Genomic DNA, 57,671 nt, shown 5'->3' on the forward strand with positions numbered 1-57,671 from the left:
TGTTTCCAAGGTCAAGTTGATTTTAAAAAGATTGAAGAAGCTTCTTGGATTGGTTTCCCTAACTTCCATACTCCAAAAGTTGATTTTTCTGTGCTGCTTATGTTCTTGCCGGTTGTGCTTGTGCTTATTGCGGAAAACGTCGGCCATGTAAAGTCTGTAGCTCAAATGACTGGCCGCGACTACGATTCCAAGATTGGTACTGCGTTGTTTGCTGACGGTTTAGGAACAGCTATCGCTGGTTGCTTTGGTGGTTGCGGTACCACTACATATGGTGAAAACATTGGTGTTATGGCTGCAACAAAGGTTTATTCTACTGCTGCTTACTGGTGTGCAGCTGCGTTTGCGTTTATCTTGAGCCTTTGCCCTAAGTTCGGCGCAATTGTAAACTCTATTCCGGCTGGCGTTTTGGGCGGTGTTACCACTTTGCTTTACGGCATGATTGGCATGATTGGTGTGCGCATTTGGGTAGAAAACAAGGTGAACTTCGATAAGCCAGTGAATATTATGATTGCTGCAATTGTGATGATTATTGGTATTGCTAACTTCCAGTTTGCTATTTCTGGTATTCAATTCAACGGTATTGCTATCGGCACTGTTGTGGTGCTGGTTGTGTATCACGTTATGAAGGCTATTGGTAAGCTTACTGGCACAATTGCTAAAGATGATCCAGATGTTGCTTAGTATTTAAAAAATCTGATTTAATGTAATCTATTTAAGCGCGTTCGTATTAACTTGCGGGCGCGCTTTTTTGTAATTATTTTTGATTACACAACAAATACAACAAGTAGATTGGGAATAATTAGTATAGTATCATTAACTTTATGTTGAAAGTCATTATAGAAATAATCATTGGCATTGCATGGGTTGCTTTTGGCGCGTATATGGCTAAAAATTCTAAAAACGGTAAGACATATAAGCGTGCCGATTATACAAGCGACGGAAAGAAGAAGAGCAATCAAAATAATGATTTTGCCGGTACTTCTGCCGATACTTCTACGGATGATTCTAGCGATCAAGATGTAGTTATAGAAAGCATTGATGAAGATAATAGCAATGCAAATGTTGTTGCTAAAGATGTTGCTAAAGATACTTCTAAAGATGAGTCTAATAGTGAAAACAAAGATAAGACTTTTTCAAAGTTTGCAAAAAAAATAGGAGATTGGGCAGATAGTGACGATGATGACCTAGGTGACCTCTTTAGTGATCTATTAGAAGCTAAGAAAAAACTAGAAGACGAAGGCGATTTACGCAAAAATAGCGATACTAGCGAAGATAGCGAAAATAGCGAAGATAGCGAAAATAGCGAAAATAGCGAAAGCAATACTAGCAATATTAGCGATAATAGTAATAGCAATAAAAACGATGATAAAGTCACCAAAAATAAGGAGTATAAGCATTCTATGAGATTAGAGTTTAACGTAGGTAAATTTATTGGTGGCTCAAGAAAATGGCGCTGGGTTCTTGCTGCAATAGTAATAGCAATAGCTTTCGTAGTGGCAATAGTTTTTGGTCTTGCGAAGTTTATAACTGATTGCATGTGGTATGCGCAGCTTGGATTCGAGAGCGTAATCTGGATTCAACTAGCCGCTAAAATCGGCGTTTGGGCTTTGTACGCTCTGCTTATGGCAGCTTTTGGGTATTTATCTGCAATCATTGCTATTAAAAAGCGTCCTGGAAGCGAAGATGGCACTTACATTAAAGAAACAGGAAATATTTTAGACACCAAGAAGGGCATAAGTTCTAAGCTTGCAATGCATGTTGCTGGAGTTGTGTCTTTGATTGTAGGTGCAGTATTTGGAATGCAATTCTACAATCACTGGGTGCAAATTCTTCTTATGTTTAATTACCAGCCGTTTGGTATTAAAGATCCGCAGTTTGGATTTGATAACGGCTTCTACGTGTTTGTTTTGCCGGGATTAAGGCTTTTTATTAGGGCTTTCATTGTTCTTCTTGCGGTTTCTTTGCTATTTAGTGTTATAACAAACGTCTTGATGGGGTCTGTAAGAATTACGCTCCCAGTAAATGGCAAAGGCATTTTTAGTATAACTAAGAGTGCAAGGCGTCAAATTTCCGCATGGTTTATGCTGGTTATTATTTTTTGGTCTATTTTGCAAATATTAGATGTGTTTACAGTTGTGAACTTAGATGGTTCTAAGATTACAGGTGGATCTTACACAGATATGAACGCTGGTGTTCCTTCTAGCATTGCAATGGCTGTAATTACGTTAGTTGTCGGAACTGTTATAACAGCATGGTTGCTAAAGTCTCATGCTCTTAATGGAAACGTAAAAATTGGCACGCGTTTCGTTGTAGCTATTAAGGCTTGGAGAACACCTGCTATAGCTGTTGCGTCGCTAGTCGTGTGCGCTATGGTGTTGTCTTTTGTTTGGCCTGCTCTTTTGCAACGTTTTAAGGTTGCTCCTAACGCTCAGGAGCTGGAAGCTCCTTATATTCAGCGAAATATCGATGCTACGAAGTTTGCGTATGGTTTGAATAATGTAAAGAAAGAATCGTATAACGCAACTTCTCAAGGTAAATCTGGCGCTCTAGCAAAAGAAGCAGAATCTACAGCGCAAATTCGTTTGCTCGATCCGCAAGTCACATCTCCAACATTCCGTCAGCTTCAGCAATCAAAGCAATACTACACTTTTGCGGACACTCTTTCTGTTGACAAATACGATATTGACGGAGTGAGTCAAGATACTGTTATCGCGGCTAGAGAGCTAGATTTAGCTGGCAATGATAATCGTAACTGGGTGAACGATCACACTGTTTACACTCATGGATACGGCATGGTTGCGGCTTATGGAAATAAGGTTACTGCAGACGGTCAGCCTCAGTTTATGGAATACGGTATTCCTACTCAAGGTAAGCTTACGAAGCAGCAAAAATATGAGCCTCGTATTTACTTCTCTCCAAATGCTCCTGAGTATTCTATTGTTGGTTCTCCAAAAGGCACAACTCCTTGGGAGTTTGATTATCCAACAGGTTCTCAAGGTGCCTTAACTACTTTTAAGGGTAATGGTGGCCCGAGCGTAGGTAACTTCTTCTCTAGGTTGCTGCACGCTATTCGTTTTGAATCAGATCAGATTCTATTCTCGGATCGTGTAACTAATGATTCGCAGATTTTGTACGATCGTGATCCTAAGACTCGCGTGTCTAAAGTTGCTCCATACTTGACATTGGATGGGCGCGTGTATCCTGCAGTTGTCGACGGACGAGTTAAGTGGATTGTTGACGGCTATACTACGTCTGATGCCTACCCTTATTCGCAGATGACTGATTTCGGTAATATAACTCAAGATTCCACAACTACTACATCTCGCTCAATTAAGGGCTTGACTCATCAGCGTGCAAACTACATCCGTAATTCTGTAAAAGCTACAGTTGACGCTTACGATGGTTCTGTTGATTTGTACGTGTGGGATACAAAGGATCCTGTGATTAAGGCTTGGAAATCGATATTCCCGGGACATTATCGCGATATTTCCACGATTTCAGGCGATTTAATGAAGCATTTACGCTATCCAGAAAGCCTGTTTAAAGTTCAGCGTTATTTGCTTGCAAAGTATCATGTAGACACTGCAAGTCAATTCTTCTCAGGAGAAGACTTCTGGCAGATTCCTGTTGATCCAACAGAATCTCAAGAAGCGCAGCGTGAAGATATTTTGCAGCCTCCATACTATTTAACCTTACAAACAGGTGATGCGAAGAAGCCAGTATTTTCGCTTGTTTCAACATATATTCCAGCAGGTAAAATTACTCGCGAAATCTTAACAGGCTTCATGTCGGTTGATTCGGATGCTGGAGATACTCCAGGAAAAATTAGTCCAAATTATGGAAAAATTCGTTTGCAAGAATTGCCGAAAGTTTCTAATGTTCCAGGACCTGGTCAAGCTCAAAACAACTTCAACGCCAATGCGAACGTATCTAAAGAGTTGAATTTGCTTGAATCTGGATCTACGAAAGTTAAGCGCGGTAATTTGCTTACCTTGCCATTGGGCGGTGGTTTAGTTTATGTTGAGCCTGTGTATGTGCAATCGAGTGGTTCTACGAGCTATCCATTGCTTAAGAAAGTACTGGTAGCTTTCGGAGATCAGGTTGGTTTTGCTGACACACTAGATGAGGCGCTTGACCAAGTATTTGGTGGAAATTCCGGAGCTTCGGCAGGGGATGCATCAAATAATGCTGCTGGTAAGACCGACGAATCTCAAACAAGTGATAACAGTAAAGATGATAAGCAAAGTCCTTCTAAGCAAAATGAAACTAAAAACTCATCTGCAATGAGTCCACAATTAAAAGCTGCTCTTAAGCGCGCAGCTCAAGCATTAAAGGATTCCGATGTTGCTATGCGCGAAGGCAATTGGGAAGCGTATGGCAAAGCTCAAAAGGAGCTAAGCGATGCTATTGGCGAGGCTATGAAAGAAGAATCTGCAAAGTAGTAGAATTGCTGTTATTATGCCGTTATTATCTCAGTTTTGTAGCTGAGATAATAACGGCTATTGTTATAGATGTGTTAATAATTCAGATAATGAGCTGAGTTCTTAATGGTGGTTGGGTTGTGAGCGTTAATCTCTCAGCTCATTATCTGAGTTTTTAACGGTGTTTTGTTGAATACTGTTACTTTCTCAGTTTGCTAGCTGAGTTTTTAACGGTGATTTAAAGCTGACTATCTGGATCTTCGTCGTCGCTTACAGGACCAAGAAGCAGACGCTCACTAATATTGACTACTCCCATAAGCAATGCAGTAAACGCAATAATTACGAAAGTTGCAGAAAAAATAAGCGGAGTGCGGAAAGAATTGTATGCAGCCTGTAGCCAAATACCCAGTCCTTGACGAGCGCCAAGATATTCTGCAGTAGTAGCTGCGCCAAAAACGTAGGCTGCGCTAATGCGAATACCGCCAAAAATTTGGCGCGCTGCAACCCGCAATTTCACATGCCAAAGCGTCCAAACTCGTCCAGCTCCGCACGTGAGAGCTACATCACTGTAAAAACTTGGTACAGCATCAAGTCCTCTAATTGTTTGAACAGCAATAGGGAACATGCTAAAAATAGTTACGATAACAATTTTTCCAGACATTTCGAAACCGAACCATATAAGAAATAGCGGGGCAATCGAAATAAGTGGTAACGTTTGCGCAGCACAAAGTAGCGGAAATAGTGCTGCGTGAACCAGCTTGCATACGTGGAAAAGTACGCCCAGTAAGATGCCGCACGCAATGGCAAGACTAAAACCAATAACTGTTTCTTCAATAGTTGCAAGAGTTGCAGGCCATAATTGCGGCCATACGTCACATGTTGCTTTAGCGATATCTGTAGGAGTTGGAATAGAATTTTCTGGAATTTTATAGAACTCGCAAGAAAGCTGCCAAAAAATTAGTAACGTAATAATAGAAATTACTGTTGGCAGATAACGATGCAGTAGTGATTTCCAACGCGCGCGCGTCATGGAATATCGTTCCTTTCAATATACAAGCCGTAATGCTTGTTGTAGTTGTTTGACTGCTGCCCCAATCAAACAACGTGAATAGTAATAAGTTTTTCTTGTATGAAAATATCATACGGCTGGTATGAAATGTGTTATGTGCTATACAAACATATTTTGTTACGTAATAATACGTAATAAACTGTGTCATGATATTTCGTCAAGCATGTTGAATGTTGCGGTTGCTGATTGCTTTGCTTGTTTGTCTTTCTATAAGTGCATAATCGAGACGTTTCGTGAGTCAATGTGTGGCAAACCGAATTACGAGTTTTCGGGGGCATTGAACGGCGCGGGCTAGGACCTTGTTACCGTTTTCTGCCAAGTTCGTGTCACATTCCCAGAAAATGGTATACGCAGAAAGTTAGGGAACTCATGATATGTCAATTATGGCGTAAAACGCGAATTTTTTGTTGGCAATTTAATAAAAATATTATTCGTGTGGTAGCAGTATTAATAAGTTCATGCTGCATGATGTCTCTGTGCGCGTGCACCTCAAACAATACTCAGCAAAATAATAAGTCTGGTCTTCACAATGTGTCGTTTATGCTGTCGTGGATACCAGATACTAACCATATTGGAGTGTATGTAGCAAAACATATGGGCTGGTTTAAACAAGCTGGTTTACATGTAAATATTTTGGCTGTGTCTCAAACTGGTGCAGAACATGCTGTTGATTCAGGAGCTGCTGATTTTGCATTGAGTAACACTACTAATCTTGCAGATTTCAGCACTAAAGGTGCGAAATTAAAAGAAGTTCTGCAAGTTCAGCAAAAGCCGAGTGCAATTTGGTGTGCACTTGCTAAAAACACTGCAATTCATTCTCCTAAAGATTTCGATAACAGGACTTTCGCAACGTTTGGTTCTGCAGAAGGTGATGCAGTGATTCGACGAATGATTCAGCATGATGGTGGTAAAGGTAAGTTTGATAAAGTAACTGTTGGAACTTCTACATTCCGTACGCTTGAATCAGGTAAAGCTGATTTTGGTGGTTTTTATGGCACGTGGGAAGGGGTGCAAGCTGAAATGTTTGGCCCGAAGTTGCGTTGCTTTAAAGAAGCTGATTACGGTGTTCCAGGTCAGCAAGATACTATTGGTATTATTACTCACGCGAATACAGTTAAGCGCAATCCGAAGCTTGTTCGCGCTTTCGTGCAGGCAGTAAAACGCGGGTATGAGTATGCGTACAATCATCCAGATGAAGCAGCAAACATTTTGGTAAAAGAAGCACCAGAAGCTAATCTTGATGTAAAATTCGTAAAGCGAAGCATGAAGATGATTGTAGATGGACAATATTGGGGCAATCGTGCAGACATAAAAAGCGGCAAGTTTGTATTCGGCACGAATGATGTGAAAGGTGCTCAAGCATACTTTGATTTCCTAAGTAAGGAAGGCGCTTATACTGACGCGAAAGGTAAAGTGACGTATAAAACTCCTCAAGCTAAGGAATTAACTACTGACGAATTTTTGAAATAAGTAACATAATGACTTGAGTCTTGCTAGAATAGACTGAAGTGTGTAAGGGCGTATCGGGTAGTTGTAAATTTACGTCAACTACAATCGATGCGCCCATTTTGCTGTTTGTTACATATTTGAATGGGGAGTGGTGTGCCATGGCATCGGATTTTTGGCTTATTGCTGGTTTGGGGAATCCCGGTACGAAATATGAGGGTACTCGCCACAACATGGGCTTTATGGTTGCGGACGTTTTGGCGGAACGTTGGTCAGTATCTTTTTCAGACCACAAGGGCTTAGCAAAACTTGGCAAAGGTATGATGAATCTTGATGGTCGCATAGCTAAGTTTTTCCTTGCGAAACCGCTAACTTTTATGAATGATTCTGGTGCTGCTGTTGCTTCAATAAGCTCTTATTATCAAATTGAGCCGGAGCATATTGTGATTATTCATGACGATATGGATTTAGATTTTGGTCGTATTAAGGTAAAAGCTGGTGGTTCTGCAGGTGGTCATAATGGTATTAAATCTATTGACCGTTCACTTGGAACGCCGCAATATGCTCGTGTTCGTATGGGTGTGGGTCATGCTCAGCGTGGTGCTCATGCGCATGATAATACAGTAAATTGGGTGCTTGGTGGTTTTGCTGGATCACAAAAATCGGAACTTCCTAACTTTTTAGCTGACGGTGCTGATGCTGCAGAAAGTGTGATTTTCCGCGGACTAGCAGCAACGCAGGAGCATTTTAATGGTCGCTAATAATAAAGCAAAACAATTGTCTCAACAACATGCAGAAAGTGGTGAAATATCAGTAATAAGTTTGCAAGATATTTTACTAGATTTGTGTAGTGAAGATACAACATTTAGTGCATTATCAAAAAATAATATTGCTGCAATAAATAGCTCACAAGAGTCCATAGAAAGAGGTGAGTTTACTATTGCTGCACCTCTTGGCATACGATCGGCTCTTGCTGCTTCGCTTGCTGAGAATATGCCTGTGGTTGTTATTGTTCCTTCGAGCAGAGATGCTGCAGATTTTACTGAATCGCTTCGTGACTGGTATAAGGGGAATCCACAAGATATTGCGCAATTAGAAGCATGGGAAACATTACCTCATGAGCGACTTTCACCGCGTGCGGATACGGTTGCAAGTAGAATCGCTGTATTTCGTAGGCTTTGCCATCCTGAAGTTGGCAGCGCAATGTTTGGTCCAATTCGCGTGCTAGTGCTTCCGGTTCGTTCTCTTATTCAGCCTGTGGTTGCTGGTCTTGGTGACGTTGAGCCATTGGTATTTGAGTGTGGTAAAGAGTTGCCGCTTGAAGATGGTGTGAAACGTTTAGTTGAGAATGCTTATACGCGTGTGGATTTGGTAATGGAACGTGGTGAGTTTGCGGTTCGCGGCGGCATTATTGACGTTTTTTCACCGACTATGACACATCCTGTGCGTATTGAATTTTTTGGCGATGAAATTGACAGTATGAAACAGTTTCATGCTTCAGATCAGCGTACTTACGGGAATAATATCGAAAGCATGTGGGCAACTCCTTGTAGAGAACTTCAGCTCACAGCGCAAATTTGTGAGCGAGCGCGTTCGCTTGTTGGCACTATTCCTAATGCTGACGATATGTTGGAATCAATTGCCAACTCTATACCGGTGGAGGGTATGGAATCGTTGTTGCCTGCATTAGTGGATCATATGGAGTCAGTGCAAAGTATGCTTCCTCAGCATGCTGTTATTATGCTGTCCGACCCTGAAAAATGTCGCAGAGCTGCAGAAGATGTAACTGCTACAGCTAACGAATTTTTGGCAGCCAGCTGGCATGTGGCGGCTTCTGGTCATGGTGCTGGAGCTCCCATTACTTTCGATCAAGCAAATTTTTTAGATTTCGATGAAACTATTTCTTCACTCGAATTTTCTGATCATGATGTATGGAAATTAACGTCATTTGGTGTGGATGAGCAGCTCGCTGGAAATATTGCTTTGCCGGTTTGTGAGCCTCAAGAGTTTCGTGGCGATGAATCAAAAGTTTCTAGCGGCATTGCTTCACTTGTTGATAGTGGTTTTGCAGTAACTATTACTGCTGCAGCATCCGGTACACTTGCTCGGTTAAGACGAGCTATATATGCGACGGGTGTGCATGAATTTACTACATTGCAATCAAGTATTTCTGATGGTTTTATTGATAACGATGCTAAGATTGCTATACTTACTGAGCGTGATTTAACTGGCAAATCTTCTGCTGCAGCACAGCTAAAAACGCCAAAACGTAGACGTAAAGCAATCGACTTAATCGAATTAAAACCTGGCGATTTTGTAGTACATGAGCAGCATGGTATTGGTCGTTTTATTGGTATGAAACAGCGTAATATTGCGGTAACAGGTGGAACTGCAACTCGTGAATATTTAGTAATTGAATATGCTCCTAGTAAACGTAATGCTCCAACAGATAAATTATTTATTCCAACAGATCAACTTGATTTAGTTAGCAAATATATTGGTGCTGAAATACCAAAGCTTAATAAGCTTGGCGGCTCAGATTGGGCTCAAACTAAAGCGAAAGCTAAGAAGCATGTTCACGAAATTGCAGAAAATCTTATTAAACTTTACTCTGCACGCCAGCAGTCTCGCGGTTTTGCGTTTAGTAAAGATACTCCTTGGCAACAAGAGTTGGAGGATGCATTTCCTTATCAAGAAACTGCTGATCAGCTTACAACTATTGACGAAGTAAAAGCAGACATGGAAAAGCCAATCCCAATGGATCGTCTCATTTGTGGTGACGTTGGTTTTGGTAAAACAGAGATTGCGCTGCGTGCAGCTTTTAAAGCTGTGCAGGATTCTAAGCAGGTTGTTGTTTTAGTTCCAACAACCTTGCTTGTTCAACAACATTATGAGACTTTTACCAACCGTTTTGAAGGCTTTCCGGTAAAAGTTGCGGCAATGAGTAGATTCCAAACAGCGAAAGAAATTGAAGATACTCTAGCTGGATTACAAGACGGAAGTGTGGATGTTGTTATTGGAACCCATAAGCTTTTGAACCCGAATATTAAATTTAAAGATTTGGGATTAGTTATTATTGACGAAGAGCAGCGTTTTGGAGTTGAGCATAAGGAAACGCTCAAAGCTTTGCGCACAAACGTCGACGTGTTAAGTCTTTCGGCAACGCCAATTCCAAGAACGCTTGAAATGGCTGTAACTGGTATTCGTGAAATGTCTACTTTGGCAACACCTCCAGAGGATCGTCTCCCTGTGTTGACTTATGTTGGAGCTTATGAAGATACACAAGTTGCTGCTTGTATAAAGCGTGAGCTTCTTCGCGGTGGACAGGTATTTTATGTTCATAATCGAGTAGAAGATATTAGTTCTGTTGCCACCAAGATTCATGAGCTTGTGCCGGATGCGCGCGTTGCTATTGCGCATGGAAAAATGGGCGAAAAGCAGCTTGACGCTGTCATTCGCGATTTTTGGCATCGAGATATCGACGTTCTTGTGTGTACCACAATTATTGAAACTGGTCTTGATATTTCTAACGCGAATACACTTATTGTTGATCATGCTGATCGATTTGGTTTAAGCCAGTTGCATCAGCTTCGCGGTAGAGTTGGGCGCGGTCGAGAGCGTGCTTACGCTTATTTCTTGTATGATCCGACTAAACCAATGACTCAGCAGTCTCACGACAGGCTTGCAACTATTGCTCAACATACGGCTTTAGGTTCAGGTTTTGATGTTGCTATGAAAGATTTGGAACTGCGAGGAACTGGAAATCTTCTTGGCGATGAGCAAAGTGGACATATTGAAGGCGTCGGTTTCGATCTTTACGTGCGAATGGTTTCAGAAGCTGTTGAGCAGTATAAAGAGCCGGAGCGCGTGGAGGCTGTAGCAGTAACTATTGATTTACCTATTGAAGCTTCGCTTCCAGTTGATTATATTGCTTCGGACAAGCTTCGTTTGGAAGCGTACCGCAAGCTTGCTTCGGCGAGTAATGATAATGATTTGAAGGAACTTCACGACGAGTTGTTGGATCGTTTTGGTGAGCCGCCTGAAGCGTTTGGCGCGCTGTGTGATGTTGCTCGCTTGCGTTTTAAGGCTCGAGAGCTTGGTATTACGCAAATCAGCTCTCAAGGAAAGACTGTTCGAGTGATTGGCGTTAATCCAAAGGAATCCGTGTTAATGCGTTTAAATCGTATTTATCGTGGAATGCAATATCGCCCGCTGACGCATATGCTTATTATTCCCGCTCCTTTTGAATCTTCTCTTGGGTCTAGCGCAATGAGCGAGCATGAAATACTTTCCTGGGTGCGTCAACTTCTCGATGATATCGCTTGGTAAATTTGCTTATATTCATATTTAAATAAAGGCGACCGCTATCTTGCAGTCGCCTTTATAAATATGGTTTCATAATTACTTATTGCAATGCAGCTCTAAGTTCATCTTCTATCTCACTATGATTTACTGGACGATTTTGAGCGTCAAGATGTTCGCGATTAATATGCCATTCTTTATGAATTTCTCCATTTTTTATCATAAGAATGCGATTAGAAAGTCGTACAGCTTCCGCAATATCATGCGTAACCATAAGAGTACTCCAACCATATTGAGCTTGAAGTTTGTTCAGCAGATCTTGCATATCAAAACGCGTAAGAGCATCCAAAGCTCCGAAAGGTTCGTCCAGTAACAATAATTGAGGATTCCTCACTAATGCTCTAGCTAAAGAGACTCTTTGCTGCTGACCGCCTGAAAGTTGAGATGGCCACTTGTTATCAAAACCTTCAAGCTGTATTTGGCAAAGCGCTCGATGAGCAATATCCTCAAGCTCTTGTTTACTTCCTTCCATGCCAAAAACAACGTTTTGGCTTACGGAAAGCCAAGGTATTAATCTCGCATCCTGGAAACCAATAGCCTGACGACTGGTGGCATGAACGCTACCTTCGCTAGGAGTAAGCAATCCCGAAATTATTTTCAAAAGCGTTGTTTTTCCACAGCCAGATCTACCAATAAGCGAAACAAACTCACCTTGCTTGATACTCATCGTAACGTTTTTTAACACAAAAGTAGAATTATCTGCAGCATTGTTTCCTGCATCGTTACTTACAGTGCTATTTTTAGTGTTACGAAAAGAGATGCCAAGATGCTCTATGTTAACGCAATAAGCGTCATTTTTCGCACTAGAAGTATCCGATTCTCTAGAAGATTCTTGAGAATCTGCGGAAAGCTCTTTAGAAACTTTCGCAGTATCGTTTTCCGTAGTGTGCTTTTGAAACATGTTCTTGAAACCAGTCATATTCTTGTAGATAATTGATGCTTATTTGCTGCAATCCATTACAGAATCATCCAAATTCTTTGGAGCCTGCTTAATTAAACCGTACTTAACGTATTCTTTAGCTTGAACTTTCATCATTTCCAAGCCTTTAGCGTCGATTGGGCGAATCGTTGGATTGTCAAACTTTTCAATCTGCTTAATAATCGTGTCAGACGCGCCAAGCTGCTTATAAGCGTTGCCAATAACATTCTTTTCCTTGTGAGACTTCTTTGCTTCGCGTACAAGAGCCTTATACATTTTCTTCACAAGCTCAGGATGCTTCTTAGCGAAGCTCTTGGAAACGATGTGAATAGTAACGTTCATATTGCCATATTTCTTAGCGTTTACCAGCAACTTAGATCCAGGAGTAGTCATAGCTGCTGCAAGATTCTGATCGAACGAAGAAATTGCGTCAATCTGACCAGAAGAGAAAGCAGCCTGGAAGTTGCGAGGATTCATCTCAACTTTTTGAACTTTAGAAACATCTAAACCGCTCTTATCAAAAGCACGATGAAGCATGTAGTCACCAGTGTCACCATTGTGAATAATAGCAACTTTCTTTCCATACAAGTCTTTTAAGGTTTTTACGCCACTTTTTGCAGAGGCTACAATTCCTTGAGAATCACCATTATAGTATTCGAGAGCAAAGGCAACCCAAGGCTGTCCTTCGGCAATAAGATCAATAAAACGACCGGTTCCTGTAGTTGTTGCATCTGCGCTACCGCTCATTACTGCAGTAAGACCATCAACAGGAGTGTAAGGACCAGTGTAAGTAACTTTAGACTTTCCAAACTCTTCCTGCAAGAACTTTTCGTTCTTCAATGTCGTTAAATAGTTTGCTGTAGAAAGATAAGCAACACGCATAGTACCAGTATCTTCCTTAGCAGAAGAAGCGCTACTTGCGGATTTTTGGGCACTACCGCAGGATGCAAGCGCAACTGTTGCGCAAAGAGCACATAATGCAGCAATAGTGCGTTTGCTTATACTATTCATTTTGAAATTAACCATAATTGGCTCCTTTGTTTTTTGTGTTTTTATTATTTATTTTTTTGTTATTTGGTAATTGATCAAATCTTTATTTATAAAATTAGTGAAGTATTAGGGGAATTTTGTATGTCTTACACAAAATTCATTTAGTAGAAGGCTTATATTGCGTATATTTAGGCTTTTCTGCGTTCCGGCATAAGCAAGTATTCAAATATATTTGCCGTAATCTCAGAACCAAGACCAGCAATTGCGTACATGATTATGCAAGCCATCATCTGGTCTGGCCTAAAGAATTGTTGCGCTCTTGAAAGAATATAGCCGATTCCAATAGAAGAATTAACTGTTTCGCAAGTTACTAAAGCGACCCATGCTACGGAAATAGAAAAACGTAAGCCAGTCATAAAATTAGCAAGCGTACCGCGCATAAAAATAGTGGTAAAAACAGTCGATTTTTTAATGTGATAGGCCTTAGCTAGTTCAATAAGACGCGGATCGATATTGCGAACGCCATCGCGAATATTGACATACATAGGGCCAAAAACGCCTATTGCAATAAGCATAATTTTCATAAGCTCATCAACACCAAGAAAAATAATGAGAAGAGGAGCTAGGGCAGGGAATGGTATTGAACGTATCATGTGGCTAGGTTTGTTGATGATTGTTTCACCTATTGCGCTTCCTCCAGAAAGAATTCCGGCAGGAAGTGCAAACGCAATACCCAAAAGAAGACCTGCAACGACCCTAAAAATGCTTATTGCAAGAGACGGCCACAGTATTCCCTCATTGTGTAAATCTACGAAAGCTTTTATAACTTCGAATGGGGAAGGCAAAGCGCGGTTTTCTACAGGGCCGAGTGTAATAATAAACCAGCAAAAAACTATAACTATTGTAGAAAGCCAAGCGTTAAAAGATTTAGATAATTGGGAGGCTTTTTTCTGCATGACTTTACTGTTTGCACTGCATGCAGTTTTGTGCTTATGAAAACGAATATTCATTCGACATTCCCTTCGATAGTACTAGCTATATCAGGTTCGACGGGTATGTTCTCAGCAATATTCGCTAATTTATATGAACGAGCAGTGCACCCCGTGTCAGTTTGTTATTATGTCTTATAGGCATGGACAAACATGCAAACTCGCGACACTGTGAACGTTCACGGCATAATTGATAGTTAATATAATGTAACGTCCATAAAACGCACTAATCTTGGAAGAGTCATCACAACCCATAGGTATAAAGGAGTAGTTGTGGCAGCTATTGAAAGCGTATACGCACGCGAAATTTTGGATTCTCGTGGAAATCCTACTGTTCAGGTTTATTTGGAGACCGAAGATGGCGCTCAGGGCATTGGTTTAGTACCTTCTGGTGCTTCAACTGGTGAAGCTGAAGCTTGGGAGCGTCGCGATGGCGACAAGTCCCGTTATCAGGGCAAGGGCACGTTGGAAGCTGTTAAGGCTGTCAACGAGGTAATCGCACCTAAGGTCATCGGCATGGATGCCACTGATCAGCGCGCTCTTGACGAAACAATGATTGAGCTTGATGGCACACCAAACAAGGGCAAGCTTGGTGCTAACGCAATTCTTGGCGTTTCCCTCGCTGCTCTCTACGCTGCTGCTGAGTCTGCTCAGCTTCCTTTGTATCGCTACATTGGCGGTACTAATGGTCACATTCTTCCAGTTCCAAACATGAACATCATGAATGGTGGTGCTCACGCTGACTTTGCAACCGATATTCAGGAGTACATGATTTCTCCTTACGGTTTTGCAACTTACAGCGATGCTTTGCGCGCTGGCGTTGAGGTTTACCACACTTTGAAGAATGTTTTGAAGAAGGAAGGCTTGGCTACTGGTCTTGGTGACGAAGGTGGCTTCGCTCCAAAGATGAAGTCTAACGAGGATTCTTTGAAGTACATCATGGATGCAATCGCAGCCGCAGGTTACGAGCCAGGCAAGCAAATTGGTATTTCTCTTGACGTTGCTTCTTCCGAGTTCTACAACAAGGAAACCGGCAAGTATCGTTTCGATGGTGAAGAGCGCGAATCTGCTTACATGCTCGATTACTACGAGAAGCTCATCAACGAGTATCCAATCGTTTCCATTGAAGATCCATTCCAGGAAGAAGGCTGGGATGATTGGGCAGAAATCACCAAGCGTCTCGGTGATCGTTTGCAGTTTGTTGGCGATGATTTGCTCGTCACCAATCCAAAGCGTTTGGCTAAGGGCATTGAGCTTGGCGCAGCTAACTCCTTGCTCGTGAAGTTGAACCAGATCGGTTCCGTCACCGAAACCCTCGACGCTATTGAACTTGCAACCAAGAATGGCTTCACTTCCATGGTTTCTCACCGTTCTGGCGAAACCCCAGATACCACCATTTCTGATCTTGCTGTTGCTAAGAACACCGGCCAGATTAAGACTGGTGCTCCTGCTCGTGGTGAGCGTATTGCTAAGTACAACCGCTTGCTTGAGATTGAGGAAGAGCTTGGTTCTACCGCTCAGTATGCTGGTTACAGCGCATTCAAGGCTTGCAAGAAGTACATGAAGTAACTTTTTAGTTTTAAGTAACTTAGTGACTTCTTAAGTCTTTGAGTTTTAACGGTCAGTCGTGTTTACGGCTGGCCGTTTTCTATTAATAAATGATGAAAAATTTAAAAAATGAAAAATTTTTTTGATTTGACTTTTATTCTTATCCCAATAGTGCTAATTTTATGAAAAACTCAAAAAAAGAAGGAGATATTTCATTATGAGAAAAGTAGCAGTTATCGGTATGGGTAATGTTGGTGCAGCTGTTGCTCACCAGCTTGTTGTTGGTGGTTACGCCGACGAGTTATACCTGTATGACAAAAATGAAGCCAAGGTTAAGGCTGATGCATTGGATTTTGAAGATTCAATGGATAATGTGCCTTTTAATGTAAATATCACAGTTAATGATTACGACGCTTTAAAAGATGTTGAAGTAATCGTAAGCGCTTTGGGTAATATTAAGCTTTTAGACGTTCCAAATCCTGATCGTTTCGCAGAGCTCAATCACAATCGTGTTCAAGTTGCAGAAGTTGGTGCAAAAATTAAGGCTTCAGGTTTTCACGGTGTGCTGATTGATATTACAAACCCTTGTGATGCTATTTGCCAGCTTTACAAGGAAGCTACTGGACTTCCTTACGAAAAAATTATTGGCACTGGTACTTTACTTGATTCAGCCCGTTTGCATCGCGCTGTTGGAAAGTTCTTTGGTGTGCATCCAAAGGCAGTTAAGGGTTACAGCTTGGGTGAACATGGTGATTCACAGTTTGTGGCATGGTCCACGGTTAAGGTTCTTGAACAACCGATTATTGAGCTTGCAAAAGAAAAAAATATTGATTTGGATGCTGTTGATGAAGAAACTCGTCAAGGTGGCTTTACTGTATTCTATGGAAAGAAGTACACCAACTACGGTATTGCTGCTGCTGCAGTTCGTCTAGTTCATGCTGTTCTTTCTGATTCAAAGGAGCAGATGCCTGTTTCTAACTATCGTGAAGAATATCATTCTTATCTTTCGTACCCAGCAATTGTTGGTCGTGAAGGTATTGTAAAGCAGTGCCAACTTGATTTAACTGAGGAAGAGTTACAAAAGCTACAGCACTCTGCAGATACTATTTTAAGTAAAGCTCAAGCAAAATAGATAAATCAAAAAATAAAATAACTAAAAATAGTACTTTTGAATCTAAAATATTTTTACAGATTTTAGACAAAAGCGTATTGAAAAATGTCGTTGTAGGTTTAATTGCTCCTCAAGAGTGTTGAATTTACAGCGACATTTTTGTTATAAAAATTTTTGATATTAGCTTATTTATTATTTGAATTTATAAAGTTGGCTAGTCATAATTGTTTAGGATATATACTTTTAACTATAAATGGCATTATTTTTTGGGGGAAATATGATTTCTAGTGCATACATAAGTGTTGGAAGCAATATAGGTGATAGATTACTTAATTTGCGCCAAGCTGTTTCGCTATTGAAACAAAATTCGCATATAAGCAATATTATCGTTTCTTCAGTGTATGAAACTGAACCAGTTGGTGATGTAGTGCAAGACAGTTTTTATAACATTGCTTTACGCTTAGACACTGATTTAACAGCTTTTGAATTGCTTGATTTTATTCATGATATTGAACAGCGTCTTCACAGAAAGCGCATAGTTCGTTGGGGTCCTCGAACAATCGATTTAGATATTATTGATTTTGGTGGTCAAACTATAAAAAGTGAAAATCTTACAATTCCGCACAAAGAAAGAGATAATCGCAGATTTGTATTGGTTCCTTTGCTTGAAATAAGCGCAGACGATGCAAATTATCATGAACTTATACAAAATAAGCTTAATAAAACTAGCGACACTAATTGGATTAATATTATTGAAAGTAGCGAAGTTTTTAATTAGTTTGGAATATAAATTTAGTTTTTTTTAAATATGAGGTTTTAGAAAGAAAGAATACAAATGCGAATTATTGAAAGCAATTTGGAGAATGCGTCTTCTAAAAGTATTGCAGATATAGCGTTACTGCAGGATCTTTGTGTAAATCAAAAAATTTTATGCACGTGGGAAAATATTAGCGAAAACGATTTAAGCAAAGTAGCTGATTTTCTCGATCATTTTGATACAGCTATCAAAGTTTCCAAGTCTTCTATTGACTTCATTTTGCCGCTTATTGCTCTTAAACCTTTTATGCAAGAGTGCGAAAAAGCATGGTACGAAGATCAAGAATTACTTGCAAGTTTGCGCTCGCTATTAAAGCAAAAAGCAATTGTGTGGAATGCAGGGCGATTCTGCTTTGATACACTTGACAAGCCTATAGTTTACGCGATTCTGAATATTACTCCTGACTCATTCTATGATGGTGGCAAGTACCAAAGTGAGGACGAAGTAAATAGCCATATTAAAGAAATAGTTGAAGCTGGTGCTGATGTTATAGAAGTAGGCGGTCAAACTACAAAACCTGGCGGTTATTTAGAAATTACTCCAGAAGAGGAAATAAGTCGCGTTATATCTGCTATTAAGTATATTCACAAAAATTATCCTCAAATTGCTGTAGCAGTAGATACTTACAAGTTACCTGTAATGGAAGCTGCAATTGAAGCTGGCGTAGATATTATAAATGATGTTCGTGCGTTTGATTCTCCAGAAAAAGTAAAGCTTATGGCAGATTCTAACGTTGGATTAGTAACAATGCATAGCAATAGAGATACAGAATATGACAATTTAACAAAGGTTATGTGTCAATTCTTTAGTGATAATTTAAAAATGCTTGTTGATGGAGGAGTTGACTTAAATAGGATTATTCTTGATCAAGGAATTGGCTATGCAAAGGTTGCTGATGGTGAACAAGATTATGCAATGATGCGCAATATTAATCAATTGCATCGTTTTGGTAGACCAATATTGGTTGCGATTTCTAGAAAAGGCTTTGGTAAGAAGCTTTTTAATTTAGATAAAGAAGATCGTTTGCCAGTTACTTTAGTTGCAGAAACAGCGATGTTTATGGCTGGTGGACGCGTAATACGTGCTCATGATATTGCAGAAACAAAGCAATTAGTAGAAATGATTGATGTTATTAATAGAAATTACTGGTTTAAGTAGAAAAATTTGAATAATTTTTTGCAGTTTTGTTCGTCAGTTTTTTTTTAATTTTAATAACGAATAAATGTGAGTTACTGTAAATGTAGCGTGACTGTAAATGTGGCACAACAGCATTTTGCATCTAAAAGCGCGTAAGATACTAGCGGAATGCATGATGTTTTCACGTCGAATACATCAAGTAATTTAGAGAGTATGGTTATGAAAAAACGTCGTGCAATAGCAGCAGAGGAAGATGCAGGATCACCATTGCGGCAGCGTCGACTGCTTTCAGGACCGCTCGTGTTCATACTTATGGTTTGTGTAGTTACTGTCGGTTCGATTGAATGTATTTCGACAGTGCGTAGCTATGCCATAAGTTTAGCTGAACTTCATGCTCTTCAACGCGAAGAAAGTACGTTGCGTGATCAAAAACGCGCGCTGAATAATAATATTGACCGTTGGAAAGATAAGGCATATGTTACTGCACAAGCTCGTGACCGTCTTGGCTTTATTTTTCCAGGGGAACAGGCGGTTAGGGTAGAACATCCAGAAGCAGTAACGGGTACTGTTCCGAATGAGTTTGCTCAAGATAATAATGAAATCAAAGATCGACCAGCTTTACCGTGGTATAGTGACCTGCTATACGCTTTGCATAAAGCGGATAAGCCTGATAATATGCCAACGCTGTAACAGGCTGACATTCAACATACGTGCCATTTGTAATATTGCAATAACAGAAATACAGCATGAGGAGTACAACATATGGTGAACATTCAAGAAAGTTCAATTGGTATGCAAAATAGTGACAATAATCAATATGTTCCAGAAGATGCTGTACAACATTTACTTACTATGCCAGCAAGTGATGCTGAGCGTGCCATTGTTGAGAAGCAACTTGGCAGGTATCCACGGGGAATGGTAGCAGTCGGAGCTCGTTGCGTGTGTGGAAGGCCACTTGCAGTTATTACTAGACCTTGTTTGGAAGATGGCACACCGTTCCCAACTACCTGCTATTTAACAAGTCCTGAAGCTGTAAAAGCAGTGTCGCATGTAGAGGCAGCTGGGTTGATGCGAGAATTTAACGAATTATTGCAGATGAACGAAGCTGTAAAAAGGCAATATGAGCAAGCACATAAATATTATTTGGCATTTCGTCATGCATTGGCTGTTGCGCTGGGGGATAGTGAAGATCATATTAGTGAGATGAGCGCCGGCGGTATGCCTGTGCGCGTGAAGTGTTTGCATGCTTTAATTGCACAAACTCTAGTAATGGGTAAGGGTGTGAATCCTATTGGGGACATGGTGTTGGATCGTATTCAAGATGAGTTTGATCCAAATGTATGCCGTTGCACTACACCGTGGAGCGATGATGCAGATGCTGAAGAAACGGAAGTTGTTGTGGAAGAGAAAAATGCTAGCAAAAGTGTAGATTGTACAGAGAAAAATATAGATTGTGCAGAAAAAAATATAGATTGTGCAGAAAAATCTGTTACTGTAGCTGCAATTGATTGTGGTACAAATTCTATTCGTCTAAAAATTGCGCAAGTTTCAGAGCATGGAATGAAAGATATTGTGCCGCGAATGCTTCGCGTAGTGCGATTGGGGCAAGGAATTGACAAAACACACCGTTTTGCAGACGATGCTTTAGAACGTGTACGAGCTGCAGCTCGCGAATTTGCGCAAGTATTGAAAGAACATCCTGTTGATGCAATTCGTTTTGTGGCGACTTCTGCAACGCGTGATGCTGAAAATCGTGAAATTTTTGAGCAGATGATGGTTGATGAGCTAGGTGTCCGACCGGAAGTTATTAGTGGTACGGAAGAAGCAGCACTGAGTTTTCTCGGAGCAACAAGTGTAGTTTCTCGAGACCGGTTGCAGCCGCCGTATCTTGTAGTTGATTTGGGGGGTGGCTCTACTGAGCTTGTGCTCGGTGGTGACGGAGATGATTTGCCAGTCCATAAGGTTGCTGCAGCGTATTCAATGAATGTTGGTTCTGTGCGCATGACTGAGCGCCATTTGCATACGGATCCTCCTACAGAAGAAGAAATTCAAGCAGCAATTGAGGATGTTGACAAGCATATTGACGAGGCCTTCAAGGTTGTTCCTGCAGGGCGTGTTCGTACCATTATTGGTGTCTCTGGGACTGTAACTACTATGGCAGCGTTAACAATGGGCTTGAAACATTATGATCATACGGCTGTTGACGGTGTAAAAATTGGTTTAGAGCAAGCTTACGCAGTTAATAACCGATTTTTGCGCATGGCTCGTAGTGTTCGACGTACATATGCGACGATTCACCCAGGACGTGTGGATGTTGTTGGTGGCGGAGCAGTGGTGTGGAGCCGCGTGTTGGAAAGATTAGCAAAAGCTGCGTACGAGGATCATGGAGGGGTGCTGGATACTTTTGTAGCTAGTGAGCATGGCTTGCTTGATGGCATAACGCTTGATTTAGGAAGAAAGTTACTTGCCGCACGCTGAGTGCGCGTGTTTGCAGTTTCTGACGGTTGATGAGTGCGCGTGTTTGCAGTTTCTGACGGTTGATGAGTGCGCGTGTTTGCAGTTTCTGACGGTTGATGAGTGCGCGTGTTTGCAGTTTCTGACGGTTGATGAGTGCGCGTGTTTGCAGTTTCTGACGGTTGATGAGTGCGCGTGTTTGCAGTTTCTGACGGTTGATGAGTGCGCGTGTTTGCAGTTTCTGACGGTTGATGAGTGCGCGTGTTTGCAGTTTCTGACGGTTGATGAGTGCGCGTGTTTGCAGTTTCTGACGGATACTGAGAATATGTGTTTGCGATTTCGCCACACGCTGAGCTTGTTCTTTACAGTGATGTATGGCATAATGGTTGATTGCGCCTCCGTGGCGGAATTGGCATACGCATCAGACTTAAAATCTGACGCCCTTACGGGCTTGTGGGTCCGAGTCCCACCGGAGGCACAAACGAAACGCTGCACAGCTGTTTGCTGTGTGGCGTTTTTCTGACTCTGGCTTTATTGCTTTAATATTCTGGGTTAATATACAATGATTTTGGTAGGACTTTTCGCGCGTGCGTGCGGAAGCATTTTGGAGAGCTGAGCTTGATTAAGTTGAAAGTACGTTGTGCTTTCAATGCAAGCGAGGACTGATTTCGTTTAATTAATGATGTCAGCAAAATCAATATAGTTCCCGCATATGCGGGGGTGATCCTTTTATGTTTCGTGTTCTATCGTTTTTCCCGCATATGCGGGGGTAATATGACTGAGTTTCAAATTGCATTATGTATTTGAAGCTCAGTCAATTTAATAAATAAAAATATGCAACATAATCTTCCTTAAATCTTTTATTGAGAGTATATTTGCCATTATTTAATAATCATTGTGGATTAAGAGGATGGTAGGTATGAGTTGTAATCACATTGTTAATACTGCATTATGGGGTAAAAAGAGAGAAGTTAATGGTGTAATGCAATGGCTTCCTCTTGCTCAACATCTCGAAGATACTGGGAATGTTATTGGTCAATTATGGGATCATTGGCTTAGCGAGGGGCAGCGAAAATTGATTGAATCCTCATTAAGTGAACGAGTTGATGCAAAAAAATTGTCTCAATTTTTAGGATGCATACATGATATTGGTAAGGCTACTCCCGTTTTTCAATTTCGCAAATCGTATTCAAATTCAGAAGATTTAGACATTGCCCTAAGAAATAAGTTAGCTATTGTTGGTTTTACAAATATTGATTATTTTATTGATAAGCCAGAAGGTTGGTATAATAGTCATCACACTATAACTGGTCAATTTATTCTTTCTAATGCTGGAGTTCCTGAAGGGATTTGTGCAATCGTTGGAGCTCATCATGGTAAACCTTTAGATAATGATTCTGTTTGTAAAAGTAATAAGTCTGAATATCCTGACAATTACTATCAAAGTGAAACTGAGAGTGAAAATAGTAAATTATGGAAAAAGTTGCAGAATGATATTTTGGTTTGGGCTTTAGAAAGAAATGATTTTTCTAATGTAGATGATCTTCCAGAAATAAGTGAGCCAGCACAAGTTCTGTTGTGTGGACTAGTAATTATGGCTGATTGGATTGCTAGTAATGAACAGTATTTCCCGCTTATTTCAATAGAGAAAGATTCGATTGAAAATCATGAAGAAAGATATAAAAAAGGTTGGGAAAAGTGGTTACAACATGGTTCTAAAGACGTATGGGAATCATTAAATTGCTATAGCAATGTTTCAGAACTATACAAACATCGCTTTGATTTCTTGCCGAATAGTATTCAGACAGCGTTGTATGATCTCATTGCTCATTGCAAAGAGCCTGGAATTTTTATTCTTGAATCTGCAATGGGCTCAGGAAAAACAGAAGCTTCTTTGATTGCTGCTGAGCAATTAGCAAATCTAACCGGAAGAAGCGGAGTATTCTTTGGACTTCCTACTCAAGCCACTTCTAATGGAATGTTTAGTCGTGTAGAGGATTGGCTTAAAAGTGTGAATTGTGATTTTCAGGGTGAAATAGGTTTACGTTTAGTCCATGGTAAAGCTGAGCTGAATGCAGACTATGCGCATTTGCCGCATGGAATGCAAAATATGAATGATGGTTGTGAAAGTACTTCTAGTAATAATGATGTAAATAATAATGGAGTAATACTTAATGATTGGTTTACTGGAAGAAAAACTGCAATGTTGGATGACTTTGTGGTTGGTACAGTAGATCAATTTTTGTTAGCTTCGTTAAAACAAAAACATCTTATGCTTCGTCATTTGGGTTTAAGTAAAAAAGTTGTGATTATTGACGAAGTGCACGCTTATGACGCTTATATGAATAAGTATCTTGAAGAATCTCTTATTTGGATGGCGGCATACGGTGTTCCTGTTGTGTTACTTTCTGCTACTTTACCTGCCAAGCGTAGAGAAGAACTTATAAAATCTTATATGTTGCGCGGGTTGGGCTTTAAATGGAGTGAATGCGATAAGTCTAATGTTGATTTTGAAACAAATAATTATCCTTTAATTACGTACAGTGATAAAAACTGTGTAAAGCAAAAATTTATTGAAAATGATGCTAGTGATAATAAATCTGTTTCTGTGAGAAAAATAACAGATGATAACTTACATAAATCACTTGTTAATGAGCTTAAATCTTTGCTGAATAATGGTGGTATTGCTGGAATTATAGTAAACACCGTTAAAAGAGCTCAAGAAATTTATAATGCGTGCATTGATGAATTTAGTGATGACGAAGTTATAGTTATTCATTCGCAATTTATTGCTACAGATAGAGTTAGAAAAGAACAACAGATTTGCAATATGATTGGCAAGAATGCTCATAGACCTGCTCGTGCAATAATTATTGGTACGCAAGTATTAGAACAGTCACTTGATATTGATTTTGATGTTTTGTTTACTGATCTTGCTCCTATAGATTTATTACTTCAACGTGCTGGCAGATTACACAGGCATGCGATAGAACGCCAGGATTCTTTTAAAAAGCCAGTTTTATATGTGTTGGGAACCAGTGATAGTTACAAATTTGAGAAAGCTTCTGAGTCTATTTACAGTAAATATTTACTTATGAGAACTCAATACTATTTGCCGGATGTTATAAACATGCCTCAAGATATTTCTCGATTAGTGCAAATAGTTTATGGTGATAATCCTTTAGAGTTACAAGAAGATTTGAAAGATGCGTATGCTGCTGCAAAAAGAGAGCATGATTCAGACAGAAATAATAATGAAAATAAAGCTAGAACATATCGTATTAAGAATCCTATATTAAAAATCGGTAAAAAATCTATTGTCGGCTTGTTGAATAGTTCAATTACAAATGAATCTGATGAATTTGCATGTGCTCAAGTTCGTAATAGCGGCGAATCTATAGAAGTTATTGCTGTGAAAAAAGTTGGAAACGGTTATGGCACTTTCCATGATTGTGAAGATATTTCGCAAAATATTGATGATGTAAAAGTTTCAATGATACTTGCTCAAGAAACAGTGAAATTGCCATGGATATTTACATTGAACAGTAATTGCATTGAAGAAACGATTGACGAGCTAGAAAGAATACGCAAACAGGAGCTGTTTTCTCGCTGGGATAATCAGCCTTGGTTGCGAGGTTCTTTAGTGCTTTTGTTTGATGAAAATAATAGTTGTAAATTATCGAAATATAAAGTTGTATATTCTGAAAAAAGTGGTATTGTATGTATTAAGAGTTCGGAAGAAGACAGAAAGGAATTAAAAGGTGAGCAGATTTAATTTACTAGATGAGCCTTGGATTTCCGTCATCGTAGACGAAAAAGGCCACGATAAACTCGTATCAATGACTGATGTTTTTAAGCATTCATCAGAGTATAAAGCTCTTGCTGGTGATATGAAAACGCAGGATTTTGCAGTGCTTCGTGTTTTGCTAGCTGTGCTTCATACTGTTTTTTCTCGATATGATATTCAAGGAAATTCTCGCGAATTTGATTCAGATGAAGATAATGAAGAAGATTTCAATGAAGATAGTATGGATATTTGGCGCGAAGTTTGGGACTCAAAACAGTTTCCGGATGCAGTTTTAAAATATTTAGAACAGTGGCATGATTGTTTCTATCTTTTTGATGACAAGTACCCATTCTTCCAAGTGGTTAAATCTGATATTGATAAGGAAAAGATTGGTGGTAAATCTCCTAGTGAAATGTCGGGTAAGAATATCAATCGCTTGATTTCTGAAAGTAACAATAAAATAGCTGTATTTTCTCCTAAAGATAATGTTGATAATAACAAATCGTCACTTACTGAATCACAATTAGCTAGATGGATTATTACCTTACAGTCATATGCTGGATTGGCAGATAAGACCATATTTGGTACGGAAAAATATAAAGCTTGTAAAGGTTGGCTTTTTGATCTTGGTGGTATTGAGATAGTAGGAGCTAATTTATTTGAGACTCTTATGCTCAATTGTGTGCTTGTTAGTGAAGTGCAATCTCCTGAGAAGAGACAAAAACCGTGTTGGGAATATTCAGGAGCAGAAAATATTGAAAATTCGTTTTCTGATACATTTATTGACAATGTTTCCCAGCTTTACACTAGATGGAGTAGAGCAATATATATAAATCCTGATATTAGTATTGACAAGCCAATATCGGTTTCTATAGTGAAACTTCCTGATATTAATCATAAAAATACTTTTATTGAGCCAATGACAGTGTGGCAATATAACAAGGAAGGGGAAAACAAGGACTCATACACTCCAAGGAAACATAGACTAGAAGAATCCATGTGGAGATCGTTTGGGCTTCTTACGTCGCAAGAATTATATGATGGAAGCGTAAAAAATCATAAACCAGGAATTATGGAATGGTTAAACAAAATTAGTAAAGACATTGCAGGCTCTTTTATTTCATTACAAGCTGTAAGTATGAAAGATGATGGCAATGCTACGTCTTGGGTTCCAGCTGATGAAATATGTGATTGTTTGTATATTGACGAGGTTGTAGTAACAGATAATGCTGACGAAGGATGGGTATACAGAATTAATAGAGAAGTTGAGTATACGAAATCCGCTATTGGATTTATTTATAGGCAATTTCTTTTAGATGTTTGCGAAATACGCAATAAAAACAAGGACGATGCAAATCAATATGCTGCTGAGCATACCAACCATGTTTATTTCTTAGTTGATCAACCCTTTAGAGAATGGTTAGCAAATATTAAACCAAAAGATTCAATGAATGAACGTTGTACACAATGGAGAAATACGTTGCATAACATACTCATAAATGAGGCAGAAGACATGCTCAGAAGGGCAACATTACGTGATTTTACAGGTCTGCATAAAGTTGATGAAAAAAGTGAGAAAGAAACTACGAAAAATATAATTATTGCTTACAACATTTTTGTTAGTCGATTAAAAAAATTATCAGAAAAGTAGAAAACATAAGAAAGGAGACTATTATGGCTGAAAATCAAAGTGTGCTTATTGAAATATCAGGAGCTGTTACGAAAATTATTAAGCAATTTTTCGATGGTTCAGATATTGCGTCGAGACGAGCTATGCTTGCTCAATTGCGTCACACAATTGGTAAGCCATTAAGTCAATCTGTAGAAATATGGCCATGGATATTAAGTAATGTGCCTGAAAACTTTATCAATAAATATGGTGAAGTAAGCTATCAATTACAAGCAGTCATAAACACTTTACAAATATATTCATTATATGAGCAGGGTGGTGTAGAAAAATTAGGCGATAAAAATTCGAATGAATCTGAAGAGTCTGAAAGTAAAAAGTCCTACAGCAATATGGGAACAACTTTAAGAGGATTAAGATCTGATGAAGGCGTACGTGGAGCTATGGATAGGCGCTTTAGCGTTATGATTACTGCAAGCGATTATGAGAGTTTTTACTACTATCTACGTCAATTAGTTCGACTACTAAAAGGTAGAACCAAGGATAATAGACAGGCGATTAATTATATTCAATTAGCTCGCGATTTGTATTTACTTCAGTTTGAAGATTCAGAAAAAGTAAGACTTTCCTGGGCGCAAGAATATTATCGCTTCAGCAAGTAGCAATACTTTTTAATACCATAAAAATATGTCAAAAACAGTGTTATTAAACAACTCAAACAATTAAATAAAATTTAGAAAGGTTAACGATTATGAATACTCGCTTATTCTTAGATATTCAAGCAATTCAAACAGTTCCTCCGTGCAATATGAATCGCGATGATGCTGGTAGTCCAAAGACTGCACAATACGGTGGTGTAACCAGAACGAGAGTAAGCTCTCAGTGCTGGAAGCACTCAATGCGCGAATATTTCAAGGAGCACAGTGGAGATTCTAATGTAGGTGTACGAAGCAAAAACATTGTTAAGTATGTCGCAGATAAAATCATTACATTAAAACCAGAATTATCTGAACAAGAAGCATTAGATTTAGCAAATAAAACGTTAAATAATGCTGGTGTTAAGACTAAAACAGATAAAGATGAAATAGTACCTACGGCAAAAGCTTTATTCTTCCTAGGTGAAATTCAAGCGAATGCTTTAGCGCAGGCAGCGATAAATGATGTGACTGACAAGAAGCAGCTGCAGGAAATTTTGAAAGATAATCCAGCTATTGATATTGCGTTATTTGGTCGCATGCTAGCGGATGACCCATCGCTTAATGAAGATGCTTCTTCACAAGTTGCTCACGCAATTTCTACTCACGCGGTTCGTGCTGAATTTGATTACTACACAGCCGTTGATGATTTATCTCCGGATGATAATGCTGGAGCAGGAATGCTGGGCACAATTGAATATACTTCTTCAACACTATATCGTTACGCAAATGTTGCGGTACACGAGTTGGTTCATCAATTAGACGATAACAAAGAATCTACGATTAATGCCCTTAAGCTTTTTATTGAAGCTTTCACTAATGCTATGCCTACTGGCAAAGTAAATACTTTTGCTAACCAAACTTTACCGCAAATGCTGGTAGTAACGTTGAGAGATGACAGGCCGGTGAATTTAGTTAGCGCATTTGAGAATCCGGTAAAAGCTAAAGATGGATATGTCTCAAAATCTATCGAGAAACTATCTCAAGAATACGAGAAGGTTCAAAAATTTGTTCATAAGCCGCTTGCCTCATTCTATGTAACAATGAACTCTTCGGATGAAGAACTTAAATTAGGGGTAGCGGAAGCCAGTATGCAGCAATTATTGGATGATTTTTCTGCCAAAGTCACTGAATTACTTCAGTAAATTCCTCGATAAATAACACTTATTGATTGATGCCTAGTGTTTAACAGTTAGGAAGCTTATGAAAAGTTTATTACTGAAGTTTTCTGGACCCTTGCAATCATGGGGGACTGATTCTCATTTTGAGACTCGTCACACTGATTACTATCCTTCTAAAAGTGCTGTAATTGGCATGATTGCTGCAGCTTTCGGGTATAGAAGAAGTACTGATTGCGATGAAGAGATTACAAAGCTTAATGATTTAGATTTTGCGGTACGGGTCGACCAACAAGGAAACTTGCTTAGAGATTATCATATTGCCGCAAAATATAAATCTAATGGTGATTTTGAAAGAAACTACGTAACAAACCGGTATTATCTTGAAGATGCCATTTTCCTTGTTGCTTTAGGTTCGGATAATGAAGAACTTATTGACAATATTGGTGATGCGTTGCGTTCCCCATATTTTCAATCCAGCTTAGGCAGGAGATCGTTACCGCCTACAGCTGACCTTATTTTAGGCGTAGAAGATTGCGGAGTAATTCAAGCGTTACTAACGCATGAGTGGCTTGCAAATGAGTGGGGTAGAAGACGAGTTAAAGTTTCTGTATTATCGAGAGGCTTAGAATCTACGGAAGAATCAAGTAAATCACTTAATTCTGGCTTTGTGCCTTTATACGCTGATGCTGATTTGATAGATAAAGCAGCAGAAGAATTAAAAAAAGAAGATATTGATACTTATAGAATCCAGTCGTCGGTTCGTAAGTTACGCAAGGATTACGTTAATTCTTTCTCAAATAAAGAAAGGAAATTCGGGTTCCGGTACGAATCGAAAATTGAGATACCTATTGAACGAATTCGTCGCAATATGCCAAATTTGCAAAATGTTCGATCAGATAATAGTTATTTAAAAGTTCATAGAACCTTTAATGTTGAACACGATGCGTTTTCTGGGTTGGAGGCGTAGATGACTTACTTAAGTAGGGTTGAAATTGACTTTCAAAAGTATAAATCGCAAATGGATCTTAAATCGGTGGGCGCTTTCCATAATTGGGTTGAGCAAAGTTTTCCAGATGAATTTGTAGATCATGAGCGAAGTCGTAAGTTGTGGCGTGTGGACGTTTTACAAGGGAAACAGTATTTGCTTGTAGTAAGCGACAATAAGCCAGATTTGCAACGTTTAGAGATGTATGGGGTCGCAGGGACTGCAGTAACAAAGAGTTATGACAAGTTTCTAGAGCAGTTAAAAGATGGTATGAGAATGCAATTTCGTGTGACACTTAACCCTGTTGTTTCTATTTCGGATACTGATGAAACTCGCACTACTAGAGGTAGAGTAGTACCGCATGTTACTTATGATCAGCAGATGAATTTCTTGCTTAAACGTGCGCAAAAATTAGGATTTGTGCTACGAGACGACGAATTTACTATCGTTGAACGTGGGTACAGTTTGTTTACCAAATCAAAAAAGCCTATTCGATTAAGTAGAGTCACGTATCAGGGTGTGTTAACTATTAACGATGCTGATACCATGCGCAAAACGTTAATTGAAGGAATCGGCAAGAAAAAAGCGTATGGATTTGGCATGATGACACTTATTCCTATTGGTTGATCAGTTGTAAGACCTATATGTTGAGTTCATAAAGGCTGTGACAGCATGAAAGAGAAATGTGGCGCAAAGAAAGCTGAGCTTCAGGAGCTTCCTAGAATAGGTGATCGTGTAAGCTTCATATATGTTGAGCATGCAAAAGTCAATCGTCTTGATAGTGCTGTTACAGTCTTTGATGCTTTGGGAACGGTAAGAATTCCAGCTGCCATGATTGGTGTTTTGTTTTTAGGACCTGGAACAGAGATTACCCATCGTGCAATGGAACTTTTAGGAAACGTTGGTGCGAGTGTGGTTTGGGTAGGTGAGCACGGTGTAAGAAATTATGCTCACGGCAGAGCGTTGTCTAGAAGCTCAAGGTTCTTAGAAAAGCAAGCAAAACTTGTTACCAATACGAGGTTTCGATTATGTGTTGCTAGAAAAATGTACCAGATGCGTTTTCCTAATGAAGATGTAAGTGCTTATACGATGCAACAATTGCGAGGTAGAGAAGGAGCGAGAGTAAGAACTGTATATAGAAAAATGTCGGCAAAATATGATGTTCCTTGGGAAGGTCGTGAATACGATATTGACAATTTTGAAGATGGAACTATTGTCAATCAGGCGTTATCTGTAGGTAACGTATGTCTTTATGGTTTAGTGCATAGCATAATTTCGGCGCTTGGGCTTGCTCCAGGATTAGGTTTTGTACATACTGGTCATGATCTTTCGTTTGTGTATGACGTAGCTGATTTGTATAAAGCGGAATTAACAATTCCTGCTGCGTTTGAGATTGCCTCGTTATATGAAAATGATGATAACATTGAGCGATTAATGCGACTAAAAATGCGCGATTGTTTCGCAAGTAGCAATATTATGGCTCGAATTGTTCGAGACATACAGAATCTACTTGATGTGCCAGTGGATGAACAGATAACGGTTGATGTAATACACCTTTGGGACGATAAAGAACGTTTAGTTGCCTCTGGCGTAAATTACAGTGAGGTGCACTGATATGCCGCTAACTGTAATAACAATGACAAATTGTCCCTCATCTTTGAGGGGAGATTTGACTAAATGGATGCAAGAAATCGCAACAGGTGTTTATGTTGGCAATTTTAATAGTCGTATTCGTGAAGAATTGTGGAAGCGTATCGAAAATACTGTTGGCAGCGGATCTGTAACCATGAGTTTCACTGCACAAAATGAAATAGGCTACGATTTCAAGACGATACATTCACACCGTGAAGTGTGTTATTTTGATGGATTACCTTTAGTGCGTGTTCCGTCAAGTGATACCTTGGAAAGTGACTTACAGTACGGTTTCAGCGATGCTGCACATTTTCATAATGCTAAAAAGTTCGCAAATATCAGGCATAAAAGGAACTTTGAAATTTCTATTGATAGTGATGAAAATGAGTTCAAAGCTGAAAATGTAAGTTCTTCAATTTGTAATACTATTGCGCAAACCAAGAAAACTATCACCAACAATGATGAAATGGTGTGTGACAGTTATTGCAGTTATTGGAAGGAATATGTTGGTAAAACAAGTAAAAATTTTGTTGTTATAGATTTTGAAACCACTGGATTAGATAGCAGGATTCATAAAATTATTGAAATGGGAGCAGTGAAATTTGTAGATGGAGAAATTGAAGAATTTCAAACTCTCATAAATATTTATAATAATGATGATAGTTTTATTGGAGGCTGTTGTCAAAGTTCGGATAATAATAGTTTATTGCCTAATGAAATTATTAAACTGACTGGTATTACACAAGATATGCTTGAATCTGACGGCGTAAGTATATCTGTGGCAATAATAAAATTTATTGAATTTATCGGTAAACTGCCGATAGTGGGATACAATGTCCCGTTTGATTTGGCGTTCTTAAATGCTGCAGTATTGTCGAGCGGTAAAGAATCTGGTATCTCTTTTTCAGGGAATAGGGTTATTGATATTTCGCGTTTTATAAAAAAAGAAAGAATGTTTTTGCAAAATTATAAATTGGAAACAGTGTTGCGTGAATATGATGTGGCTGAATCAGTGCCCCATAGAGCATTGACTGATGCTAGATTAACGGCGCGGCTTGTTTTTAGAGTAAAAGGATTGCTAAAGTTTCTTTCATAAGAGTATAATCTCATCGTGGCGCTCAAAGTGATGAGTTTGCTTTGAAAAGTAAATAGATTTGGTTGTTTCTTTTTGAAGATGTGGCTATTTTATTGGGATTTTTAAGTGTCTTTCCCGCATACGCGGGGGTGATCCTGAGAAAGAAATAGCAGTTTTTGCCAAATAGGGCGTCTTTCCCGCATACGCGGGGGTGATCCTATAGAGAATGTAAGGAAAACGAGCGAAAGCTCGTCTTTCCCGCATACGCGGGGGTGATCCTATAAGACGCAGAGCATTAGCCTATTACGACACGTCTTTCCCGCATACGCGGGGGTGATCCCCCTATTTCGCGCATTACAAGGTAAAACTCGTAGTCTTTCCCGCATACGCGGGGGTGATCCTTTGACGAAGAGTCTGTCTTGTTCTTCAGAGTAGTCTTTCCCGCATACGCGGGGGTGATCCCCGTGCGAGTATAGTTAAGACCGTCAACAACAAGTCTTTCCCGCATACGCGGGGGTGATCCTCTATCAACCAAAAACCGCGGAAGAATGGAACAGTCTTTCCCGCATACGCGGGGGTGATCCTGATGTGCGTTTTATGCGTGCATTGTGCAAAAGGTCTTTCCCGCATACGCGGGGGTGATCCTGCTGCTGTATGATGGCGCCAGCTGGACGTGTCGTCTTTCCCGCATACGCGGGGGTGATCCTCACTCATCGCGCATCGGCTCCTGGTACTCTAGGTCTTTCCCGCATACGCGGGGGTGATCCTTGAATTCTACAAGGATGGCGACGCGACGATTAGTCTTTCCCGCATACGCGGGGGTGATCCTACCATTGGTTGGCTTTCTGACGGTCAGTAAGGGTCTTTCCCGCATACGCGGGGGTGATCCCTGTGGAATGCGCTTCACGTTCTGCACCATCAAGTCTTTCCCGCATACGCGGGGGTGATCCCAAAACCGTAGGAACAATCAGCATCCGCAAAGGGTCTTTCCCGCATACGCGGGGGTGATCCTTGAGCAGACGCCAGAAGAATACTTGACGGCTCGTCTTTCCCGCATACGCGGGGTGATCCTCATGCGATTGTCTGCGTTTTTTGAATCCTTAAGTCTTTCCCGCATACGCGGGGGTGATCCTTCGTTATTAAGTTCCCGCCATGCGTCGTTTGCGTCTTTCCCGCATACGCGGGGGTGATCCTCTCATCGACCGAATCCACGCACAATGCTGTGTGTCTTTCCCGCATACGCGGGGGTGATCCTGCGAAGGATGCAAAGCACACAAAGGCTTATGCGTCTTTCCCGCATACGCGGGGGTGATCCTTTGCTGCGACTTTTGCTATCTGGTTTTGTTGAGTCTTTCCCGCATACGCGGGGGTGATCCCGCCTAGACCACTTCACACACCCCCTACGCACCGTCTTTCCCGCATACGCGGGGGTGATCCCGACAGCGCCTTCTACTACGCGGTAATACACAAGTCTTTCCCGCATACGCGGGGGTGATCCCGTCGTGTCAACAATCTGCACCGCGTCACCAACGTCTTTCCCGCATACGCGGGGGTGATCCTCTGCCCTAGTACTACACAGCATTGTGCGTGGAGTCTTTCCCGCATACGCGGGGGTGATCCCACACCGTATTCAACATTGCTATGGGATAACAGGTCTTTCCCGCATACGCGGGGGTGATCCCTGGGTTAAATAGAAACCGAAAAGAAAAGCGGAGTCTTTCCCGCATACGCGGGGGTGATCCCAAGGACGACAAGGAAGCTCGCCCTTTGCGCCAGTCTTTCCCGCATACGCGGGGGTGATCCTTATTGACGCGGCACGTGAAGTTTTTGAAGCCTGTCTTTCCCGCATACGCGGGGGTGATCCTGACATGCATTTTATGCGTGCTTTATGCAAAAAGTCTTTCCCGCATACGCGGGGGTGATCCCGTCTATGCTGATTGGCTTGGGGTCAGCTGGATGTCTTTCCCGCATACGCGGGGGTGATCCCAAGAGCTTTTTCCAAATCGGGCGAATCATACGGTCTTTCCCGCATACGCGGGGGTGATCCCAAGCTTTCCAGCTTCTTTAATAAGTTCGCGTAGTCTTTCCCGCATACGCGGGGGTGATCCTAAAGTATGTGACAATATTGTCGCATACTGATATAACGAATCTGTTGCCTATCTCTTCGGAGGATATGGAAGTTGGAGCCGGAATTGCCTGAGTATCTTGGGCGCCGGCTCCTGCGATATCTAGAGTCATGTGCCAAATGCGAAACATCGTTAATATCTCAGCTAATGAACTGAGCTAGTAACGCTGATTAGTCAAACACTGTTAAAAACTCAGCTAATGAACTGAGAAAATAACACTCACAACCCAAGCACCATTAATATCTCAGCTAATGAACTGAGTTAGTAACGGTTTTACTACGGAAGACCTCGCTTGCGTTGAAATCACAGCGTATTTTAAACGCTTAAGCAAATTTTGTACTCTGAAAAATCTTGAAATGCACTATGCAATTTTAAGATTTCATCGTGCTTCCTAAGTGGGGACAACTTGTCCCCATGTAACTACTTGTGTGCGCGTTTGATTGTGCCCCCGACGCGGGGACAACCTGTTATATATCGCAGCTTGGGGGGGGGGTGACCAGTTTCAGCTTGTCACTTTCCGCTTACACGTTTATGTTGACGGTTTGTGATTACATAGTTATAGATATGAAATATTTAGCAATTGAACCCCGGCTTTGGCTGGGGTTCATTGCGTATAAGAGAAAATGCGAATGATATTGAGAAATAATATCGTTTCAATATTTTAGGGGAGGCTTAATAAGTGCATAATCATAACGGTGCAACTTCAACTAGCGGCATTGATTCGCATTCAAGAAGTGCCAATTCCAACGTAAATAACGTCAAGGTGAATGCCACCAACGTAAATAACGTCAAGGTGAATGCCACCAACGCTAACGCAGCTTCCCAGGCGGCAGCAATCCACGCAAGTCACACCCATCAGCATCGACTACTTCTTACTCTTTCTCTTACTTCAATCGTATTTTTTGCAGAAGTAATCGGCTCTTTCCTCACAAATTCTCTTTCGCTTCTTATTGATGCTGGCCACATGCTTACGGATATTTCCGTTCTTGCAGCTTCAACGGTTACAGCAGTTCTTATGCGTCGTCGTCCAAGTAGCAAGCGCACGTGGGGTTGGGCTCGTCTTGAGGTTATTACTGCTGCCGCAGGTGCTCTTATTTTGCTAATTGTTGGCGTATATGCTCTTGTTGAGGCTGGAATGCGTCTTTTTGGAAGTGGTCACCAAGGAATTCACGATGTAAATCAGCTGCTTTTCTTTGGTATTCTAGGCCTTGCTGCAAACCTTGCTTCGCTTGTAATTCTTATGTCTCAATCTCAAGACAATATGAATATGCGAGCTGCCTTCCTTGAAGTTATGAATGACGCTTTAGGCTCTGTGGCGGTTGTAATCTCTGCAATCGTTATGATGAGCACTGGTTGGGCAGGTTTTGATGCTCTTGCCGGCGCGATTATTGCTATTCTTATGATTCCGCGCGCGCTGAAGTTGCTCAAGAATGCTGTTAAGGTTCTTCTTGAGCAGACTCCGGAAGGTCTTGATTTAGATAAAGTACGTGAGCATTTGGAGCATGTGCCGCATGTTCTTGCTGTTCATGATTTGCACGCAAGTACTGTTTCTACTGGCATGCCAATTTTTATGGCTCATGTTGTTGTGGATCCTAACATGACTATGGCTCAATGTGCTCAGGTGCTTTCGCAGCTTCAGGATTGTTTACGTGAGCATTTTCCGGTTTCTGTTTCGCATACTACATTCCAGTTGGAACCTGAAGGCTATACCACTTCTAGTTCTTCTGAGCATCACGAGTAATAGTTTAAAGCATTTAGCTATTATTTAATTGTATTGCAATCTGTGTTGCATTCGTTTTTTGAAGTAAAGTGGAAGTATGCCTTTAAAAGAATTAATTGATAATCCGCACAGTGAGCGCGTGCGTAGACTTGTAGCGTTAGGCAGAGGCAATTCGCATGATTTTAAGCGTTTTTTGGTTGAAGGTCCGCAAAGCGCGCGTGAAGCCGTTCGTTACGCTTCAGATTCAATAAGTGATATTTACGTTATTAAAGAAGCTTGCATAAGTAACAAAGAAGAAACTAATCAATTTTCTTCTTTGCAGGCAATTATTAAAGAAGCGTTATCTAAGGACTTATACGTTCATCCTGTTGAATCTAGTATTATGCAAAAAATTAGTGCAGATTCGCAAGGAATTGTTGCTGTTGCGGATTCGCGATTTTTGAATGATTGGTACCTAAGTGAGTTTCAAAATTTGCAAGAATCTTCTCATGCAAACAGTAGTACTAACCCTCTTTTAATTGCAGCTTGCTGGCAAGTAAGAGATCCTGGTAACGCTGGTGCGATTATTCGTGTTGCGGATGTAGCAGGCTGCGATGCTGTTGTTTTTGTGGATGATTGTGTAAGTCGTTGGAATACTAAGTTAGTGCGTTCTACTACAGGATCGCTCTTCCATCTTCCTGTAGTGCAGTTAAGTGTTCAAGATTGGTTTGACTACGCTAAAAAGGCGAATATTCGCGTTATTGCAGCAGATATTTATGGAACTGATCAGCTAAAACCTGTGCCTTTTCCAAAGATCCTCGCAAGTGAGGAGCTTACTAGCAATTCTTTAGCTCTACTATTCGGTAATGAGGCTAGAGGATTACCTCAAGGCGTATTGCAGCAAGTTGACGATATTTCAATAATCCCAATCTATGGAAAAGCAGAATCAATGAATCTTGCAACAAGCGCTGCAGTGATGCTCATGGGCTTGGCTATGTCGAGTCATGCGCGAAAAATATAGGACTGAGCGGTATTTTGGAATAGTATATATACAGATGTGTGTATACGCATAACACAGATAGGAAGGGTGCTGTGACCGATAATAAGCCATTCGATGTGAAAGCGGTAACTCAAGCAGTCAACGAAGGTATTGCTCGTGCTGCTGCTGCTCAAACCATGGATGAATTGAAGGCGGTAAAGACTCAGTACGCTGGTGCGCAGTCGGTGATGACTGTTGCAAGTAAATCTATTGGTTCGCTACCTGCGGATCAAAAGAAGGAAGTTGGCAAAGTTATGTCAGCATTGCGTGCTGATTTTGGCCGTGCGTTTGCTGCTGCTTCTGAGCGTATTACAGTTGCTGAAGAGGAGCGTATGCTTTCTGCTGAAACAGTAGATATGACACTTCCAGTGAATCGTAAACCGTTGGGAGCACGTCATCCTATTGCCAGAATTATCGAAGATTTTGAAGACTTCTTTGTTTCGATGGGTTGGCAAATTTCTGCAGGTCCTGAGGTGGAAACTGAGTGGTTTGATTTTGATGCGTTGAATTTTGGTCCAGATCATCCTGCTCGTCAAATGCAAGATACTTTCTATGTGCAAGGTAACCAAGCGAAGGATGCTGCAGGTTTTGTTGGTTCAAACATGGTTCTTCGTACGCAGACTTCTTCGGATCAGGTTCGTGCTCTTATTGAGCGTGGTGTGCCACTGTATATTGCTTCTCCTGGTCGTGTGTTCCGTACTGATGAACTTGATGCGACTCACACTCCAGTATTCCACCAGTGTGAAGCTTTGGCTGTAGATAAGCATTTAACTATGGCTGATTTGAAGGGTGTTCTTGACCGTTTGGCTGTTGCAATGTTTGGTCCGGAAGCTAAAAGTCGTTTGCGCCCAAGCTACTTCCCATTTACTGAGCCGAGTGCTGAGCTTGATTTGTGGTTCCCTGATAAGAAGGGCGGTCCAGGCTGGATTGAATGGGGTGGCTGTGGAATGGTTAACCCTAATGTGTTGAAGTCTGCAGGTTTAGATCCGCAGGTTTACACAGGCTTTGCGTTTGGTGTTGGCTTGGAGCGTACTTTGCTGCTACGTCACGATATTAACGATATGCATGATTTGGTTGAAGGCGATAAGCGCTTCAGTGAACAGTTTGTAATGGGGGAGTAATACTCATGCCAATGGTAGATATTGACTGGCTTAAAGATCATGTTGAAGTGCCAGAAGGTTTAACGTACGAGCAGCTTGCTAAAGATTTGGTGCGCGTAGGTCTGGAAGAAGAAGAGATTCATACTTCTCAAGTTACCGGTCCGATTGTCGTAGGTTACGTAGTGGATGCAACTCCTGAGCCGCAGAAAAATGGTAAAACTATTAATTGGTGCCATGTTGATGTTGGTGAAGAATATAACGATGTCGATGAGAACGGTAAGAAAGTTCCTCGTGGCATTATTTGTGGCGCTCCAAATATGGCTGCTGGTGAAAAGGTTGTAGTCACACTTCCTGGTGCCGTGCTTCCTGGCGATTTCAAGATTGAGCCTCGCAAAACTTATGGCCACATTTCTAACGGCATGTGTGCTTCTGAGCGTGAGCTTGGTTTAGGGGATAGTCATAACGGCATTATTTTGTTGCGTGAATATGGCTTCTCTAAAGCTGAATATGATGCTTTGAAGCCTGGTGATGATGCTATGGAGTTGCTGCATCTCAATAAGCCAATTTTGGAAATAAATATTACTCCGGATCGTGGGTACGCTTTCTCGTATCGTGGTGTTGCTCGTGAATATCATCACTCAACTGGCGCATCGTATACGGATCCTGTCATAGCGTTGAATGAGCAAGCTAAAAAGGTAATGGAAAACGAAGGACATAAAACTGCTGATGTTGAGGTGAGTGTCGAGGATACAAACCCAATTCATGGTGTTCCTGGGTGTGATCGTTACTATGCTCGTGCTGTACGTGGTTTTGATGCTGCTTCGCAGAGTCCTCGTTGGATGCAACGTCGTTTAACGCGTGCCGGCATGCGTGGCATTTCGCTTGCTGTTGATGTTACTAATTACGTTATGCTTGACTTAGGTCAGCCTTTGCACGCTTACGATTTAGATAAGATTGAGGAACCGATTGTGGTTCGTCGTGCACATGCTGGTGAGCATCTAACTACGTTAGATGGTAAAGATCGTGAATTGCATGTTGAAGATTTAGTGATTTGTGATTCGCCTCATGGAAGCCATGGATCTCGTGTGCTCGGCTTAGCTGGTGTTATGGGTGGCATGTACGGCGAAGTCACGAGTGAAACCAAAAATATTTTGCTTGAAGCGGCTCATTTTGATCCTGTGTCGATTGCTCGTACTGCTCGACGCCATAAGCTTCCTTCTGAGGCTTCTCGTCGTTTTGAGCGCGGTGTTGATACTGATTTGCAACCTGCTGCAGTGCAGATGGCTGCAAACCTTTTGGAGAAGTTTGGTAATGCTCAGCCGTCTTCGTCTCCTCGTGATATTAACAATACGCAGACGCGCAATGTGATTGTGTTTAAAGCGGATGAAGTGAAGCGTGTTGCTGGTCTCGATATTGATTTGAACCGCATAAGTGACATTCTTACAGATATCGGCTGTTCTGTTGCTGGTGGTGGTAACGGTTCATTCTCTATACTTCCTCCAACATGGCGTCCAGATTTGAATGAGCCTTGTGATTTGGTCGAAGAGATTGCCCGTTTAGTTGGTTATGATGAGATTCCTGTTAAGGTTCCAGCAGTTCCTGTTACTGGTCGAACTGGTTTAACTGCTGAGCAGGCGACTCGTCGTGCTATTGCCTACGAGTTAGCAGAAACTGGACTTGTTGAATCCTTAAGCTACCCGTTTGTAGGAGAGGATGATATTAAAGCTTTCCGTCAGGATGTAGATGAAGTTGCTGAAGTAAGTGTTCGTATTGCTAATCCATTGGCAGGCGATCGTCCTTGGCTTCGTCGATCTGTTCTTATGACATTAGCTGGTACTGTTCGTCGTAATCTTCGTCGTGGCTTAACTGATATTTCTATGTATGAGCTTGGTCATGTGTATTTCAGTGATCCAAATGCTCCTGCTATTCCTGCATTGCCTGGTTCAGTGCGACCATCTAATGCTGATCTTGCTGCTTTAGATGCCGGTTTGCCGCAGCAACCTTTACATGTTGCCGCGTTACTTACCGGTCATGCTGAAGAAACTGGTTGGCTTGGCACACACCGTGATGTTGATTGGAGTGATGCTGTTGAAGCACTTCAACGTGTGGGCAAACGAATTGGTGTTCGTTTTGTGCTTAACCAGTTTGAAGCTAAAGAAGCACCATCTTCATGGCATCCTGGTCGTAGCTCTCAGGTTTGTATTGTTGCAGAAGATGGTTCTTGTGTAGATCTTGGTGTTGTTGGCGAATTGCATCCTCACGTGTGTGATGCTTTAGATTTGCCTAAGCATTCAGCTGCTTTTGAGCTTGATTTGACAGCATTGTTTGACAATATGTCAATGAAGCCGGTGCAAGCAAAACCAATTTCGACTTTCCCTCCAGTAAAACAAGATTTTGCTTTTACAGCACCTGTTACTTTGAAAGCAGAAGTTTTACAATCTGCCATTGAGCGTGCTGCTGGAGATTTGCTTGAATCAGTTGAGTTGTTCGACGTGTACGAGGGTGAGCAACTTGGTGAAGGTTTGCGCTCTCTTGCTTACTCTGTAACGTTTAGAGCTGCAAATAGAACGCTTTCTGGTGATGAGATGGATGCAGTTCGTAAGCTGATTACGAAGTCTGCTGCTGAATTGCAGGCAACTTTGCGCGCATAAGCTCATCACATGATATATAGTGCGACTGTACAATCGCGATATGATGGTTGTGCAGTCGCACTATGCTATTATTTTCGTTTTAATTTTTATGCTTGGTTGGTACTGATTGTTCCGTATGAAAACAAGTTGGTACGAGAGAATATATAATTTTGTGAGTAGAGAAAATATGTGTAAGAAAAAACACATAAATAAGTGTTATAACATGTAGATATTTATGCGCGCAGTCGTATATATTTGATGAGAAATGTTTTTTCTGAAAGGTTTTATAGAGAACTATGACGAATCCAAAAATGGATGTTGAAAAAAACACTAGTGATGATGTTGCTGCAAAGCAGCAGCGTCCTGCTACGAAAGCTGCGCGTTTAAATGCTATTGAACAAGCGCTATTGTCTGAAGTAATTACTTCACAGTCGCAGCTTGCTAAAGTGCTTGCTCGTCACGGTTTTGAAGTTACTCAAGCTACGTTAAGTCGTGATTTAGATGAAATAAATGCTGTTAAAATACGTTTAACGGATGGCAGGATTGCTTATGTGCTGGGTGATGGTACGGGGAACCGTCACGCTATGGACACTGTTCGTATAGATCAGCAGGTCGCGCGCACATTGGCTGGTCTTGTTACAGAAGTTGGTCATGCGAATAATATAGTGGTGATTCATACTCCATCTGGTGCAGCACAGTATGTTGCTAGTGTTATAGACCGTCAACCTTTAAAAGGTATTTTGGGATCAGTTGCTGGAGATGACACAGTTATTATGGTTTGTGTGTCAAATGAAGAGGCTAAAGATCGAGCTGATTGGATGTTGACAGTAGCGTCTCGTTAAGTGTGGAATATTGCTGGGGAAGAAAGCAGTTTAATTAGTTGTAGGTACAGTTACAAAATAAAGAATAAAATCTGCGAGCGTACACAGTGCATTGATAAGCTGTGTGCGCTTTTTTATGTATAAATATTATTGCACTAACTTTTAAAATATTCTCATAAAACTTTGTAAAAAAACAGATCTTAACATTTTTTATATATCTATTGATTTTATCTAGAGTGTATAATATGCTCTGTATTGTTTAATTATACAAAGCGGCCTAGGAGGTCACGATGAATAGTAACAAGCGCATTGTTCTAGCATATTCAGGCGGTTTGGATACATCTGTAGCAATTCCATATTTGAAAGAACAAACAGGTCAAGATGTTGTAGCTGTTTCTCTTAATGTTGGTCAAGGTGGAGAAGCTCTTGATACGATTAAAAAGCGTGCATTAGCGTGTGGTGCTGTTGAATCATATGTTGTTGATGCTCGTGAAGAATTTGCTCATGAATACTGCATGCTTGCTTTGAAAGCAAATGCAATGTATGAAGATGTGTATCCACTGGTATCTGCTTTGTCTCGACCACTTATCACTAAACATTTAGTAAAAGCAGCACACGAATTTGACGCAGATACGATTGCACACGGTTGCACTGGTAAAGGTAATGATCAAGTTCGTTTTGAAGTCGCAATTCAATCTTTAGACCCAGACTTAAAAGCTATTAGTCCAATTCGTGACTTGTCACTTACTCGAGATGTTGAGATTGCTTTTGCGAATGATCACAAGCTTCCAATTACTCAGAGTAAAAAAAGCCCATACTCTATTGATCAAAATGTGTGGGGTCGTGCAATTGAAACAGGTTTCCTAGAAGATCCATGGAACGCTCCAACTGAAGAATGCTATTCTTATACGCAAAATCCTATGGAATCTCAAGAGCCGGATGAAGTAACAATCACATTCGAAAAGGGCATTCCGGTTGCAATCGACGGGCATGACGTAACGCCTTTGCAAGCAATTGAAGAAATGAACGCAAGAGCTGGCGCACAGGGAATTGGTCGAATTGACATTATTGAAGATCGTTTAGTTGGCATTAAATCTCGTGAATTATACGAAGTGCCAGGTGCTCAAGCATTAATCACAGCACATCAGGAGCTTGAAAATTGCTGTCTAGAACGTGAGCAGCACAGATTGAAGCGTTCTCTCGACAAAAAGTGGGCAGAATTTGTATACGACGGTCAATGGTTCTCGCCAGTTGTGCGTTCGTTGAATGCGTTTATTAACGAAACTCAAGAGCATGTATCTGGCGATATTCGTATGACTATGTTCGCTGGAAAGGCTGTTGTTACTGGCCGTCGCTCTAAAGAATCTTTATATGACTTTAACTTAGCTACTTACGATTCTTCCGATACTTTTGATCAACGTGCATCCAACGGTTTCATTGAAATCTACGGATTGTCTAGCAAGGTTGCTGCAGCTCGTGACATGCGTGTTGCAAATAGTAACTAATAAGCACACCTGAACAATAATAGAGAAGCAATTAAATTATTAATGCGAGGTAATAATGACCATGCACGATGCAACCAACAATACTAATCATCCCATCGCACTATGGGGAGGTCGCTTTAGCTCAGGCCCTTCCAAAGAGCTTGCAGCATTGAGCAAATCAACACAGTTTGATTGGCGTTTAGCTGATGATGATATTGCAGGATCGCGTGCTCATGTGCATGCGTTGCATCGTGCAGGTTTATTAACTGAAGAAGAGTATACGAATCTTTGCGAAGCTTTAGACGAACTGCAAAAACGTGTTGATAATGGAACTTTTGCACCTATTGAGGAAGATGAAGATGAAGCTACTGCTTTAGAGCGTGGTCTGCTTGAAATTGCAGGGAATGAGCTTGGTGGAAAGCTTCGAGCTGGACGTTCTAGAAATGATCAAATTGCTGCGCTTATACGCATGTTTTTGCGCAGACATGCTCGACTGATTGTGAACTCGTTGCTTTCAGTTTGTAATGCTTTAGTAAAACAATCTAAAGATGCAAAAGATGCTGTCATGCCAGGGCGCACTCATATGCAACACGCTCAGCCGATTTTACTAGCACACCAGTTAATGGCTCACGTTTGGCCGTTACTTCGTGATATTCAGCGACTTATCGATTGGGATTTGCGTGCAAATGAAAGCCCGTATGGAGCAGGTGCTTTAGCTGGTAACACTCTTGGTCTTAGTCCAGAAGAAGTCGCCAAAGAACTTGGTTTTGCTAAAGTTTGTGCAAATTCTATTGACGCCACAGCGAGCCGAGATATTGTTGCAGAATTTTCATTTATTGCAGCAATGATTGGAGTAGATATTTCTCGCTTAAGTGAGGAAATTATTATTTGGAATACTCAAGAATTTGCGTTTGTGCGATTGGACGACGCTTATTCAACCGGTTCTTCAATCATGCCTCAAAAAAAGAATCCGGATATTGCAGAGCTTGCTCGCGGTAAAGCAGGTCGACTCATAGGTGATTTAACTGGATTAATGGCAACTCTCAAAGGTCTCCCTACAGCTTATGCTCGCGATTTACAGGAAGATAAAGAAGCTGTTTTTGATCAAATTGATACGCTAGAAATACTGCTTCCAGCATTTGCAGGAATGATAGAAACTATGAAATTTGATATCAAGCGTCTTCGTGAGCAGTCTGCAACTGGTTTTGCACTCGCTACCGATATTGCAGAGTGGCTTGTAAAACAGGGCGTTCCTTTCCGAGAAGCGCATACATTGTCGGGTCAGTGTGTGAAGCGTGCTGAAGAAATTGGTGGGGATCTTGCCGATTTAAGCGATGCTGATTTCGCAGCTATTTTAGATAAATTTATTCATTGCACTAGCCTTGGTGAGCTTAGAAAAGTACTTTCTAGCGACGGCTCTGTGGCATCTCGCTGTGGTAGAGGTGGTACTGCATTCGTTCGCGTAAAAGAACAGATTGGTGAAGCGGAAAGTTTAGTAGAGCATTACTCACATTTTGCCGATTCAATAAGTGATGGATGCGCATATCATACTCCTACAATTTTGTAAAATTTTTAAGAATTGCATTATTAACTGAATAAATATTGTGTCGAATACAAGGTCATACAGTATTCGGCACATGCTTATTAAGCGTGTCGCCCTGTGCTGCAAAAATTGAAAAGCTTGTGGACGCATGTAGCGCCCGATATTTTCGGTAATTTTTGCACTAAGGAGATACGAATGGCTCAAGTCAGGAATTACAAAGAAGCTGGATTCACTTCTTTGTTTGAAGAGCTGAAGTGGCGTGGATTAATTTCACAATCTACCGACGAGCAGCAGCTTGCTCAAGCGCTTGACGGAGAACCATTAACGTATTATTGCGGCTACGATCCTACTGCTGCTTCTTTGCATATTGGTAATCTTGTGCAGCTTATTAATATGCGTCATTTGCAGGCTGCAGGTCATCATCCTATTGCTTTAGTTGGCGGTGCTACTGGTTTGATTGGTGATCCTCGTCAAAGTGGTGAGCGTACGCTTAATTCAAAAGATATTGTGGCTGGATGGGCTGAACGTTTGCGCAAGCAGATTGGTCGTATTTTGCCGCTTGATGGTGACAATCCTGTTCGTTTTGTCAGCAATTACGACTGGGTTTCTAAAATGTCGGCTATTGACTTCTTGCGTGATGTTGGTAAAAACTTCCGCGTTGGCACCATGCTTGCTAAGGATATTGTGGCTCGTCGTTTAAATTCTGACGAAGGTATTTCTTTCGCTGAGTTTAGTTATCAGGTTTTGCAAGGCAACGATTTCTTGTACTTGTTTGATAACTACAATGTTACTTTACAACTTGGTGGCTCAGATCAGTGGGGTAATCTCACTTCTGGCATGGATTTGATTCGTAAGGTTCGTGGAGCTTCAGTAAACGTATTTACTAGCCCTATTATTACCGATAATCAGGGTCGTAAGTTTGGTAAGTCCGAAGGCAATGCCATGTGGCTTGATCCTTCTATGCTTAGCCCTTATCGCTTCTACCAGTTCTGGTTTAATCAGCCAGATGATGAGGTTGTTAAATTACTTAAAGTGTTCACGTTCTTACCAAAAGATGAAATTGAGCGTTTGGCTCAACAAATTCAGGATGATCCTGGAAGCCGCGAAGCTCAGCGTGTGCTTGCTTGGGAAGTTACCAGTTTTGTGCACGGAGAAGATGTGACGAATCAGGCGATTGCAGCTTCTAGCGCGTTGTTCGGTAAGGGTGACTTAACTGAAATTGACGAGCAAACTCTTGAAGCTGCTTTAGACGGAGTTAAAGTTAAGGCAGAAGATGGTAGCTTAGAATTTGCAAAATCTTCTAACGGTACTCGCGTTGTAGAAGCTGCTGTTGCTGCGGGATTGTTCCATACTATTTCTGAAGCCCGTCGTGCTATTGAAGCTGGCGGCTTGTATGTAAACAATGAACGAGTTAGCAGTGTTGATGATGTATTAGATGACCATGCTTTCTTACATAATCGTTTTGCTTTACTGCGTCGTGGTAAGAAGGCTATTGGTGCTGTAGAGCGCGCTTAGTACGCGTTTATGATTATTTGAAATACGTCTGTTGTAAGCTGGTTGAATGCTGTATGCTATACCTTGCTTACAACAGACGTTTACTGATGTTAAAAATATAGTATAAATGTGATTTTTAGGTAAATCGCAAATGAATGAGAGGTATGCCGGCATGGGCGAAGAGCACGAACACTCGCGGAGTGGTAAAAAGTCTTTTGGTGAACGTGGTGGATTTAACCATCGTAATGGTGCTAAAAGTGGTGAGCGTCGTGGTGGATTCCATAAGGATGGTTTCCATAAGAGTGGTTTTAAGAAAAGTGGATTCCGCCATCATGATGATGAGCGTGGTGAGTTTCGTTCTGGTGTAGGTCGTGATGGAGAGCGTCATTTCAATCGTCACAATGATCGTAGAGATGACTACAAGGAAAATCGACATGACGGTTATCGTAAAGACGGTTTTAAGAAAAGTGGATTCCGATCTGAGAACCGTGATGGAGAGCGCCGTTTTGATCGCAATCGTCGCTTTGATCGTCGTGATGACCGTCGTTCTAAAGACTTTGAGCGTGCTGGCGAAGAAGGTGGCAATCCACGTTACAAGAAGTTTGATGGTGAGCGTCGTTTTGACCACCGTGACAATCGTAATAATGATCGTCGTGATGACCGTCGCAATAATTCTCGCGGCGGTGAATTCCATAAGGACTTCCACAAAGGTGCTAAAGGTGGATTCCGCGACGATCGCAGAGATAATCACCGTGATGACCGTCGAGATGATGAGCGTCGTTTTGACCGTCACGATGCCCATAAAGATAATGATCGACGCACCAATTCGCATAATAGCTTCCGTTTTGACAACGGTCCTCGACGTAATTCTGATGGTACTGTTTCATATCCGTCACAAAATCCTTACACTGCACGTCGCCCAGGTGAGCCTAAGATGCCAAAAGGTTTGGAATGGGCAATGCTTTCTAAGGAAGATCGAGAACGCTTGCGCGGTTTATCTAAAGAGCATGCGGAAAATATTGGTCTTCATATTCTTGCAGCTTACGTACTTGAAGAAGAAAATCCTGATCTTGCTTTAGAACATGCAAAATGGGCAGCTAAGCAGGCTTCTCGCATTGATTTTGCTCGAGAAACGTTAGCATTTGTTTCTTATCGTCAAGGTGATTACAAGCTTGCTGCTAAAGAATTTCGCACTGCAATGCGCATGAACGGTTATCTTGATTATCTGCCGTTTATTGCAGACTGTGAACGTGGTATGAATAATCTTGACAAGGCTTTAGAAATTTGCATGTCTGATGATGCTAAATCCTTAAGAGGTGAAGTAAAAGCTGAAATGTTCCTCGTGTATGCGGGTGTTTTGGCTGATATGAACCATATTGATAAGGCCATTGATTTAGTTCATGCAATGGGTCGTTCCAAAGGTTTGCCAGGTGAATATCGTATGCGTGCTGTTCAGGCTGAGCAGTATTTCTTAGAAGAAGCCGGCAGAAGTGAAGATGCAGTTGAATTAGAGTCTTTGCTTGATAATCTTGAGCAGCAATACGCTGATGTTGACGATGAAGACATGAATCCAGATGATATCGTTATTGACTATGATTTGGAACATGTAAATGACGATATGATGGATGAAATCGGTGTTAGTGAAGATGACGCTCAATTTGCTCCTGAAGAAGATTCTGATAATTATGATGCTGAAGATGCAAATGATGCTGAAGATGCAATCAACGATATAGAAGATGAAGAATCTGAAGAAGATCATACAGATCAAAATGATGCTGATAATACTGACACCATCGAAATGAGTACAGTGAAATCAGACGAAAATCAGTCAGATGAACAGTAGCAAATAAATATTAACAAAATCAAGCGCCCGGCTGCTATTAAAGTATGCCGGGCACTTCTTACTTGTAATGAAACTATTAACAACATTCTTATAATAATCTTGAATATAGTGAGCAAATATATAAACGTAAGTAAGGTGATTTGAAATGCAATCTAGTATGAGAACGAATTTTTCCTTAAGTGCGCTTCCATTAAGTGAAGCTTTTCACTTGTCACTACTTGATTTAGATGGCGTAGTGTATCGCGGAGGGAACGCGGTAGAGTATGCGGTTGAAGCAATAGAATGCGCACAAAAACACGGTATGTCTATTGAATACACGACTAATAATTCTTCTCGTTTTCAAGCTGTTGTAGCAAAACAGTTGGAAAGTTTTGGTCTTACTGTAGAACCTTGGCAGATTATTACGTCTTCCGTAGTAGCAGCTCGCATGGTTGCTCGACATGTTAAACATGGTGCGCGTGTGTTGGTACTTGGTGCAGAACATTTACGTGAAGAAGTTGAACGTGCTGGATTGCAGCCGGTAAACTCATGTGAAGAGAATCCAGATGCTGTAATTCAGGGTTGGTATCCGCAGATGACTTGGCAAGAAATGGCAGAAGTTGCTTTTGCAGTAGAACATGGAGCTCAATATTTTGTTACCAATCGTGATTTGACTATTCCTAGAGAACTTGGTATTGCTCCAGGTTGTGGTTCCATGATCCAAGCTGTTATTAATGCTACAGGCGTTGAACCGGTTGCATCTGCTGGAAAACCAGAATCTGCAATGTATGATGAAGCACGGTTTTTGGTTGCTGCAAATGCTCGCCATAGTGACTTTGAATCTCAAGAGTATACCGAAAAAGACGAATTTGGTAATCCTGTAATAAGTATTTCGCGCTCATTGGCAGTAGGGGATCGTTTAGACACTGATATTGAAGCTGGTACTCGGGGTGGGTATGCCTCTTTGTTGGTGCTTACGGGAGTAACTGATCCGCATATGCTTATGCTTGCGCCAAAGCATTTGCGTCCAAGTTTTGTATCGAAAGATTTGCGTGGATTAAATGAAACTCATAATATGCCGAAGCACATAGATGAGCGCACCTTTACATGTGGTAATGCAAAAGCTCAGCTCATTGAGAATTGTACTATCGAAGTCAATGATGCTAGCGATTGTGACGCTTTACGAGCTGCTTGCGCATTAGCATGGAGCTTACAAGATAGTGGTGAACTCATGGACAAGTATACGCTTCCGGAGTTTTCGTTATGAACTTCAATGAAGACTTAGTCAAATCTACTCATTCTTCTACTTCTCAACGTTTAGATTGTGTTCTCGTAAGTCGTGGTTTAGTAGCAAGTAGAACAACAGCGCAGCGTTTAATTCGCGCTGGTGCTGTAAGTGTCAATAATCGCATTGTCGTAAAATCATCATTGTTAGTAAATAATTTAGAAGAAATATGTATTGCGAAAACTAAAAATGCTGATTCCTGTCTTAACTATGTTTCTCGCGGTGCGCTTAAACTAAAAGGTGCTTTTGATGCGTTTTCTGCTTACGGACTGTCAACAAATGAATCAACTCAAGCATTAGATATTGGTGCTTCAACCGGAGGATTCTGCGATGTTCTTTTGCAACGAGGTGTTCAGTCAATTATTGCGCTCGATGTTGGGCATAATCAACTGCACCCCAAAATCGCGAATAATCCTCATATTATCGAGATGAGCGGTGTAAATATTCGTGACGTTTACCAGGAAGACATGCCGTACAAGCCAAATCTTATTGTTTCTGATGTCTCTTTCATTTCGCTTACGCTAGTTATTCCAGTAATCGCACGTATCGCAGCATCTCAAGCAGATGTTGTGTTACTTGTTAAACCACAATTTGAAGTCGGTAAAGGAAATCTTGGCAAAGGCGGAATTGTAACTGACGAAACTTTACGATTTAAGGCTTTAGAAACAGTAAAAGCTTGTGCTGAAGACCATAATTTAACGATTATTGCAACAGAAAAATCTCCAATAGAAGGCACTCACGGCAACGTAGAGTACTTACTGTACTCACGATTTGCTGCATAAGCATACAATGTAAGTAATTTTCGTAATATGTAGTGTAACACTTACAATAGTTACAGTTATACTTAAATGGTACGAAGGGGCTGTGCAATGTCGGAATGTTTCGCAAATGACACTGCTTCAAAGGTTCGACGCGCTCTTGTAGTGACTCATGCGAGACTTGATAGTAACAGTGCTGTAGTCAACCAAGTTACGTCGCAACTAACTCATGCAGGTTTTTTGGTTGACATTTTTCATAGTGCTGCTGTATCTGATTTTGCGCAACAGCCTGCTCGCATAGTTAATGAGCAAACGGAAATAGTTGTGGTACTTGGGGGAGACGGTACCATGCTTCAGGCTGCAGAATTAGTACATTGTATGCCTGTGCCAATTATTGGCATCAATTTAGGACATGTCGGCTTTCTAGCAGAATTTGAAAGCTTCCAAATCGACGAGGCGATTCGCAGAATTGCTAGCAAAGATTATTCTATTAATCACCGTATGGAAGCGCATGTAGACGTGTGGCTACCTGGCGCATCTGAACCTTTAAGCGATTGGGCGTTGAATGATATTACGCTTGATCGCGCAGACAGAGGTCGTATGGTAGAACTATCAATTCGCGTTGATGATGTAGAAATGTCATCGTTTGGCTGCGATGGCGTTATTGTATCAACGCCTACTGGTTCCACAGCGTATGCGTTTTCCGCAGGAGGACCAATTATGTGGCCAGATGTAGAAGCTCTACAATTAGTGCCATTAGCAGCTCATGCGCTCTTTGCAAGACCATTAATTATTGGTGCAGGTTCTACTTTTACTATTGATATTCTTGAGGAATCGTCGTCAGGCGGTTGGATTTGTTGCGATGGTAGACGACAGCGTGCACTTCCACAAGGATCGCGTATTCAAGTGCGACAATCTAAAGATGAATTATTGTTAGCGCGTCTTTCTGGAGCGCCATTTACTCAGCGCTTAGTTACAAAATTTGATTTACCGGTAGTAGGATGGCGCGAACAGCGAAATGGCAATGTATTGCGTCAGCAGTAGTTGACTGAATAAACGACAGTACTTTTAATGGCAGTAATACACAAGTGAGGTGTGGTGTGCTTGAAGAATTAGAATTACGTAATCTTGGTCCAATCGTGCATGCGCTTATTACACCTTCGGCGCATATGACTGCGATTACTGGCGAAACTGGCGCTGGAAAGTCAATGCTTCTTAGCGCTATAAAACTTATTTCTGGCGCAAAGGCAGATGTTGCGCGCATATCGCCAGACGCTAAAGAAGCATGGGTTCAAGGTGTATTTAGCGTACCAAAATCGAGTGAAGTGGCAACACTAGTTCATCAAGCTAATATCGAACTTGAATCCTCAGAAAATGATTGCACGAAATCAGATATGTATATTGCTAGAACAGTACCGCAAACGGGAAGATCTAGAGCGACGCTGTCAGGATTTGCAGTACCGAAAACACTGTTAGAAGAAATTTGTTCTCATATCATTACTATTCATGGGCAAAGTGATCAGTTGCGTATAGCAACAAGCGTAAAACAGCGTGAACTCCTTGATGCTGTAGCAAATAATAGTGAATTATTGCAACAATATATGCAAGCTTATCGCCTTTGGATAAGCGCTCAGGAAACGTGTAATCGCCTAGCAAATCAAGCATCTTCAGCACGTCAACGTGCGGATTATCTTCGAGAATCTTTGACGCGAATACGGGATGTAAATCCACAACCGCATGAAGATGAAGAATTGCATTCGAGAAGAGATCGTATTGAGCACGCTGCTCAAATTATTCACGCAGTTAGCACAGCCTTATCGTCTCTTGACATGAGTCAGCTAGATTATAGTGCTTCATCATCATCTTTGGATGCAAGAGGACTTATCGATCAAGCTGCTCAAGCATTACGAAGCATTCGAGTTGATAATTCATTGAATCAAGTAGCTCAACAACTTGACGATATTCATGCGCAGCTTGACGATATAGTCATGCAACTTGCGCAACAACTCGATATTGATTCCAGTGATGAAGACTTAGATGCTTTAAATGCTAGGATCCATGATATTACTGAGCTGACGCGCAGATGGGGGCCTACTTTAGATGATGTTCTTGATTGGGCAGAAAAAGCACAATTTGAGCTTGAAGATTTGGATGATTCGCCAGAAGCTATTAAGCGTGCGCGCGAAACTTGCAACCAACGCTATGCTGAAGCTCTTGAGATTGCTCAACAATTGCATGATGTTCGCGTAAAAGCTGGCGAAAAACTCAGCAATGATGTGAGTGAAGAATTAGCTTCACTTGCAATGAGTGGAGCGCAATTACATGTTCAGGTGAATTCGCGTGAAGAGAGCGGTGGAGAAACTACGCGGCTTGATGCTCATGGCTTTGACGAAGTTGAGTTTTTGTTCCAACCTTTCCCATCTTCTCCTGATTTGCCTATGGGTAAAAGTGCTTCTGGAGGCGAGCTTAGTAGGCTTATGCTCGCAATGGAACTTGTGGTTGCAAAGTTAAGTAAGCATGACAATGCAATGATGACATTTATTTTTGATGAAGTTGATGCTGGTGTAGGTGGTGTTGCTGCAGTAGAACTTGGTAAACGTTTAGCTCAACTTGCTCAACATGCGCAGGTTATTGTGGTTACCCATTTGCCTCAAGTTGCGTCGTTCGCGGATGTTCAGTTTGCCGTTCAAAAGAAAGCAGTTATGGGTAAAGTGATCGATGCGAATAGCGCGTGCATTCAAAGCGTAGCTACAACTGTTACCAAACTCGAAGGTGCTGTTCGGGAGCAAGAGATTGCGCGAATGCTTGCTGGTAGTGAATCGCAAACATCTTTAGAACATGCACATGAGTTGCTTACAAACAGTAGGAAGATGCTAGATGGTCTTGCGTAATATTGCGTCGGTAAATGCTGACACTATACGTGCAGCAATTTTTGATTTTGATGGTACGTTACTTGATTCTCTCGGCGTATGGGATGATATTGACAAACGGAGTTTTGCAAAACGAGGCATGAGTGTCCCCTCAATTTTTGCAGATACTACTGCTGCTATGAATCCTCATCAAATCGCAGATTATGTTATTGAACATTGTGGGTTTACTGATTCTCCTGAAACTTTAATGCAAGAATGGTCAGATATGGCTTTTGATGCATATGCTCACCAGCTTCCTCTTAAAAAAGGAGCGTACGATTATGTGCATTATTTGCATGCCAACAAAGTAAAGCTACTGCTTGTAACAACACTTTCTCAACGTTTATGTTTGCCTGCTTTAACAAGAGTTGGTATTGCAGATTGTTTTGACTTTTTACAATGTGGGGAAGATTTACCAGAAGCCGGCAAACATAGTTCACGAATTTATCTTGATTTAGCAAGTCAATTTCATATTGCTCCGAATAATTTCGCAGTATTTGAAGATTCTCATGTCGCTTTACGCTCAGCGCAGCAAGCTGGGATGCAAACATATGGGGTAGTAGATGACATCAATGCTGAAATTAGTGAAGATTCGCCTTTGCAAAAGTGCGTGTCAATATTTTCAGATTTTGCATTTGCACCCAAAATTTTTAATGCGAATATTGCAAATAGTTGAGTTAGTGAGGTTTCACATACCCCGGGTTTTGTCGCATGTATGGATACATGCGGATGACCATCCATCTCGATTTGACGTTGCCGCCAAACTCTAGCAGTCTACCCGAAGACTTGGGCGAGCAACCCTTATCGTCTTCTGCTTGACCTTGCTCCCAATGAGGCTTGCCATGCGACTAACTGTTACCAGAAGTCCGGTGGTCTCTTACACCGCCGTTTCACCCTTACCTGAACGAAACGTTCAGGCGGTCTATTCTCTGCTGCGCTATCTCTCAGGTCGCCCTGGGCGGACGTTATCCGCCATTGTGCTCTGTGGAGCCCGGAAGTTCCTCAGTCACTCCGAATGAACATTGTGACCGCGGTCATCGTGAAACCTCAACCTTCCTGATTATAGCAGATATTCTTCATTTCGTAAAAAATTCGTTGTTATGCGAAAAATTTTGTAATAAATATGAATTTTTTTATTTAAATTTGATAAGTTGCTAGGTTCTTATTGCTTTAGCGGATATAATAGAACTACCGACGGCATCGTGGCAGTCGGATGATACAAATCGAACTTAGTTCGAGTCTATACGGGGAGGTTTCGCATGGAAATCGTCATTACTGGTCGTCATACGCAAATTAATCAAAGGTTCCGTGACGTTGTAGAAAGTAAGATGAATCGTGTGACCGCCATTGCACCTGATGCGCAACGTGTGCAAATTGTGTTGACGCATGAAGGTAATCCAAGGCAGGCAGATACTGCAAAACGTGTTGAAATTACGGTTGTTGCTGGAAGTACGGTAATTCGTGCAGAAGCTTCTAGCACAGATCAATATAGTGCTTTGGATATGGCACTTGATAAGTTAACACTTCGCTTGCGTCGTACACGTGATCGTCGCAAGGATCATCGCCGTGGCTATAGTGAGATGGTTCCGGTAGATATGGGTGTTGTGGAGCCAGAAGTAGAAACCACTGTTGAGGAACCAGAAGAAGCTGAATCTAATAGTGCCGATGCTGCTGTTGCTTCAGATCTTGGTCCAGGTGAATCTGTGGAAGTAAGTGTTGGTGACACGCCTATTGTGATTCGCCGTAAGTTGCATATTGCAGAACCAATGAGTATTGATGAGGCTTTATACGAGATGGAGCTTATTGGTCACGATTTCTTCTTGTTTGTCAATAAAGAAACTATGCGACCATCGGTTGTATATCGTAGGCATGGTTGGAGTTATGGCGTGTTTGAGATTGATACTCCTGAAAATGTCGCCAAAAAAAAGTAAATAAAATTAAAGTTATGGAATGAAGTATATGCCCGTCTGGCGTAATGTCAGGCGGGCGTTTTTGAGATTTCAGACTCGCGTGCTTACAAAAATCGCAGCCGTCGCGTAATATAGGCACAGTTTACGTCTATGTTGGCTAGGCCGTCGTCATAGACATGACCTAAGGGAGCAAAACGTGGTAGATATCGTCGATAAAGCCTTGCGTATGGGTGAAGGTCGTCAATTAAAGCGCCTTGAGAACGTAGCCAAGGCTGTGAATGCGCTGGAAGATGAAATTTCCGCGCTTTCCGATGAAGAATTGAAGGGTCAAACTGCTAAATTCAAGCAGCGTTTAGACAATGGTGCAAAGCTTGATGATTTGATGCCTGAAGCCTTCGCTACTGTGCGAGAGGTTTCAAAGCGTACGCTTGGCCAGCGTCATTTCGATGTGCAGCTTATGGGTGGTGCTGCATTGCATTGGGGCAATATCGCAGAAATGAAGACTGGTGAAGGTAAAACATTGGTTGCGACTTTGCCAAGCTACTTGAACGCTTTGGAAGGAAAAGGCGTACATGTTGTTACAGTCAACGATTACCTTGCCAGCTACCAGAGTGAACTTATGGGTCGTATTTATAGATTCCTTGGCATGAGCGTTGGATGTATTATTACTGATCAGCAGTCGCCAGAACGCCGTAAGCAATACAATGCTGATATTACATACGGCACTAATAATGAGTTTGGTTTCGACTACTTGCGCGATAATATGGCTTGGGAAAAGAGTGAACTCGTACAAAGAGGTCATCATTACGCCATCGTCGATGAGGTTGATTCCATTCTTATTGATGAAGCTCGTACACCGTTGATTATTTCTGGCCCAGCAGAAGGCGATGTTACTCACTGGTATCGTGAATTCGCAAAGTTGGTTTTGAAGCTTACTCGTGATGTTGATTATGAGATCGACGAGAAGAGGAAGACTGCCGGTATTCTCGATGCTGGTATTGCTAAAATTGAAGATTACTTAGGCATTGATAACTTGTATGAGCCAGCAAATACTGCTCTTATTGGCTATCTGAACAATGCTTTGAAGGCTAAGGAACTTTTCCTTCTTGATCGTGATTATGTTGTCACTAACGGTGAAGTCTTAATTGTTGATGAGCATACTGGTCGTGTGCTCCCAGGACGTCGTTATAGTGAAGGTTTGCATCAAGCTATTGAAGCTAAGGAAAACGTGGAAGTAAAAGCTGAAAATCAAACTTTTGCTACTATTACGTTGCAAAACTACTTCCGTATGTATGACAAGCTTGCAGGTATGACTGGTACTGCAGAAACTGAAGCTGCAGAATTTATGGGTACTTATAAGCTTGGTGTTTTGCCGATTCCTTCTAACCGTCCAGTTATTCGTAAAGATAAGGATGATTTAATCTTCCGCACTAAGAAGGAAAAACTTACTGCTATCGTGCGCGATGTTGCTGAGCGTCACGCAAAGGGGCAGCCAGTATTACTTGGTACTGCTTCTGTTGAATCTTCGGAGATTCTTTCTTCATTGCTTGATGTCGCTCGTATTCCTCATCAAGTTTTGAACGCTAAGCAGAACGCTAAGGAAGCTGGTGTGGTTGCTGTTGCAGGTCGTAAGGGTGCTGTGACTGTTGCTACTAATATGGCCGGTCGAGGTACTGATATTATGCTCGGCGGTAACGTTGAATTCTTAGCTGATGCAAAGTTGAAAGCTGAAGGATATTCTCCAGACGATACCCCTGAAGAGTATGAGAAGCGTTGGCCAGGAGTCTTAGCTGAAGTTAAAGAACAAGTTAAAGATGAGCATGAAGAAGTAAAGATGCTCGGCGGCTTGTATGTGCTTGGTACTGAGCGTCATGAGTCACGTCGTATTGACAATCAGTTGCGTGGTCGTTCTGGACGTCAGGGCGATCCAGGTGAGTCTCGCTTCTACTTGAGCTTGGAAGATGATTTGATGCGTTTGTTTAACACGCAGCTTGTGGCTCGTGTTATGGCAAAAGGATTGCCAGAAGGTGAGCCAATCGAATCTAAGTATGTTTCTAACGGTGTTCGTACAGCACAGAAGACTGTTGAAGCGCGCAATTTTGAAATGCGTAAGAATGTGTTGAAATACGACGACGTTATGAATAAGCAGCGTACTGTTATTTATTCTGAACGTCAAATGGTTCTTAAGGGTGAAGACATTCATGAAGATATTTTGAAGTTCATGAGTGATACTGCTGAGAGTTATGTGCGCGGCGCAATGAACGGTTCGGATAAGCCAGCAAACTGGGATTTGGAGGGCTTGCATAAGGCACTTAACATGGTGATGCCAGTTGCGCTTGATTGGGATGAAGTTCACAAGACTATTGACAATCTTAAGGGCGAGAAAGCTGTTATTGCTTTGCGTGATTTGATTCTTGAAAGCGCAAAGTTAATTTATGGTTTGCTTGAAGCTGGCATCGGAAGTGACTCATTGCGTCAGATTGAGCGTCGAGTCGTATTAGCTGTGCTTGATCGTAAGTGGCGAGAACACCTTTATGAGATGGACTACTTGAAGGATGGTATTGGCCTTCGTGGTATGGGTCAGCGCGATCCTCTGGTTGAATATCAGCGTGAAGGTTATCAGATGTACAATTCCATGATTGAAGCAATCAAGGAAGAAACTGTTCAGTTGCTCTTCCATATGGATGTTAATCAGGTTGCTTCAACTGATGATTCCGATGCTGCTATGGATGAGGATATTGCTCAAGTTTCTGCCACAGTGGATGCTGAAGAAGAGTCAGCAGGTATTGTTGGCCCTGCTCCTTTGAGCCATGCTGAAGGTGAAGTTCCGTTAAGCATGCGTCCGAAGAATGAAGAGTGGAAGACA

The 57,671-nt window shown here is 41.3% G+C and carries 40 protein-coding genes, 1 tRNA gene, 1 other RNA gene, 2 CRISPR repeat arrays and 1 riboswitch (2 of these 45 running past the window's edge); of the genes, 36 read left to right on the plus strand and 6 right to left on the minus strand.

Annotated features, from left to right (window positions below):
• Positions 1-681, plus strand: the 3' portion of a protein-coding gene (locus HXT28_RS02160; protein ID WP_016637221.1) for a uracil-xanthine permease family protein. Its footprint begins 609 nt before the window's first position; the window shows 681 of its 1,290 coding nt (coding positions 610-1,290); its start codon lies beyond the left edge, outside the window; its stop codon occupies positions 679-681.
• 140 nt (positions 682-821) lie between these two features.
• A complete protein-coding gene (locus HXT28_RS02165; protein ID WP_422113601.1) occupies positions 822-4,442 on the plus strand; it encodes a UPF0182 family protein in 3,621 nt (1,206 codons plus the stop codon).
• A gap of 217 nt (positions 4,443-4,659) precedes the next feature.
• Here the strand turns inward: HXT28_RS02165 and HXT28_RS02170 are convergent, their stop codons facing one another.
• Complete coding sequence (locus tag HXT28_RS02170; RefSeq protein WP_016637223.1) at positions 4,660-5,451, minus strand: ABC transporter permease; 792 nt, start codon at positions 5,449-5,451, stop codon at positions 4,660-4,662.
• Between the two features lie 504 nt (positions 5,452-5,955).
• Between HXT28_RS02170 and HXT28_RS02175 the strand changes: the two genes are divergently transcribed.
• From HXT28_RS02175 to mfd, 3 genes are all read left to right on the plus strand, one after another.
• Entirely contained in the window at positions 5,956-6,960 is a 1,005-nt protein-coding gene (locus HXT28_RS02175; RefSeq protein ID WP_230469603.1) for an ABC transporter substrate-binding protein, read from the plus strand.
• Positions 6,961-7,097: 137 nt separating this feature from the next.
• Positions 7,098-7,697, plus strand: coding sequence for an aminoacyl-tRNA hydrolase (gene pth / locus HXT28_RS02180; protein ID WP_016637226.1), 600 nt, complete (start codon positions 7,098-7,100; stop codon positions 7,695-7,697).
• Positions 7,687-11,265: a transcription-repair coupling factor gene (gene mfd / locus HXT28_RS02185; protein WP_016637227.1), complete on the plus strand. Its 3,579-nt coding sequence runs from the start codon at positions 7,687-7,689 to the stop codon at positions 11,263-11,265. The genes pth and mfd overlap by 11 nt, the downstream gene beginning before the upstream one ends.
• Positions 11,266-11,341: 76 nt before the next feature.
• Here the strand turns inward: mfd and HXT28_RS02190 are convergent, their stop codons facing one another.
• The 3 genes from HXT28_RS02190 to HXT28_RS02200 form a co-directional block, all read right to left on the minus strand.
• Positions 11,342-12,217 carry an ABC transporter ATP-binding protein gene (locus HXT28_RS02190; protein WP_016637228.1) on the minus strand — a complete coding sequence of 292 codons (876 nt, stop codon included), beginning with the start codon at positions 12,215-12,217 and terminating at the stop codon, positions 11,342-11,344.
• Between the two features lie 21 nt (positions 12,218-12,238).
• Entirely contained in the window at positions 12,239-13,243 is a 1,005-nt protein-coding gene (locus HXT28_RS02195; protein ID WP_016637229.1) for an ABC transporter substrate-binding protein, read from the minus strand.
• Positions 13,244-13,395: 152 nt separating this feature from the next.
• Positions 13,396-14,163: an ABC transporter permease gene (locus tag HXT28_RS02200; RefSeq protein ID WP_064347600.1), complete on the minus strand. Its 768-nt coding sequence runs from the start codon at positions 14,161-14,163 to the stop codon at positions 13,396-13,398.
• A 43-nt stretch (positions 14,164-14,206) separates the two neighbouring features.
• Positions 14,207-14,321, minus strand: a riboswitch (TPP riboswitch).
• Between the two features lie 148 nt (positions 14,322-14,469).
• Here HXT28_RS02200 and eno point away from each other — a divergent pair.
• The 6 genes from eno to HXT28_RS02230 all read left to right on the plus strand — a co-directional run bounded on the left by eno (position 14,470) and on the right by HXT28_RS02230 (position 21,287).
• Complete coding sequence (eno, locus tag HXT28_RS02205) at positions 14,470-15,765, plus strand: phosphopyruvate hydratase (protein ID WP_004111411.1); 1,296 nt, start codon at positions 14,470-14,472, stop codon at positions 15,763-15,765.
• 196 nt (positions 15,766-15,961) lie between these two features.
• Positions 15,962-16,876 (plus strand): L-lactate dehydrogenase, encoded by a 915-nt coding sequence (locus tag HXT28_RS02210; protein WP_016637231.1) that lies wholly within the window; start codon positions 15,962-15,964, stop codon positions 16,874-16,876.
• A gap of 256 nt (positions 16,877-17,132) precedes the next feature.
• Positions 17,133-17,633: a 2-amino-4-hydroxy-6-hydroxymethyldihydropteridine diphosphokinase gene (gene folK, locus HXT28_RS02215; protein WP_422113602.1), complete on the plus strand. Its 501-nt coding sequence runs from the start codon at positions 17,133-17,135 to the stop codon at positions 17,631-17,633.
• A 57-nt stretch (positions 17,634-17,690) separates the two neighbouring features.
• Positions 17,691-18,830 (plus strand): dihydropteroate synthase, encoded by a 1,140-nt coding sequence (folP, locus tag HXT28_RS02220; protein ID WP_422113603.1) that lies wholly within the window; start codon positions 17,691-17,693, stop codon positions 18,828-18,830.
• A gap of 192 nt (positions 18,831-19,022) precedes the next feature.
• Positions 19,023-19,499 carry an FtsB family cell division protein gene (locus tag HXT28_RS02225; protein ID WP_016637235.1) on the plus strand — a complete coding sequence of 159 codons (477 nt, stop codon included), beginning with the start codon at positions 19,023-19,025 and terminating at the stop codon, positions 19,497-19,499.
• Positions 19,500-19,601: 102 nt separating this feature from the next.
• Entirely contained in the window at positions 19,602-21,287 is a 1,686-nt protein-coding gene (locus tag HXT28_RS02230; protein ID WP_422113691.1) for a DUF501 domain-containing protein, read from the plus strand.
• Here HXT28_RS02230 and HXT28_RS02235 read toward each other — a convergent pair.
• A complete protein-coding gene (locus HXT28_RS02235; RefSeq protein ID WP_422113604.1) occupies positions 21,220-21,609 on the minus strand; it encodes a hypothetical protein in 390 nt (129 codons plus the stop codon). The two genes, HXT28_RS02230 and HXT28_RS02235, sit on opposite strands and share 68 nt — an antisense overlap.
• 48 nt (positions 21,610-21,657) lie before the next feature.
• Between HXT28_RS02235 and HXT28_RS02240 the strand changes: the two genes are divergently transcribed.
• The 23 genes from HXT28_RS02240 to HXT28_RS02350 all read left to right on the plus strand — a co-directional run bounded on the left by HXT28_RS02240 (position 21,658) and on the right by HXT28_RS02350 (position 53,571).
• Positions 21,658-21,741 (plus strand) — tRNA-Leu (locus HXT28_RS02240).
• 441 nt (positions 21,742-22,182) lie between these two features.
• Complete coding sequence (cas3, locus tag HXT28_RS02245) at positions 22,183-25,038, plus strand: CRISPR-associated helicase Cas3' (protein ID WP_422113692.1); 2,856 nt, start codon at positions 22,183-22,185, stop codon at positions 25,036-25,038.
• Positions 25,025-26,701, plus strand: a complete 1,677-nt coding sequence (casA, locus tag HXT28_RS02250) for a type I-E CRISPR-associated protein Cse1/CasA (RefSeq protein ID WP_422113605.1) — start codon at positions 25,025-25,027, stop codon at positions 26,699-26,701. The genes cas3 and casA overlap by 14 nt, the downstream gene beginning before the upstream one ends.
• A 23-nt stretch (positions 26,702-26,724) precedes the next feature.
• Positions 26,725-27,339 (plus strand): type I-E CRISPR-associated protein Cse2/CasB, encoded by a 615-nt coding sequence (gene casB / locus HXT28_RS02255; RefSeq protein ID WP_422113606.1) that lies wholly within the window; start codon positions 26,725-26,727, stop codon positions 27,337-27,339.
• An 89-nt stretch (positions 27,340-27,428) separates the two neighbouring features.
• Entirely contained in the window at positions 27,429-28,517 is a 1,089-nt protein-coding gene (gene cas7e, locus HXT28_RS02260; RefSeq protein ID WP_016637268.1) for a type I-E CRISPR-associated protein Cas7/Cse4/CasC, read from the plus strand.
• A gap of 58 nt (positions 28,518-28,575) precedes the next feature.
• Positions 28,576-29,460 (plus strand): type I-E CRISPR-associated protein Cas5/CasD, encoded by an 885-nt coding sequence (gene cas5e, locus HXT28_RS02265; protein WP_422113607.1) that lies wholly within the window; start codon positions 28,576-28,578, stop codon positions 29,458-29,460.
• Positions 29,461-30,105: a type I-E CRISPR-associated protein Cas6/Cse3/CasE gene (cas6e, locus tag HXT28_RS02270; RefSeq protein ID WP_016637270.1), complete on the plus strand. Its 645-nt coding sequence runs from the start codon at positions 29,461-29,463 to the stop codon at positions 30,103-30,105.
• 45 nt (positions 30,106-30,150) lie between these two features.
• Positions 30,151-31,092, plus strand: coding sequence for a type I-E CRISPR-associated endonuclease Cas1e (gene cas1e, locus HXT28_RS02275; RefSeq protein ID WP_016637271.1), 942 nt, complete (start codon positions 30,151-30,153; stop codon positions 31,090-31,092).
• A 1-nt stretch (position 31,093) separates the two neighbouring features.
• Positions 31,094-32,206, plus strand: coding sequence for a type I-E CRISPR-associated endoribonuclease Cas2e (gene cas2e / locus HXT28_RS02280; RefSeq protein WP_032814457.1), 1,113 nt, complete (start codon positions 31,094-31,096; stop codon positions 32,204-32,206).
• 107 nt (positions 32,207-32,313) lie between these two features.
• Positions 32,314-33,197: a CRISPR direct-repeat array (repeat unit 28 nt; unit sequence GTCTTTCCCGCATACGCGGGGGTGATCC).
• Positions 33,198-33,289: 92 nt separating this feature from the next.
• Positions 33,290-34,293: a CRISPR direct-repeat array (repeat unit 28 nt; unit sequence GTCTTTCCCGCATACGCGGGGGTGATCC).
• Between the two features lie 811 nt (positions 34,294-35,104).
• Positions 35,105-36,052: a cation diffusion facilitator family transporter gene (locus tag HXT28_RS02285; RefSeq protein ID WP_016637273.1), complete on the plus strand. Its 948-nt coding sequence runs from the start codon at positions 35,105-35,107 to the stop codon at positions 36,050-36,052.
• 76 nt (positions 36,053-36,128) lie between these two features.
• Positions 36,129-37,031: a TrmH family RNA methyltransferase gene (locus tag HXT28_RS02290; RefSeq protein ID WP_422113608.1), complete on the plus strand. Its 903-nt coding sequence runs from the start codon at positions 36,129-36,131 to the stop codon at positions 37,029-37,031.
• 71 nt (positions 37,032-37,102) lie between these two features.
• A complete protein-coding gene (pheS, locus tag HXT28_RS02295; RefSeq protein ID WP_032814455.1) occupies positions 37,103-38,170 on the plus strand; it encodes a phenylalanine--tRNA ligase subunit alpha in 1,068 nt (355 codons plus the stop codon).
• A 5-nt stretch (positions 38,171-38,175) separates the two neighbouring features.
• On the plus strand, positions 38,176-40,800 hold the full coding sequence (gene pheT / locus HXT28_RS02300) for a phenylalanine--tRNA ligase subunit beta (RefSeq protein WP_016637276.1): 2,625 nt from the start codon (positions 38,176-38,178) through the stop codon (positions 40,798-40,800).
• A gap of 275 nt (positions 40,801-41,075) precedes the next feature.
• A complete protein-coding gene (locus tag HXT28_RS02305; protein WP_016637277.1) occupies positions 41,076-41,621 on the plus strand; it encodes an arginine repressor in 546 nt (181 codons plus the stop codon).
• A 269-nt stretch (positions 41,622-41,890) separates the two neighbouring features.
• On the plus strand, positions 41,891-43,105 hold the full coding sequence (locus tag HXT28_RS02310) for an argininosuccinate synthase (RefSeq protein WP_016637279.1): 1,215 nt from the start codon (positions 41,891-41,893) through the stop codon (positions 43,103-43,105).
• A 55-nt stretch (positions 43,106-43,160) separates the two neighbouring features.
• Positions 43,161-44,651, plus strand: coding sequence for an argininosuccinate lyase (argH, locus tag HXT28_RS02315; RefSeq protein WP_422113609.1), 1,491 nt, complete (start codon positions 43,161-43,163; stop codon positions 44,649-44,651).
• A gap of 171 nt (positions 44,652-44,822) precedes the next feature.
• Positions 44,823-46,142 carry a tyrosine--tRNA ligase gene (gene tyrS / locus HXT28_RS02320; RefSeq protein ID WP_064347551.1) on the plus strand — a complete coding sequence of 440 codons (1,320 nt, stop codon included), beginning with the start codon at positions 44,823-44,825 and terminating at the stop codon, positions 46,140-46,142.
• 151 nt (positions 46,143-46,293) lie between these two features.
• Positions 46,294-47,964, plus strand: coding sequence for a tetratricopeptide repeat protein (locus tag HXT28_RS02325; RefSeq protein ID WP_064347548.1), 1,671 nt, complete (start codon positions 46,294-46,296; stop codon positions 47,962-47,964).
• A 145-nt stretch (positions 47,965-48,109) separates the two neighbouring features.
• Positions 48,110-49,210 carry an HAD-IIA family hydrolase gene (locus HXT28_RS02330; protein WP_016637897.1) on the plus strand — a complete coding sequence of 367 codons (1,101 nt, stop codon included), beginning with the start codon at positions 48,110-48,112 and terminating at the stop codon, positions 49,208-49,210.
• The gene (locus tag HXT28_RS02335; protein WP_016637284.1) at positions 49,207-50,010 is read left to right on the plus strand and encodes a TlyA family RNA methyltransferase; all 804 of its coding nucleotides are present in this window, start codon (positions 49,207-49,209) and stop codon (positions 50,008-50,010) included. The genes HXT28_RS02330 and HXT28_RS02335 overlap by 4 nt, the downstream gene beginning before the upstream one ends.
• Before the next feature lie 87 nt (positions 50,011-50,097).
• A complete protein-coding gene (locus HXT28_RS02340; RefSeq protein WP_016637285.1) occupies positions 50,098-51,030 on the plus strand; it encodes an NAD kinase in 933 nt (310 codons plus the stop codon).
• Positions 51,031-51,086: 56 nt separating this feature from the next.
• Complete coding sequence (recN, locus tag HXT28_RS02345) at positions 51,087-52,877, plus strand: DNA repair protein RecN (protein ID WP_016637286.1); 1,791 nt, start codon at positions 51,087-51,089, stop codon at positions 52,875-52,877.
• On the plus strand, positions 52,864-53,571 hold the full coding sequence (locus HXT28_RS02350; RefSeq protein WP_064347538.1) for an HAD family hydrolase: 708 nt from the start codon (positions 52,864-52,866) through the stop codon (positions 53,569-53,571). Before recN ends, HXT28_RS02350 begins: the two co-directional genes overlap by 14 nt.
• A 1-nt stretch (position 53,572) precedes the next feature.
• Here HXT28_RS02350 and rnpB read toward each other — a convergent pair.
• An RNA gene (rnpB, locus tag HXT28_RS02355) (RNase P RNA component class A) lies at positions 53,573-53,945 on the minus strand.
• A gap of 209 nt (positions 53,946-54,154) precedes the next feature.
• On the opposite strand from rnpB, the gene hpf reads away from it, so the two are divergent.
• Both hpf and secA read left to right on the plus strand, forming a co-directional pair.
• Positions 54,155-54,826, plus strand: coding sequence for a ribosome hibernation-promoting factor, HPF/YfiA family (gene hpf, locus HXT28_RS02360; protein WP_016637288.1), 672 nt, complete (start codon positions 54,155-54,157; stop codon positions 54,824-54,826).
• Positions 54,827-55,001: 175 nt separating this feature from the next.
• Positions 55,002-57,671, plus strand: the 5' portion of a protein-coding gene (gene secA / locus HXT28_RS02365) for a preprotein translocase subunit SecA (RefSeq protein WP_016637289.1). The gene runs 120 nt beyond the window's last position; the window shows 2,670 of its 2,790 coding nt (coding positions 1-2,670); it begins with the start codon at positions 55,002-55,004; its stop codon lies beyond the right edge, outside the window.

Source organism: Gardnerella washingtoni (assembly GCF_049262705.1).
GTDB classification, from domain to species: Bacteria; Actinomycetota; Actinomycetes; order Actinomycetales; family Bifidobacteriaceae; genus Bifidobacterium; species Bifidobacterium vaginale_D.

Excerpts from the sequence above, each read along its gene's own strand:
- HXT28_RS02165 (WP_422113601.1), top strand. The coding sequence starts at position 822 with ATGTTGAAAGTCATTATAGAAATAATCATTGGCATTGCATGGGTTGCT.
- HXT28_RS02170 (WP_016637223.1), bottom strand. The coding sequence starts at position 5,451 with ATGACGCGCGCGCGTTGGAAATCACTACTGCATCGTTATCTGCCAACA.
- HXT28_RS02175 (WP_230469603.1), top strand. The coding sequence starts at position 5,956 with ATGATGTCTCTGTGCGCGTGCACCTCAAACAATACTCAGCAAAATAAT.
- pth (WP_016637226.1), top strand. The coding sequence starts at position 7,098 with ATGGCATCGGATTTTTGGCTTATTGCTGGTTTGGGGAATCCCGGTACG.
- mfd (WP_016637227.1), top strand. The coding sequence starts at position 7,687 with ATGGTCGCTAATAATAAAGCAAAACAATTGTCTCAACAACATGCAGAA.
- HXT28_RS02190 (WP_016637228.1), bottom strand. The coding sequence starts at position 12,217 with ATGACTGGTTTCAAGAACATGTTTCAAAAGCACACTACGGAAAACGAT.
- HXT28_RS02195 (WP_016637229.1), bottom strand. The coding sequence starts at position 13,243 with ATGGTTAATTTCAAAATGAATAGTATAAGCAAACGCACTATTGCTGCA.
- HXT28_RS02200 (WP_064347600.1), bottom strand. The coding sequence starts at position 14,163 with ATGCAGAAAAAAGCCTCCCAATTATCTAAATCTTTTAACGCTTGGCTT.
- HXT28_RS02210 (WP_016637231.1), top strand. The coding sequence starts at position 15,962 with ATGAGAAAAGTAGCAGTTATCGGTATGGGTAATGTTGGTGCAGCTGTT.
- folK (WP_422113602.1), top strand. The coding sequence starts at position 17,133 with ATGATTTCTAGTGCATACATAAGTGTTGGAAGCAATATAGGTGATAGA.
- folP (WP_422113603.1), top strand. The coding sequence starts at position 17,691 with ATGCGAATTATTGAAAGCAATTTGGAGAATGCGTCTTCTAAAAGTATT.
- HXT28_RS02225 (WP_016637235.1), top strand. The coding sequence starts at position 19,023 with ATGGTTATGAAAAAACGTCGTGCAATAGCAGCAGAGGAAGATGCAGGA.
- HXT28_RS02230 (WP_422113691.1), top strand. The coding sequence starts at position 19,602 with ATGCAAAATAGTGACAATAATCAATATGTTCCAGAAGATGCTGTACAA.
- cas3 (WP_422113692.1), top strand. The coding sequence starts at position 22,183 with ATGAGTTGTAATCACATTGTTAATACTGCATTATGGGGTAAAAAGAGA.
- casB (WP_422113606.1), top strand. The coding sequence starts at position 26,725 with ATGGCTGAAAATCAAAGTGTGCTTATTGAAATATCAGGAGCTGTTACG.
- cas7e (WP_016637268.1), top strand. The coding sequence starts at position 27,429 with ATGAATACTCGCTTATTCTTAGATATTCAAGCAATTCAAACAGTTCCT.
- cas5e (WP_422113607.1), top strand. The coding sequence starts at position 28,576 with ATGAAAAGTTTATTACTGAAGTTTTCTGGACCCTTGCAATCATGGGGG.
- cas6e (WP_016637270.1), top strand. The coding sequence starts at position 29,461 with ATGACTTACTTAAGTAGGGTTGAAATTGACTTTCAAAAGTATAAATCG.
- cas1e (WP_016637271.1), top strand. The coding sequence starts at position 30,151 with ATGAAAGAGAAATGTGGCGCAAAGAAAGCTGAGCTTCAGGAGCTTCCT.
- cas2e (WP_032814457.1), top strand. The coding sequence starts at position 31,094 with ATGCCGCTAACTGTAATAACAATGACAAATTGTCCCTCATCTTTGAGG.
- HXT28_RS02290 (WP_422113608.1), top strand. The coding sequence starts at position 36,129 with ATGCCTTTAAAAGAATTAATTGATAATCCGCACAGTGAGCGCGTGCGT.
- pheT (WP_016637276.1), top strand. The coding sequence starts at position 38,176 with ATGCCAATGGTAGATATTGACTGGCTTAAAGATCATGTTGAAGTGCCA.
- HXT28_RS02305 (WP_016637277.1), top strand. The coding sequence starts at position 41,076 with ATGACGAATCCAAAAATGGATGTTGAAAAAAACACTAGTGATGATGTT.
- HXT28_RS02310 (WP_016637279.1), top strand. The coding sequence starts at position 41,891 with ATGAATAGTAACAAGCGCATTGTTCTAGCATATTCAGGCGGTTTGGAT.
- argH (WP_422113609.1), top strand. The coding sequence starts at position 43,161 with ATGACCATGCACGATGCAACCAACAATACTAATCATCCCATCGCACTA.
- tyrS (WP_064347551.1), top strand. The coding sequence starts at position 44,823 with ATGGCTCAAGTCAGGAATTACAAAGAAGCTGGATTCACTTCTTTGTTT.
- HXT28_RS02325 (WP_064347548.1), top strand. The coding sequence starts at position 46,294 with ATGGGCGAAGAGCACGAACACTCGCGGAGTGGTAAAAAGTCTTTTGGT.
- HXT28_RS02330 (WP_016637897.1), top strand. The coding sequence starts at position 48,110 with ATGCAATCTAGTATGAGAACGAATTTTTCCTTAAGTGCGCTTCCATTA.
- HXT28_RS02335 (WP_016637284.1), top strand. The coding sequence starts at position 49,207 with ATGAACTTCAATGAAGACTTAGTCAAATCTACTCATTCTTCTACTTCT.
- HXT28_RS02340 (WP_016637285.1), top strand. The coding sequence starts at position 50,098 with ATGTCGGAATGTTTCGCAAATGACACTGCTTCAAAGGTTCGACGCGCT.
- HXT28_RS02350 (WP_064347538.1), top strand. The coding sequence starts at position 52,864 with ATGGTCTTGCGTAATATTGCGTCGGTAAATGCTGACACTATACGTGCA.
- hpf (WP_016637288.1), top strand. The coding sequence starts at position 54,155 with ATGGAAATCGTCATTACTGGTCGTCATACGCAAATTAATCAAAGGTTC.